The organism is Halorhabdus sp. CUG00001, assembly GCF_009797925.1.
GTDB lineage: Archaea > Halobacteriota > Halobacteria > Halobacteriales > Haloarculaceae > Halorhabdus.
Genome location: NZ_VOLB01000001.1, coordinates 1,190,684 through 1,244,318 on the forward strand (window position 1 = coordinate 1,190,684; position 53,635 = coordinate 1,244,318).

The following is a 53,635-nucleotide window of genomic DNA, read 5'->3' on the forward strand; positions in this document are numbered from 1 at the left end:
GGCGATCTTGAATCTCGTCGCTGGTGAGAAGAGGGGGCCGACCGCCCGGGCGAGACGTTTTTGCGCGTCGCTACCGGAGCAATTGGCGTGCGCGAGTACGCGTTCGAACTGGCGCTGTGTGGAGCGATCGAAGACGAGGAGACACTCGTTGCTCGCCAGTTGGGCGCACACGTCCAGGGCCGTCGCATCATCGATGTCGTCGCCATCGAGCCGGGGCCAGCCGTCGATCGTCGGGCCGCGATCACCGATGGGACGATCCCATCCGCCGCGATCGAGGCGCCAGTCGGCCCGGGGACTGCCAGGGCGCTCCGAGATGTCTTTCCAGATCGGCGTCCCGAGCAACGCGGGCGGCTCGTCGAGCGGGCCGTGCAAGCGGGCTTTTTCGAGCGCGAGCGGGTCGGTGGTGACCCGGCAGTCCGGCAAGTGTGTCGCTATCCCGAACGGTGGTTCGACCGACTCCTCGGCATCGAGAACAAGCCGGATCTCGACCGGCCTGGCGATCTCCAGGGCCAACTCCAGACCGACGTCTCGCTGGGTATCTTCGATGCGGTCGTGCTGGCGACGGCCTCCCACGTGACCGGTGCCCACCGAAACCGGATCCCCGAAGAAGTCGGCATCTGGCAGTTCGATCCCGAGTCGGGTGAGCGAGACATCCTCAGGGATCCGACGTCGCTTGCTACCGACCGGACGGGCATCGAAATCCTCGATCGAATGCCGGGACAGACTGACATTCGAACAGTCTCACCAAGTGAGAAGGCACGGGCGCGTCGCCGACTTGCCGAGCGTGCATACGGGAAAGGGTGGCGCACGTTCGACTATCCGGGCTGTACACGGTGTGTCCCCGGTGATGGCCCGACCGAGACAGCCCCATACTGCGAATGGGCCGGTCGGATCGTCGACCCGGCGAGTGAGTGCGGGCCGGATTGTCGGGGATACGAGTCGGGCGAGTGTCCGCCTGTCGATCTGACGGCAAGACGGGCCAACGCCAGTCCGTGGCGGCCCGATCCAGAAGGGCGGACACGACGGCAGGCGGGGCTCGATCGCTACGAGTGAATTACGATTCGGACGTCTGGAGCTGGCGTCGGAGGTACAAGAAAGCGACGTAGACGCCAGTGAAGACGATCGTAAACGCGGCTGTTTCGACGAGTTCGACCGTCCCATCCATCGCCAGCTGGATCGCCAGGTAGACGACCGTCGCGACGACGGCGGCGAGGCCGATCGCGACGAGGGGCCGCTGGGCGGGCAACCCTTCGACCGTCGCCGGATCGAGCTCCGAATCGATGTCCATGCGCTGGCTTCGGTCGCCAGCACAAAGGCCTTATGCTGGGCGTCGAGTGCCAGTTCCGAGAGAGGCTCGGCCACACTCACAGTGAGAACCGCTCGCCGTCGACACCAAGCGGACGGTCGAACGCTGTCTCAGCCGGGAGATAGTGTGAGAGGTGGACGACACGCATCTCGGTCGCGCCGAGATCGGCAGCAAGGGATTGCGTTCCCTCGATGGTCATATGCTTGGTGCCATAGGTCATCGGGACGCCGTGCTCGTCGTGATGGGTTCCCCCGGCCGGGTGGGACTCACAGCGATCCGCCGGGAGGATCCCGTCTGCGACGAGCAAGTCTGGCTCGGCCAGTACGTCCTTCGATTCAGCTGGAAGCTGATAGCTCGTATCGCCCGTAACCGAGAGTTGCCCGCCGGTGTTGGGATCTTCGACGACCACGCCGTACGTATCGAGCGGGGGGTGGTCGACAGGCACCAGTCGGATCGTGAGTCCACAGACCGAAAACGACTCGAACGGCTGGCGAGCCCGGACATCGAGCGGGTCGAGGTAGTCGTAGCGATCACGGACGTGTTCGGCGACGCTTTGGCCCGTTTCCGGATCGACCACGCCCGAGGCGTATACCGGCAGCTCTCGACAGAGCCGATAGGCGTTGCCCAGCCCGTCGAGGTGGTCGAAGTGGACGTGCGTGATAAGAGCGGCATCCGGGGGATCGAAGTCCTCGCGGAGAAATTGCCGCCGAAAGTCCGGACTGGCATCGATCAGCAGTGTCTCGTCGGTGTGCTCGTTGCGAATGTGAAGCGAGAACCGTGTTCGTTCGACGCCGCGGGGTCCGATCTCGACGCCGCGCGTGTCGAGTTTGTCACGGAGGGACGGCTCGGGGTTCCTGGCACGGTGACAGACCGCACAGTCACAGCCGACCGTCGGCGTGCCAGTCGTATCGCCCGTCCCGAGGAGGGTGACTTCCATCGAGGCCTGCCACGCTCCGGAGGCGCCTAAAGCACACGATTGGGAGTCGGCCAGTCTCCGTCCCGGAACGTCTACACAGGCTCGGGTCGTGCCGGAACGGTGTCCATGGGAGGGGCCAGACTCGCCGGACCGAGGCTCACAGATCGGCGGCGGTTGAGCCCGAGCGCTGGGCGATCTCTTCGCTGGTCAGTTCGCGTCCGGCCGCTGCCGACAGATAAATTCCGTCCATGATCCGCATGGCGTTCAGCGCCAGCCCGGCCGTATCGATCGGATTTTCGGCCCGACCGTCGATCGTCTCGATCCAGTGGCGGAACTGACCGACGTCCCGCTCGAAGTCGTAGCCACTCTCGCTCTCTAAGAGTGCCTGGCGGGTTTCGTACTCTTCGAGGTCGATCGAAACGGTCGCCTCGTAGTCTTCGGTCGTCGTGTAGAACTCGAAGGGGTCGAGCTGGAGGCCGCCCTGTGTCCCGGCGACGACACTCGGGCGATCGGGGAGGAACATGTGCCAGGCAGCCCGAAGTTCGAGTACCGAGCCATCGGCCAGATGCGCCCACCCGAGACCCACATCTTCGACATCGTAGCCCGACGACGCCAGTCGGTCGGCGTAGGTGTCTCGGTTCTCGCCGACGAGGGCGGCGTCGTAGGTAGCGTCGGTGTGCTCGAAGGTGGCGCCACCGACTCGTTGGACGCGGGCGTTCCCGAGCAGATAGAGCAACTGGCCCAGGACGTAGGTCCCGATATCGATGACTGGTCCGCCGCCTGCAGATTCCTTCGAGACGAACGCCGGAGTGCCGTACCCGTCGACGAACGGTCGCCCACGCCGCCGGGAGACGACGCCACGAGCGTAGTACGGGTCGCCGAGATCGTCACCCTCGATGAGTGTCTTTGCAGCCCGCGTCTCCGGGGAGAACAAGTCATCGTTTTGGACGCCAACTTCGATTCCCGCACCCTCAGCAGCCTCAACCATCGCTTTCGCATCGGCATAGGTCCCAGCCAGGGGTTTCTCACAGAAGGCATCGACGCCGGCCTCGGCTGCGGCTTCAACCACGGGCCGGTGCAAGTTGTTGTGTACACAGACGCTGACCGCGTCGAGATCCGCGTCCGCAAGCATCGCTCGGACACTTTCGTAGACGGCCGGAACGTCGAACGCCTCGGCGAGTTCCGTCGCTGCTTCTCGATCGACGTCTGCGACGGCGACGACCGAGGCCGCGTCGATTGCTGCGTACCCACCTGCGTGGGTGTGCCCGCGATCCCCAGCACCAACGATGCCGATATCGATCGTCATAGGGAACTCACCCAGGGACTGAGAATAAAGATTGGGTCGACAAAGACTCGGGGGAGCGGACGACGATCAATCCTGGGCGTGGTCTGCGTGTTCGGCGTGCTCGTGCTCGTCACCCGTGTCCGGAGTCCCGCCGGCGACCAGAGCGTCGTGGTCTCCCTCGATCATATCGAGGTTCTTGAGGTTATCCCGTTCCTCGAAGTTGGCAACGGCGTCTTCGAGGTCAGTCTGAGTGAGCGTCGTCCGCTCTTCGGTCAGTGCATCCAGGACTGCTTCCCTGAGAACGAGTCGGAGGTCGCTGCCAGTCAGCCCTTCTGTCATCTCCGCCAGGGCCGCGGGATCGAAGTCGACGATCTCCATGTCGCGAGTGACGACGCCCAGAATGTCTGCACGCATCTTGTCGTCCGGTTTGGGGAAGTTGACGATCTCGTCGAAGCGTCGCCAGGCTGCGGCATCGAGTTGATCCGGGTGGTTGGTCGCGCCGATCAACAGCACGTCGTCCTGGATCAGACTCACCTCGTCGATCGATTTCAAGAGCGTGTTCACCGCGCGCTTGATGGCGGCGTGTTCGTCGCTGGCCCGAGTCTTGGCCACGAAGTCGAACTCGTCCATGAACAGGATACACGGCGAGAGGCGCTTTGCCACCTCGAAGGTCTTCTCGACGTTTTTGGCAGTCTCGCCGAGATACTGAGAGGTAATCATCGACAGTTTCACCTCGACGAACGGCAGATCCAGGTCGTGGGCAAGTGCGCGCGCGACACTCGTCTTGCCCGTGCCTGGTGGACCGACGAACAGGAGTTTCCCGATCTCTCGGAGGCCGATCTTCGCGAGATACTCGCGGTGTTCGATCGCCTTGACGAGCTTGTTGATCTCGTCTTCTTGATCCGACGTGAGGACGAGTTCGTCGAGAGTCATGTCGACTTCCTCAGGGGCGCGGATCTCCACGAGATCGAGCATCTCCTCTTCTTCTTCCTCGGCGAAGTACTCCTGTAGCAGACTGTCGATCCAGGCCCGATCGGCCCGCGCGGGGCGGACCTGCTGGCGAGCCTGCTCGCGGCCGACGTCTTCGAAACTGTCCTCGAAGGCCGCTGCGAGGGTCGGGTTCTCGAGTACGTGTGCGGCGTCGACGCGCTTTTCGAGCCACTCGTGGGCCATCTCTCGATCCGTGAACTCGATTTCCCCGGTGAATTCGTCGCGGTCGGTAAACATCAGTTCCGAGACGGCCGCCCAGGGTCGCTCGACGCCGGTCGCTTCCCGTGCCGCTTCAGCGGTCGCGACGACCGGTCGCTCGATCGTCCCATCCTCCCAGAACACCGCCCGATATTCGGGTGGCAGATCGTCGGGTTCGAGGTCATCCTGATCGGTATAAACGGCCGCTGTCAGGACGAATTCGACGACGTCACGCTCCGGATTGCTCATCTCCGGACCATTGTAGCGCGATCGACATAAGCCACTCGAAGCGCCACGCAAGGTAGTAGTCAGACGACTCTCAGTCGATGCTCGCTTCCAGGCCAGTGAACTCGAATCGGGCGCCCCCACGCTCGCTTTCGGTGATGTCGACACACCACCCGTGGGCCTGGGCGATCGACTCGACGATACTCAATCCCAGCCCTGAGCCACACTCCCGGGTCGAGTACCCTGCCTCGAAGACGGCCTCCCGGTCTGTCGGTGGAATCCCTGCGCCGTCGTCGGCGATGTAAAACCCATCCTCGAGGTCACCGACCACGACAGTCACGTCGTCCCCGCCGTGCTCGACCGCGTTGCGATAGAGATTCTCGAACAGTTCTCGGAGCCGCCCCGGGTCAGCGTCGATCCGGTTGTCCGTTTCGACTCGCAGGGCTGCCTCGGCCGTGCTCACTGTCTGCCAGCACGAGCGCGCGACCGACGCCAACGAGACGGTCTCGATCGCGTCGGCGTCGACCGTGCTCCCGTCCCGGACAAGCGTGAGGACGTCTTCGATGATCTCGTCGATACGTGTGAGCGCTCGCTTGGCCGAGGACAAGTGGTCGGATTCGACTGTTTCACTCGCCAACTCGAGGCGTCCCGTCGCCACTTCCAGAGGCGTCCGGAGGTCGTGACTCAACACACTTGCAAACTCTTCGAGGCGCTCTTTTTCGTCTCTGAGTTCCCGTTCACGCGCTTTGCGTTCGGTAATATCACGGGCCATTGCGACCCGATACGTATGCTCGTCCATCTCGACGGTCGAAGCCATTATCTCGACGGGGATCTCGGTCCCGTCTTTGCGCTCGTGGACTGTCTCGATGTGTGACGACGGGTCGCCGTCCTGTTGGCGGAGATGGCGTCGAAATGCCGCTCGGTCCGAAAAGTAACCCGAGATGTCCCAGACGCCTACACCCTCTAGTTCCGAGCGTTCGTATCCGAGGCGATCACACGCGGTCTCGTTGACGTCTTCGATGATCCCCGTCTCCGCGTCGGTGACGAAAATTGCGTCCTGGGCCTGGTCGGCCATCTCCCGGAACAGTTCTAGCTCGCGTTGCCGTTCCCGTCTGGCCGTCACGTCTTCGAAAACCGTCACAATGCGAGTGCCGTCGGGCGAGTATGCAACACTGCTGTACCACGATTCCAGCGATTGGAGGTGCGTTTCGAAAGAGAGTGGCTCGCCCGTTTCGAGGACAGTCTGGTACCGGTCGAGAAGCGGCGGTGGGTCCTGCTCGAACAGCGCCGACGCCGAGACGGGCAACGCCTGGGGCGAGTCGATTCCGAGAGTGTCACAGCCAGCTCCGTTGACGTCGACGAACTCGTAATCGATGGGGTCGTGTTCGTCATCGGTGATGATTCGTTGCGAGGCAACCCCCACGTTCATGTGTTCGAACAACCGCTCACACTCCCACCGTTGCTGGGCGGCGTGCCAGTCTCGGCGCGGAGGCCGAACACTCTCGTCGATCGCAGTAGCCAACAGCGTCGGGTCGTCGACAATCGCGTCGACGCGATGAAATCGATCGGCACCGGCGTTTAACGCTTCTCGTACGATCGTTTCATCCGGATCTGCCGCGAGGAATACGAACGGTGTCGTATCGCCCTCTCGCGACCTGAGACGGCGGAGCAGCGTGATGCTGGCGTCGCTCCCGTCGTCGATTGTGACGATGCAATCGATGTCCTCGGTCGCGACGGCGTCAAGCGCCGCCTGAATGCGTGTCTTCCTATGTACGTCGTATCGGTCGATATTGGCAAGTCGCGTCCCGATCTCCCGATCGGGAGTGAGGGCAGGAACGTAGAGAATGTGAACGTCTTGGGGGCACATTGTAGAATGGGGGTCGTTGCTATGAGTGGCTCTGTCCATCTTGATAACAAAAGCCACTGGTATAAATTTGGCTCACGTTTCAGCCAGCTACTCCAGATGGGCGACAGTTCGGTAACTAATAACCATTCTTGAGTCCCCGGGGTACACACGTAGCATGAGTATCGATACTGAGACGGACGGGCGCCGTTCACAGCAGTTGCAGAGACGCCTGTGAGGTGAGTAGGTTCCACTCGACGGCGACGCGCGCGTCTGTGTGGATGTACAACCTCTAAGGTCGCCGGCTCGGAACCCCGATTCGATGACCAGCGTCAAGGAGTTCCGGATCGACGAGGAGCCGACCGCGACCGAGTTGGGCAAGGGGGCGTTTGTCTTCACTGACGACTACTCGGTGTTCGACTGGGGGAAGATGCCCGACGAGATCCCGGCCAAAGGGGCGTCGCTGTGTACGATGGGCGCGTACAACTTCGAACAACTGGATGCAGCCGGGATCGGAACCCACTACGAGGGTGTCCTCGTCGACGGGGAACTGACGGACCTACAGACGGCCATCGACGCGGGCAGCCAACCACGCGAGATGGCGATCAGTCTGACGCAAGTCCCGAAGCTACCACACGAGACAGACGGATACGACTACGAAACCTATCACGACACGGCCGGTGAAAACTACCTCGTGCCCCTGGAGATCGTCTTTCGCAACACCGTCCCTGCCGGGTCGAGTCTACGCGAGCGCTCGGCCCCGCCAGACCACGGACTCGATACTGCGGAGTGGCCCGACGAGGTGGTCGAGTTGCCCGAGCCGGTCGTCGAATTCTCGACGAAGTACGAGGAACAGGACCGCTACCTCCCACGCGAGGAAGCCGACCGGATCGCCGGCCAAGCCGATATCGACGCCCTCGAAGCCGTCGCACGGGAGGTCAACGAGTACCTCAACCGGCAGGCCGCCGAGGCAGGTTTCGCTCACGAAGACGGCAAAATCGAATGTCTCTACTACCAGGGAGAGATTTACGTTGCCGACGTCGTAGGGACGTTCGACGAGAACCGCTTTTCTTACGAGGGCAAGGAGATCAGCAAAGAAGTCATTCGGCAGTATCACAAGCGAACGCAGCCGGCGTGGGTCGAGGCCGTCAGCGAGGCAAAAGCGACGGCGAGTGAACGGAACCGTGCCGACTGGAAAGCACTGTGTGAACGCCAGCCCGAACCGCTCGAAGGTCACAGTATCGAGGTCGCGAGTAACCTCTATCAGGCAGGAACGAACGCGTATGTGGGCCAAGAGGTCTTCGACGCACCAGCTATCGAGGACACACTCGAGCGGGTCGAGCGGCTGTAAGTAGACTGCTGTGGGGTGAAAGCCACGCTGTGCAGACTGTTTCTATCGTCGCTCACGCGAGTGTCCCGCCACAATCGCCACAGTAGGCGTGTTTGCGGTAGGTCGTGGTCTCAGTGAGTTCGGCACCACAGTCTTGGCACGTGTCGTAATGGGTGACCTGCATGTCCAAAGCGCGGGGACCGACGTGTTTAGCCCTTCTAGAAGAGGCGGGTTCTGCCTGTTTTTAGGCCGGCCAAAAACAGACACTGGCGCCACTCACGGCGGGAACGAACGTCGGGAATATCCATGACGTAGCAATCTTTTTGGGCCGTTCGGGCCTACCAGCGAGTGCTATGGAAGCAAACGAACTACAGGAAATGCTCGAAACGAACGGTGAGCTGATGGTCGCAGTCGCGGACTTCGGCCAGCCGCTTGAGCTTCACCTCCACGACACCGAGATCGACGGCGACACGGTTCGACTCGAACTCACAGACGGCGTTCTTACCTTCGACGTCGGTGCGGTCGCTGGCGCGTGGCAGCACACCCACTCACTTGCAGATCTGGGCCTCGAATAAGCGGTTTTTCTCCCGGCGGCACTCGCCGGCCCAACACAGAGGCTGACTGCTCAGTCGTCAGCGTCGCTGACGATTTCACCGAGTCCGTCGATCGGCCGATCCGGATTGAGTTGCTCGAGTTGCTCGGGTGCACCGAGCTGGGCGTCGGTCTCCTCGGGGTCGCGCAACCGAGTCCGGCCACGGTGGACGTAGATCTCGTCGTTGAGGTGGAGATCGATCGCCTCGAGCAGTGCTTGGGCCTCTAAGGGCTGGCCGATCTGCTGGAGTTCTTCCTCGGTCGCCTCGGGTGGGACGTTGAACACGCGTTGAGAGATGATCGGTCCCTGATCGAGGTCGGTCGTCACGTAGTGAGCGGTGACGCCGGCAATCCGGACACCTTCCTCGATGGCCTGCATGTACGCCGAAGCCCCGGGGAAGGAAGGAAGGAGGGACGGGTGAACGTTGATAATCCGGCTCTCGTAGCGGAAGACAACGTCCGGGCTGAGGATGCGCATATACCGCGCGAGGACGATCAGGTCCGCGTTGTATTCGGCGAGCAGATCCAGAAGTTCGTCCTCGTCGGGCGTGCCCTTCTCGTCACCGATGTCGTGGAAGGGAACGTCGTACTTCTCAGCGAGCGGCTGGAGATCCGGGTGGTTGCCGATGACGACCTCGACGTCGGCGTCGATATCGCCGCTGGCCCAGGCCTCGAAGATGGCTTCCAGGCAGTGGCTCTCTTTGGTGACGAGGACAGCGATGGACTGGGTGTCCCGATCCTCGGGGAATCGGACAGTGATGTCGACCCCGAGGTCGTCGGCCAGTTCCTGCAGATCTTCCCGCAGGGTTTCCTGGGTAACGATCATCTCGCTGGTGTCGACCATCGTCGTCATCCGGAAGACGCCCTCCCGGACAGCCTGATCGACATCTTCGATGTTGACCCCGCGCTCGAAGAGTAGCGACGTGACTTCAGCGATCAATCCAGTCGAGTCGTCGCCGACGACGGTGATCTCGGTCAGATCGCGAGTCATGGCCGCCACCTCGTGGGTCGCGTACTGGCGCTCATTGTCCAGTCATGGCGGCCACGCGAGCAAAAAGGGTGCGTTTTCGGCCGTCAGATGACGAGGACGACCGCGGCGATCACCAGCGCAACGACAATGCCGACGGCGTTGTAGTTCACATCACCCGTCTGGATGACCCGCGTGCGGGTACACAACCAGCGGTAGGCCGCGACGAACCCTTCGTATAGCTGGTCGAAGCCGTAGCCGGCCTCAAGGACAGCCAGAAGTCCACCGGGTGCGGCGTCGTTGATCGATGCCCGGGAGTGGAAGCCGAGATAGCCGAAGCCGAGGATGCCAGCCGTCAGGACTGCCGTCCGGGGCGTCAGCGTGTGCTCGACGAAGCCCACGATCGTATAGCCGTGGATCTCCGCGCCCGGGAAATACGTTTCCAGACCCGAAGAGAGCGGCCCGATCGCCAGCCAGGAAGTGAGGGTCAGGCCAGCCAACATGGCCAGCGAGCCGGTCATCGCGAGGGGCGACTCCTCGGCACTCGCCGTCGGCTCAGCGTAGAAGACGAGATAGTAGATTCTGATCGAGTAAACCGCGGTCAGCACGGCCGTCACTGCCAGCACGGCGAAGGCGACCTGCTCGATGGCGCTGCCTTCCAGTGCCGTCGAGAGGATCAGTTCCTTGCTCCAGAAGCCGTTGAACCCGGGCACGCCGATCAGTCCCAAAATGCCGACGAGGAAGGCGACGTTGGTCAGGGGCATCTGCTCGCGGTTGCCCACGCCGCGGTACTCGAACATGTCGACGTGTTTGTGGACCGTCCCGCCGATCCCGTAGATGACCGACCCCGCTGCGAGGAAGAGCAAGGCCTTGAAGATCGAGTGACTCAGGAGGTGGTAGCTCGCGGGCAGGACACCGCCGGCGAGGCCAATCGCCGCAGTCACGTAGCCAAGCTGGCTGATCGTACAATAGGCCAGCGCACGCTTGAAGTCGTTCTCGACAGTTGCGAGCACGGCGGCCAGGAATGCGGTGATCGTCCCGATGGCCAGCACGGCGGTCGTCCACCATTCGAGTCCGTCGAAGATCGGGCGGGTCCGGACCAGCAAGTACAGCCCGGCGTTGACCATACAGGCGGCGTGGATCAGTGCCGTACTCGTCGTCGGGGCCTCCATCGCGTCGGGGAGCCAGACGTGTAAGGGGAACTGTGCGGACTTCCCGACCGCGGCGAGGATAAAGAGTCCGCCAGCGGCGGCGAGTGTCCACTCCGGTAGTGCGCCGCTCGCGGCCTGATCGATCAGTTCGCGGATCGAGAACGTGCCGCCGCCGACCCACAGGACGGCGATCCCGGCAAGCAGGCCGATGTCGCCAAACCGGGTCGTGACGAAGGCCTTCACGCCCGCCGCGAAAGAGGTCTCCTCGTCCAACCAGAAGGCGATCAGGCCAAACGAACACAGTCCAAGCACTTCCCAGAAGGCGTACAGCGCGACGAGGCTGTCGGTCAGCACGAACCCGATCATGCCGCCGACGAACAGCAACGTGAGCGCGTAGTAGCGGGTCAGCCCGCCCTCGCGTTCCATAAAGCGCGTCGAGAAGACGAGTGCGAGCGCGCCGACGACCCCCGCGATCGTCGCCATCATGACACCCAGTACGTCCAGGTAGAGGCCGAAGGACACGTCGGCGGGCGGCACCCAGGCGAGGTCGTACTGGACGACGCCGGGCGTCCCCGACAGTGCGTTCGGGAGGAGTGCCAGCGTCAGGCCAGCGGTCGCGAGGCCGATCGACACGGCCGCCCCGTTCCGGACGCGATCGCCGGCGACGGCCACGAACGGCAACACGACGGCACCGACCAGCGGCACCACAATCGCGCCGAGGGCCAAGACGGCCGGTGTCGGCTGGCCGGGTGCCATCACCGCGACAGCGGCCAGGAGTGCGCCGGCGACAACCAAGCCGGGCGTCGATGCGAGTAGCGTGCGACGGTTCGTTACCATGTCAACCTCCCGATAGCGTCGAGATCGAGCGTTCCGTACTGTCGATACGCCGCGACGGCCACGCCCAGCAGCACGGCGACGACGACGGCATCGATCAGGATGAGGAGGACGACGATCCCCTGGCTACCTGCCGGGTCGGTCGCCACGAAGTTGACGAGGACGCCCTTCGAGGCGAGCTCGACGCCGATCAACGTCTGTACCACGTTTCGCCCGGCGACGATGCTCGCCATACCGATCACCAGTAGCGCCACAGCGACGCCGTAGGCGAGTGCAGTCATGTATCTCCCTCCGGAGGAGCGGTCGCTCCTGGTTGGTCCTCTCCCGTGTCGGTCGCAGGGTCGAGATGCTCAGCCGTCAACCGGACGACGGCGAGGACGCCAACGAACATGAGTATCGTGACGGCGAGGACGTCGATCGACCGGCCACTCCACAGTTCCTGGGCGAAGGTCGTCACCGTGGTAGCCTCGCCGGCCGCAGGGTCGAGTAGTGCCCAAACAACGACCCCGACACCGAGGAGGCCCCCGAGTGCGAGCCCGACGACCGTGCGCTTGGCGGGGTGGACGCGTTGGGCCGTGTCGGTCTCGGTCAGGCTGATCACGAACAGAAAGAGGACGGTTATGAGTCCAGCGGCGACGACCGCCTCGAAGACGGCCGCGATCGGCGCCCCAGCCAAGAAGAAGTACACCGCCAGGGCAACGCTCCCGCCGGATAGCGAGAGAATCGAGACCAGAAAGTCCCGCGCGGCGACGGCGGCAAAGCCAAGCACGAGCGTGATCGCGAGTGCGCCCGTGGTGAGTGCGATCATGGCGTCACCTCCAGTCCATGCTGCAAGACGTCGGCTGCTGGCCCGACCAGATCCAGGCCGAACGCCGGGGCGAGTCCGAGCAGGATCGTCCCGCCAGTCAGCGCCAGGATCGGAATCGCAAGGAGTGTGGGTGTCCGATCGAGCGACGATACGGCGTCGGTCGGACTGTCAAACAGTGCTCCCAGCACCGGCAGGTAGTACCCCAGCGAGAGAAAGGAGTTGCCGATCACGAGGATAGCGAGGCCGACGCCGACTGCCCCCGAGACTTCGGCGCTTCCGAGGACGATGAACAACTTACCCCAGAAGCCCGCAAGCGGCGGAACGCCCGCAAGCGCCAGCACGGCGACGGCAATCGCGCCTGCGGCGACTGGCATCTGATAGCCCACACCGGCAAGTGCCCCGAGCGTTCGGTGCTTGCCCTCGGCCCCAGCCAGCCGATAGGCGATCGCGCCGACCGCGAGGAAGGCACCGCCCTTCATGAACGCGTTCGCAAGGACGTGAAAAAGTGCGCCGTCGAAGGCAATACCGAACCCGCCGTAGAAGCCAACACCGAGTCCAAAGAGAATGTAGCCGACGTGTGGGATCGACGAATAGGCCAGCAGACGCTTCAGATCGCGCTGGCCCAGCGCCAGGAAGTTGCCGACAGTCATCGTCAGCGCACCAACCACCAGTAACAGGAGTCCGACCGAGACACCGTCAGGAACTACCGCGAGTGCCTTGCCCATCGCCACGATCGCGGCCGGCGTCGCCAGGGCCGCAAGCAGCGCGCTCGCGCTCGCGGGCGACTCCGTGTAAGCGTCCGGCAGCCAGGTGTGGAGCGGGACGACCGCTGCCTTGACGCCGAACCCGACGACGAGAAAGAGGACGGCCGCCTCCAGGGGTCCCGGGCCGGTTGTCGCGGCAAGTTCCCCGGAGAGTGTCGCGAAGTCGAGCACGCCGCCAGTGTGGGCATAGACGAGCGATATGCCGAAGATGGCGAGCAACGAGCCCGCGGCGTTCATGATCACGTACTTGAGACCTGCTTCGACGGCCGTCGCTCGGTCGACCGCGAAGGGGACCAGCGCGTAGGTCCCAACGGCCATCACTTCGAAGAAGACGTACAGCGAGAAGAGGTCTGCAGAGAGGCCGATACCGACGACGCCGGCGAGGGTTGCGAGGACGAGCGGATAGTACAACTCGGGAGCGTCCTTGCTGTCGGTACTTCCCGCCGCGTGGACGATCACGGCCAGGCCGACCAGGCAGGCCACCGTCGAGAGGAACACGCTCAGTGCGGTGACCCGCACACCGACGCCCTCACCAAACAGCGCGTACTCGATCGGGAGCGATCGCAACCACAGGAGCCAGGTCGTCCCCGACGCGAGAAGCACCGCCACAGAGGCGACGACACCCGCCCAGGCGACCGACCGGCCACGCGGGGATCGACCTACCAGATAGGTGCCAAACACACCGCCAGACAGCGCCACGAACGGTGCGATAGCGAGAGGTGTGCCACTCACACGACCACACTCCTGGGAATGTCCATACCGGCAAGTTTGGTCGGAATCGGCCTTGAATTATTCGGACGTGCAAGTACCTTCGTCGGCATCTGGGCGCATAAGGGCGGCTGGTCGAGTGCTGGCTCTCGCCGGTCATCTAGTAGCCTATCACGTCGCTTTAGGCGGCGTGTGACGTTGGAGGGACCGTGACTGACCCACCGTCGATCGACCTCGGCGAGTCTGTCGCCATTCTGGGCATCGGGTCGGAGCTGCGTGGGGATGACGCAGCCGGACTCGAACTACTCAGACGGCTAGAATCCCGGACAGGTGCCTCAGCAGCCGACCGGTTGCTGTTCGTCGAAGGCGGGGTCGCCCCGGAGAACCATACTGGGGTCATCAGGCGGTTCGACCCGGACTGGATCGTCCTCGTCGATGCCGTCGACTTTGGCGCTGACCCTGGGTCGGGCAAGTGGGCCGATCCCGACGACCTCGGTGGCGAATCGTTCTCCTCACACAAGTCGACGCCCGCGATGTTGCGGACCTTCCTTACCCGGGAGACCGGGGCAGAGGTCGCACTGTTCGGCGTCCAACCGGCCGAGATCGAGCAGGGGGAGGGGCTGTCTTCGGCAGTGACCGAGCGTCTCGACGACCTGGCCGGACGATTAGCCGAGACGATCGGGACGAGTCACTGACTGTCTGTGTTATCTGTCCCCGAGCACGCGCGAATCTTTGCCGCTCGATCAAGGCGTAACGGGCACTCAGCGAGTGACGGTCACCGCTCGAACGTGTAGCGCTCTTCGAAACGCGGCTTGTCGCTGCCGGCGAGTTCGAATTTCTGCCCCATCTCGATGGCGTCGGTCGGGCAGGATTCCTCACACTGGCCACAGAACATGCACTTGGCGACGTCGTAACACCAGGTGACGTTGCCGTCAGCGTCGGTCTCGACGGTGATCGCGTCGGCCGCACAGTGGCGCTCGCACATGCCACAGCCGGTACAGGGGTCGGGTTCGAACTCGACGGCCCCGCGGAACCGATCGGGCATGGTCCGCTTGTCTTTCGGGTACGATACGGTCGCGCGGTCTTTGCCCAGCGTTTTCAGTGCTTCTGGAATGAGTTTGCCTGGAATGCTCATGGGATCAGTCCCTCCGTGTACAGTCCGACCAGCAGGACGACGGCGATCTGGGCCAACGTCACCGGGACGAGTACCCGGTAGAAGACGCCGACCATCTGCTCGATACGCAGGCGGGCGACGACGGCCTTCAGCACCGTCAGCAGCGCGATGACTGCGAGCGTCTTGGCGAGGAAGATCACCACGCCCGCCGCGATGCCGACTGTCCCCTCGATCGCCCCCGCAGGATACGGGCCACCGAGGAACAGCGCCGACAGCAGTGCCGCGCCGACGACCAGCTCGACGTCTTTCGTCAGGCGGAACAGCGCCAGCTTCCGGCCCGAGTATTCGACGAGCGTCCCCGTCGCCAGTTCCGTCTCGGCTTCGGGAATGTCGAAGGGGATACGTTCGAGTTTGGCCTGCAGGGAGAGCAGCGCGATCGCAAAGGCCGGTAGCAGCACCGCGACGTACCAGGGGTTGGCCCCGATGAAGGTGGTGATCTCGGAGGTCGACAGCGACCCGGCAGCAACGGCGGGCGCAAATGCCGCCAGGAAGAACGGGATCTCGTAGCCGAACAACTGGGTTATCGTCCGCGTGGTCCCGATCCGGCTGAAGACGTTCCCGGAGTACCAGCCGCCGAAAAACAGCGAAAAGGACGGCAACGAGAGGAAAAAGAGGACGACGACCAGATCACCCTCGAAGGCAAATGCAGCCTGTTCGGTCCAAACCGGAATGTACAACATCGCGGTGAACACGCCAGCGAGCCCCGTCAACGGGGCAGCGTTGTAGATGCGGGCGGTCGCGTTCTCCGGGACGACCGATTCCTTCGAGAGCAGTTTCAGGAAGTCCGCCAGGGGCTGTAGCGGCGGCGGGCCGACGCGGTTCTGTAGGCGTGCGTACAACTTCCGGTCGAGGAACTCAGCGGTCAGGCCGTAGGCGAACAGGAACGCGAACCCGGGAAACACCAGCAGATACAGCAACCCGGTCGCCAGATCGAGTTCCAGACTCACGGACGCTCACCTCTCTGGGCATCGACTGACGGTCGCTCGACATCGCCGCGCTCGTCGTACCACTCGATGCCGTATGCCCGGAGTTCGTCCAGATCGAAGGCATTCTCGCCGCCGTGGCTGCCGTCGGTCTCGACGCCGATCCGGGACGTACAGGAGATGCAGGGATCGATCCCCGCGACGACGATCGGCGTGTCCGCGATGTAACTCCCTTTCAGCGACTCGACGACGGTCGGCCAGTTGGCCAGGGTCGGGACTCGGATGTGGACGCGGGCGGGCGTGTCCGTCCCATCCGAGCGGATGTAGTGAATCAACTCCCCGCGAGGTGCCTCGTAGCGGCTGACAACGTCGTCTTCGGGCACCTGGGCGAGCAACGCCTGGGGCGGTTTCGCGCTGGCTTTCAGGTCGCCCGCTGGGATCCGTTCTGTGACCTGCCGAATGATCCTGATTGCCTGGGCGATCTCACCGATCCGGACGACCGTCCGGGCCAGTAGGTCGCCTCGGTCATCGGTGATCACGTCGAAGTCAACGTCGTCGTAGGCGGCGTACGGGGCGTCCTTGCGAACGTCCGTCGGGACGCCGGAAGCGCGGCCGACCGCCCCGACCGCACAGTATTCCCGGGCGAGGTCTTCCGGCACGATCCCGACGTCTTCACAGCGCATCCGGACGGTTTGCTCGTTGGGAACCGTCTCCTGATAGAAGTCGATCCGCTCTTGCAGGTCGTCCATGCCCTCAAGGACCGTCTCACGCTGCTCGTCGGTCAGGTCCTCGCGAACGCCGCCGATCGTGTTGATCGAGTAGTGGACGCGGTTGCCCGTGATCTCCTCTAAGAGGTCCATCACGATCTCCCGATCGCGCCAGGCGTACTGCCAGAGCGTATCGAAGCCGATCTCGTGGCCCGCGACGCCGAGCCAGAGCATGTGGCTGTGGATGCGTTCGAGTTCCCCGATCAGCGTCCGGATATAGCGGGCACGGGGTGGGACGTCCAGATCCAGCAGCTCCTCGACGCCCTGCGTGAACGCCGAGGTATGGGCGTGTGAGCAGATCCCGCAGATCCGTTCGAGCAGGTAGATGTTCTCGATGTAGGAGTTACCCAGTACGGCCTGCTCGATCCCGCGGTGGTTGTACGAGAGTTTCATCTCCGCGCCGGTGATGACCTCGCCGTCGACGGTCAGGGTGAAGTTGGCGGGCTCTTTCAGCGAGGGGTGCTGGGGGCCGACCGGAATCTCCGTCCCGGCAGATTGGTCTGCCATCAGTCGGTCACCTCGACGTTCTCGGCCCGGAGCGGTGGCCCACCGTCGTAGTCGTCAGGCAACAGGAGTTTCTTGGGGTTGGGATGGCCCGCCACCTCGACACCGAGCATGTCCATCAGTTCGCGTTCGTAGAGGCCCGCAGCCGGGATCTGATCGGAGATGGTCTCGATGGTTGGGTCCGCATCGGGCACAGTCACCCGGAGTGTCAGTTCGATACCCTCTCCGAGGTCGCCAGCATCGTACTCACCGTACTTGAGGAAGTGATACAGGACGTCGACTTGCTCGTCGCTGTCGACACCGGTGATGGTGATCAGGTGCGTGATGCCGGCGTCTCGAAGCGTCCGAACTGCCGTTCCGAGGTTGTCTCGGTCCGCCAGGATGAACTCCAGGCGGCCGTCCTCGCGTTCGTTCGAGGCGGCGAGCACGTCGGCGAACTGCTCGTCGAGCTCACGCTTCAACTGGCTCGGATTCATCCGTTTGCCCCTCCTGGCTATCCTCGGCACTCGGTTGTGCGGTCGATTCGTCGGGGGCCGGGACGGCCTGATCGATCCGTGCGCCTTCTTCGATGATCTCGGGTTTGGCGTCGGCGAGCCGTTCGGCCTGTGCTTTCTGGCCAGCCTCGTCAAGCAGTTTGACGATCCCGTCGATCAGTGCCTCCGGCGAGGTTGGACAGCCGGGGACGTACATATCCACGGGGATGACGTCGTCGACGCCCTCGTGACAGTTATAGCAGTCGTGGAAGACACCGCCAGTCGATGCACACGAACCGGCAGCGAGCACCAGTTTCGGCTCGGGCATCTGCTCGTAGACGCGCTCGAGCCGGGGGGCCATCTGCTTGGTGACGGGACCAGTCGCAACAAGGATGTCTGCGTGTCGGGGTGTGTCTTTCTTGAGGATTCCAAACCGTTCGATGTCGTACCGCGGCATCAGTGCATCGAGCGTCTCGATATCACAGCCGTTGCAACTCCCGCAGTTGAGGTGGAGTATCCACGGCGACCGATTCCGTGCCCAATCGATGATGCGTCCCATGTGTGTTACCTCCCTGGGTGTGGCGTATCCGAATCGAGCAACGCGAACAATCCAAGCCCCACGACCGCCAGCAGCGGCAGAGCCAGGACAGCGCCCTCGACGGTGACGGGAACTGTTGCGACCAGCAAGACGGCGACGTGGACGATCGTAAAGCCAATCCCGATATGATACATGCGATAGCGGGGCTCAGTTGCTCGGTTGGGGTGGGCCTCGCCACTCGCCCACGACGTCTCGAGCGCGTCGCCCGGATTCACCCGCTCAGTCGAGATCATGTCGCCAACACGATCAATAAGGGCGACTAGCAGTAAGAACAGCCCAAACGCGACCGGGGGCGCCAAAAGAAACGCAGGCTCCATAGTGCCTAGAAATTGTGACGTAGCGCAGATAAAGCTTCCCTCGATTGTGGCTAGAGGAGTGCCTTCAAAGGTAATAGAGACGAATCCAGGAAGTCCACTCCGAGCGGAGAGCACCCAGGCGGAGCGGCATACGTACTCCCCACCGACAGCCCAGCGGTGCCAACGGCGTTCCACAAGAGTTTTCGCGGGTGGCCTCTCCCGTTCAGGCGATGACTGGCTATACGGCGATCGTCACTGTCAGGCTCAAGGCGGGGGTCCTCGATCCCGAGGCCGAGACGACCCAGCAAGCCCTGGAACGGCTCGGGTTCGAACTGGAGTCGCTGCGCTCGGCCGAGCGCTTCGAGATCGACTTCGAAGCGACCGACGACGAGACGGCTCACGAGCGTGCCGAAGCGATGACCGAGCGCCTATTGGCGAATCCAACGATCCACGACTACGAAATCGACGTCGAACAACGATGACGGTGGCTGTAATCCAGTTTGGCGGGAGTAACTGCGACCGAGATACCGTCCAGGCACTGGAGTCCGTCGGCGTCGAGGCAGAACTGGTCTGGCACGAAGACGACTTACCCGAGGGCGTCGAGGGCATCGTCCTTCCCGGCGGGTTCTCGTACGGTGACTTCTTGCGTGCAGGCGCGATGGCCGCCCAGTCGCCGATCATGGACGGGGTCCGTGCGGCCGCCGACGCCGGGACGCCTGTCCTTGGCATCTGCAACGGCGCCCAGATCGGCTGTGAAGCCTCACTGACACCCGGCGCGTTCACGACCAACGAGAGCGCTCGCTTCCAGTGTGAACACGTCCACCTCCGGGTCGAAAACGCCGACACGCCGTGGACCCGTGCCTACGACGAGGGCGAGATCATCCAATTGCCGATCGCCCACGGCGAAGGCCGCTTCGAGATCAGCGACGATCGGCTCGACACCCTCGAAGCCGACGACCGCATCCTGTTTCGGTACTGTGAGCCCGACGGGGCGGTCACGCCCGACGCAAATCCCAACGGCTCGAAACACAACGTCGCGGGCGTCACTGGCGAGGACGAGTCCGTCGCCGTCATGATGCCCCACCCCGAGCGCATGTCCCTGCCAGATATCGGTCCGACGGACGGCCGAGGCGTGCTGGAAGGGTTCGCCTGATCGACCGCATTGAGCCAGCGACAACGAGAACGACCTTATTGTGCCAAGGGAAGCGAGTAACTTCGCTCGCGGTCCCGTACTTCCTCCCACGTACGCTCACACGCACAGTCGACTTGTGCGAAGACACTCTCGTCTTGCCGGAGGTTGAAGTCCTTGATCGCGGTCTGAACGTGATCGTCACACTCCCCGCAGTTATGTGGCCCCCGGTCTGAGCCGTGTCCGACGGGGTCGGAGACGACCGTCACGGCCTGATCGGCGGTCTCTCGGAGCACTTCGACGACGCTCCAGAGCCACGGCGGGCGATAGCCGCCATCGAAGTAGAGTTGTTCGACCATCGTGTAGCGCTGGACGTTCGTCGGGTTCATCGAGACGGTGTGACACCCCTCGACGGCCCCGCAACGCTCGATCGAAGAGATCATGTCTTCGATCGCCTCGCGTTCGCTGAGGAAGGGTGGTTTCATGAGCAGGTACGCCTTCACGCCGGCGTCGGCGGCGACAGCTTCCTCACAAGCAGCCTCGAAATCGGCAAAGTCGAAGTACTTGTTGATGCAGTCGTGACGAACCCGATCGGTCGCGGTCTCTAAGCCGATCGCGACGTCGGTTTCGAGGTCCTGGTCGCGGAAGTCGGCGATCTTCTCGCGGTCGACGAAATCGGGCAGCGACTCGACGACGATCCGGTCGCGGTCGCCAAATCGGTCGGCGATGGCTGCTCGCGTCTCGGCGGGGACCTCCCGTTCGTCGAGGAAACTACCCGAGGTGTAGATCTTGATCTGCCGGCAGGTCCCGTCGTGGGTCTCACGTTCCTGGTCGAGAGCGGCGTCGATCTGGGCGAGGAGGTCCTCGTGGGCAACCGTCCCGCCGTCGACACTCTCGGCGACGTAGCCACACATCGTACACCCGCCGGCTCGCGCCCAGCGACACCCGCCGGTGTTGAGGACGATCGTCAGCGAATCGAGCACGCCCGCTGGCGTGTTGTCCTCGTCGATCCAGACTCTCGTCGGTTCGTCGGGTTCGTACGACGCATCGTTGCGGGCACGGATCTCCCGCATCACCTGGTTGTGGGCGTCCATGCCCCGCCCCTCCTCGTAGACGTCCGGACTTGGCTGGCTCATTGCACTCCGGTAGCCACTGGGGGACTAAAGCCCCTGCGGGCCGGAGCCGACCGTCGCCACCGCCGCGAGTCAGTCAGTGTGACAGTGCATGAGGGCCACGTCGTAGAACCATTCACAGCCCATTTACTGCGGTACAACCGGGGTAAAACGTATGAGGGAATTGCGACTACAGAAGACCGGCATACAGAGAGTGCAGTCAGCACGGTGACTTCGTTTCTCACAGAGAGACGTCGGTGAATCGGTTATGTTGTCGTCGAATCAACGATCGATATATCTGTGACAATACCACTGGTGATTGTGGTTCTCGTCGTGGTGGTCATCCTGCCAACAGTACTGTTCGGGGGCACGCACTTCTACAGAGCGTTCCGTCTCAGACAGAACGATCCGGATGATATCCAGACTGTCAAAACAGCCAGCGACGGTCCCGTCGAGTTCACCGGACGGCGGCGGAACTCAACGGGACTGTAACAGGAAAATACGCCGAGCAGACGTGTCTGACGTACGAGTGGGAGCACCATGACAGAGACGCGGGCAGTACGGGTGATAACCGAGAGTCCAATTATCATATCGAAGAGATGGGAACGGAAGGCGAACCGTTTCACGTTCGCGATGAGACCGGAACGGTGGCGGTCGACCCCACAGGGGCGGACCCCAACACACTCGCGACCGAAAGCAGCATTGGGCGTTTCCAGCCGCTCACAGTCGGTGCGTCGGGGGCGTTTCTGGCGGCCGTCAGCCACGGCGGCTCGGTCGGACTCGCGGCACCGACTGCCGTGAAGTCAAACTGATAGGTGATGTATCGAGAGGAACTGTTACCGCCGAGGGCGTACGACACCGAGAGATTGCGGACGAGCCCCTCAGCTGTGACGCGAGCAGTGACGTTGAACGCATCGAGCTGGTCACTCCAGTTGCCGGCCGGGCGTCCGCCGACCAAGCGGTACTGGCGCGTTCCAGCCACCTGGATCGGCGTCACATCGACCGAGTCAAGGGCGAGATAGCGCTCGACTGCCCGTGCCGAGAGCGATCGGAAGCGTGCTGGCGCAGCAGTATCCAACGACCGGCGATCGTATCGGACGTCACCGTCGGCAGAACGGCGAATATATCGATAGTCGCCGTCAGCGTAGACTGCACTGCCATCGAGGAACACGGAGGTGCTGTCACGCCAGAGAACGGGCTCCGAAGCACTGTAGAAGTACTCCGTTGGACTTTCGAAAACGAGGTGCCGATCGGCCTGTTTTCGATCCGTCACGCTACCGAAGCGGGCGCGCCGTTCGTAAGACTCCGTCCAGACGAACGAGCGGTTCCTGAGGGCACTGCGGTGGGCATCCGCTAACACAGCCGACTCGATTGTCCCGTCGGGCGAGATACCGGGGAGGATCGTCGACCCGGGGCCGCTTTCGGGGGCCTCGCTTGGAACAGGAACAGGGCTCAACGTCTCTGTCGGGGTCTCGCCGCCGAAGCCGCTACACCCCGCCAGCGCGATCAGAACCACCATCGCACTGAGACGCCATTCCATACCAACCCTGTAGGGCGCCAAGCCACTAAGTACCGCGGAACGGGCGGAAACTGCCGCCCACAGTTTCGATCGCACACTGGCGTTCGACGGCCTGGCTAGTCGTTCGGGCGAAACTATCATCGCGCTCGATTGGAGGGTCGCGCTCGTAGCGGACACGCTCTACGGAGAACGCCAGTGCCCCTGGCCATTTCGAGAGCGTTAGAATATGGCCAAGCACGATGATCGAAACTGGTCACACAAAGAGAGTTAGATCAGACGGTCCCCTCGTCGTGCTGGCAAACCGGCGCGTCCGAGCCGGGTGGACCCACCGGGGCGATAGCTGAGTCTGCCTGTCGATTGGACCCACTCGAGTCAGCGACCCAAGAACAGTAAGTTTATCTTCGCCACGGGGGAAAGTTCGGGCACGATTACTGTGGAGATGACGGGAACACACGGACAACCGGAGGTGAACATCGGACTGGTCGGGCACGTCGACCACGGCAAGACCACGCTGGTCGAGGCCTTGAGCGGGGAGTGGACGGACCAACACTCCGAGGAAATGAAACGCGGGATCTCGATCCGGCTTGGGTATGCCGATGCGACGTTCCGGAGCTGTCCGGACTGTGGACAGCCAGCCGGCTATACCGTCGCAGAGACGTGTTCGGAGCACGACAGCGAGACGGAGGTACTTCGAACCGTCTCGTTCGTCGACGCGCCGGGCCACGAGACGCTGATGGCGACGATGCTGGCCGGCGCGGCCATCATGGACGGAGCCGTCCTCGTCATCTCGGCGACCGAAGACGTCCCGCAGGCACAGACCGAAGAGCACCTGATGGCACTGGACATCATCGGGATCGACAACATCGTCGTCGCCCAGAACAAGGTCGATCTGGTCGACGCCGAGCGCGCCCGGGAGAACTACCAGCAGATTCAAGACTTCGTCGAGGGGACGGTTGCCGAGGATGCGCCGATCGTCCCGATCAGCGCCGGGCAAGGCGTGAACATGGATCTCCTCATCGAGGCCGTCGAAGAAGAGATCCCCACGCCCGACCGCGACCCCGACGCCGATCCCGAGATGCTGGTCGCGCGGAGCTTCGACATCAATCGGCCGGGTACGACGTGGGATTCGCTGATGGGCGGCGTTCTAGGTGGCAGTCTCGTCCAGGGCCGCTTGGCGCCCGACGACGAACTGGAGCTACGACCCGGACGCGAAGTCGAAGAGGAAGGCCAGTCAGAGTGGCGGCCGGTCACGACGACGGCTCGCTCGTTGCAGGCCGGCGGCGAGGGTGTCGAGGAGGTAACACCCGGTGGCTTGCTTGGCGTCGGCACCGGACTCGACCCGGCGTTGACGAAAGGCGATGCACTCGCGGGACAGGTCGCTGGCCCGCCCGGAACGCTGCCGCCGGTTCACGATAGCTTCACGATGGACATCCAGTTGCTCGATCGGATCGTCGGGGAAGATAACGACGATATCGAGGAGATCTCGACTGGTGAGCCACTCATGCTGACGATCGGTACGGCGACGACCGTCGGTTCGGTCACGAGCGCCCGCGACGGGGAGGCCGAAGTCGCCCTGAAGCGCCCGGTCTGTGCCCACGAAGATGCGACGATCGCCATCAACCGGCGGATCGGCGCACGCTGGCGGCTGATCGGCATCGGACGGCTCCGTGGATGACTGCTGTACTGGATACAAACGCCCTGATGATGCCTGTCGAATGTGACGTTCGAGTTTTCGAGGAACTCGATCGGTTACTGGGTGCCGGCCAGCGGCTGGTTCCCCGGGCCGTCGTTGCCGAACTCGACGACCTCTCTGCGGGTGCGTCCGAGGAAGCCACGGCGGCGAGTGTCGGTCGGGATCTCGTCGATCGCTGTACAGTCCGCGATCACGAGGTCGACTACGCTGACGATGCGGTACTGGAACTCGCCACTGCCGAAGAGACCTACGCCGTCACCAACGATGGGCCACTCAAAGAACGGCTGCTGGCCCAAGACGTTCCAGTAATTGGTTTAAGGGGCCGGAACAAACTCGCGATCACTCAACCATAACATGTACAAACGGGTTCGTCTCCGCGATACGGTCGAGGTACCGCCCGAGCATCTGGCGGACGTGACGCCGGAGCTGGTGAAGAAACTACTGCAAGACAAACTGGAGGGTCGCATGGACGAGGACGTCGGCAGCGTCGTCAGTGTGACCGAGGTCCACGACGTCGGTGAAGGGGCGGTCGTCCCCAACGAGCCCGGCGTCTACTACGAAGCCGAGTTCGACGCACTCACGTTCGATCCCCAGATGCAGGAAGTCGTCGACGGCGAGATCGTCGAAGTCGTCAGCTTCGGTGCGTTCGTCGGGATCGGACCGGTGGATGGACTTCTCCACGTCTCCCAGATCTCCGATGAGTATCTGGCATACGACGAGGAGAACCAGACGCTTGCCTCCCGGGACTCAAACCGGTCGATGACGGTCGGTGACAGCGTTCGTGCACGCATCGTCACCAAGTCTATCGACGAGCGCAATCCCCGTGATTCGAAGATCGGTCTCACCGCAAAGCAGGTGGGGCTGGGCAAGCACGGCTGGCTCGACGAGGAGCGCAAGGAACGTGAGAAGACTGCGGGTGAGAACTGATGGCTGACCGGTACGTCTGTCGGGAGTGTCACCGCGTCCAAGACCAGCCGGAAGTCGAGATCTGCCAGGCTTGTGGATCGAGCTCCCTCACCGAAGACTGGGCAGGGTACGTCGTGATCGCCCACCCAGCAGACAGCGAGATCGCTGCGGAAATGGACGTTAGCGAAGCCGGCAAGTACGCGCTGAAGGTCAGATAGATCGTGACGGACGAGCCATCTACGGAGGCGGAAAGCGGTGCAACTGTTGACGTCAAAAGCGCCGAGTCCCAACCGGAAACCGAGATCGTCCTCGAGTTACCAGATGGGTTGCGAGCCGAACTCAAGGATCCGCTGGGGCCGATCTTCGAGGAGCCAGCGGCCCTGCTTTCGGTTGCCGGCGAGTCGGTGATCGCCGTTGGCGACATGGTAACCTATCATCTCGTCGAAGCTGGCCGTCCGCCAGACGTGGCATTCGTCGACGAGCGGACCGAGCGATCGGCGATCGATAACGGTGTCAGAAAGACGGTCGTCGGCAACGGAGAAGCGTGGTTCGATCGTCGCTTCGAAGTCGCCAATCCCTCGGCGACGCTGACGGTGTCCCTGCTCGAGGCACTCCTCGCGGCGCTCGATGGTGGGCCGCCGACGATTGTTACCGTCTACGGCGAGGAAGATCTGGCAACCCTCCCAGCGATTGTAGCCGCACCGGATGGAGCGAGCGTCGTCTATGGTCAACCGGGCGCAGGGATGGTACACGTCGAGGTCGACACGACGGTCAAAGACCACTGTCGGTCGCTGCTCGAACGGATGAATGGCGATCCGCCGCGGGCACTGTCGATGCTCGCCGATTGAGCCGGCAGACAGCCCGTAGCCTGTCAGTAGTTTCGCCCGCTCTAATTTCCTCACCGACAGGATCTAACGATGGACATGGAGGGACAGCCGTCCTCACTGGCGATACGTCCCAGAGAACGACGGCCACTGAGGGAAGCGTGGACTCGAGCCGATCGTTGGTCGGGAACGATGATTTAATACCGCAACCTGCGGTAGTTCGGGGGAGATGCTGGAGCTGGAACACGAGTTCCGGGTGGTCGACGTCCACGCCAGACTCGAGCCTGGGGCCGACAGCCGATCAGGTGAGGCCGCCGGCAGTCCGGAACGCCTAGAACGGGAGATGCATCAGGCGGGAATCGTTCGCTCGCTGGTGTTCCCGGACACCCAGACAGACGACTACTTGAAAGCCAACAACGCGATCGCCAGAATGAGTGTCGGGCGCCCGTTCGTGGCCGTCGCCCGCATCAACGGGCCGCGGGACCCAGGGGAGGGGCCAGGATCGCGCCTACGAAATCTCACTGCGAGCCGCGAAGACGAGCACACGTCACCCGCGGATATCGAACAGTACGCCTACGACGACCGGTTCGTCGGATTCAAGCTCCATCCCGAGGCAGACGGACTCCCCGACGAGGCCGTCTTCGAAGCGCTCGAAGACGCGGGCCTCCCGCTGATCGTCCACGGCGGCGAGTCGTTTCCCCCGATGTCGGTCGAAGAGACGATCCTCTCGTACGATATTCCGACGATCGTCGCCCACTTCGGCGGGTACCCGCTCCGACGGGACCGCATGGACGAAGCCATCGCGCTGCTCGATCGCAACGACCAGTGCTATCTGGACACGAGCTTCGTCCGGTTCCGAGAGCCGATCGAACGCGCGCTTCGGGAACACCCGGACCGGATCATGTTCGGGAGTGGGGCACCGTGTGCACATCCAACCGTGGCGATCATGGAGATACTAACGCTCGACGTGCCCGAGGACGCGATGGTGAAAGTACTCTCGAAAAATCCGAGTCGCGTCGTCGACGCCCTGGCGCCGTAGACGCCCCCGAGTCCCTGGTCGCGGTCGTCACCTGGTGTCGTAATCGGTGACGACCCGATCGCGGTGGACGGACCGTCCGTGTGGATTGCGTCGATCTGTGCGATCGCTCGCCCGGGCGACCAGTCCGTCCTTGAACCCGGTAGTGTTCCCAACGAGGACGTCACGGCCACTGGCAAGCCACGCCGAAGCAGGACGCTCACCGTCGAGAAGGTCTCGGAACGTATCGGCGGCGTCACCGACGGCGTGGCGGCCGAGACGGCCCACGATCGAGGGGCGGACCCCGTAGTTTTTCACGAGGCGATAGGCGAGCGAGCGATACTTCCAACCCCAGTCTTCCTCCGGACTCCCGCCATCGGCGCCGACGACTGCTTCGACGGCCATCCGGCGCTCGAAAGTCACGTCTCGATCCATCCCGGCGATACGGTGTGAGAGGTCGCGTGCACCACCGACCGCAAGGTATTCGTCGAATCCGTCGAGGTCATCGATCAGCTTCCGCGTGACGGCCAGATTGCCGGGGTTGACGTACGTGATCGACCGGCCACAGATGGTGCGTGTTTCGGCATCCTCGGTCGTCTTTCCGGCCCGAACCGGCCGGTGAGTCGGTCCGGTGACGACAGGAGCACGCTGGAAACCGGATTCGAGGGCATCCAGCCAGGAGTCGGTCAGGGACAGTCCCTGATTGAGAAGTGTAATGGCGTCCCCCGAGGCGTACTCGATCCCAGCGTTCCGTGCGGCGTTGACCGAGCGGTCGGCGATCTCGACGAGGACGTCGACATCGTCGCGCTGGCGAACCATACCTGTCGTGCCGTCCGTCGAGGGACCGTTGACGACGATCACCTCGGCGTCGGGCGCGTTGGCGGACAGCGAATCGAGCGTCGCCGCCAGTTGTTCGCGCCCGTTGAGTGTCGGGACGACCACGGACAGGTCCATAGTACGCTATAGCGCTATGGACGACTAAAAACGTCGCGGGATCGGATCCGCCTCAGACCCGACAGTTCCAGTAGGAGACTGACGCCAGTCGATCGCCACCCGGGACCGCACCCACCGCCCGATCGACGCTCCGGAACGCCGAGGCGAGCCCGTCGGGGATCGCTCGGTAGAACCCATACGGCACGATGAAGTCGTGATCTGACCCGACGAGCTCGAGAGCGGCTTCCTCGAGCAAGTTGTCGACTTCCCATCGGGAGTACAGTCGCGACCCCATCGGGAGCGCCCAGTTGTAAACCGATCGGGCACTAAAGCGGTTGAACGTATCGAAGAAGACGACCTCCTTGGAGACCCGCCGCATCTCCGCAAGATACGCACCCGGCGTATCTGCGAGGTGGAAAAACCGCATCGCCACCACGGCGTCGAAGTGATCGTCGGGGAACGGGAGCCGCCCGGCGTCGCCCCGGAAAAACTGGAGATGCTCGTCGACGCCGGCCGCCCGGGCCTTCTCTCGGCCCTGCTGGAGCATCGGTGTCGAGATGTCCAGACCGACGACGTCAGCGCCGCGCTCGGCGAGCATGACGGTAAAGCGGCCGGTCCCGCAGGCAATTTCGAGGACTCGTTTGTCCTCGACGGGGCCGATCGCTTCGAGTACCGCTCGCTTCTCGCGGCGATCGATGAGCCGTCCGCCACCTGAGAATCGCTTGTCCTCGTAGGCCTCGGCGATCTCGTCGGCCTGGTACCACTCCTGTCCTTTCACGCTACTCCGTGTTCACCTCGGGGTGACTAAAACGGTATTGATCGCTATCGCTCTCGACGGGGCGAATGACCTTAAATGAATTAAGGAATTATGTCTTCCATATAGACAAACTTTACCAGTCGCTGCCGGTGACCTGAGAGATATGAGCACGACAGTCGAAGACGGGTCCCGGACGGAAGTCGTCCTCACGGCCGCGGAGTTCCGTGAGCGCCTGCGCGAACTGCCACCGAGCGCAAAGTTGATCGCGAAAGTTCTGGAGACGGACCAGCCACTCTCGCAGGGCGAACTCGCCGAAGAGTCACTCCTGCCCGATCGGACCGTCCGGTACGCACTGAATCGGCTGGAAGATGCCGAACTCGTTTCGGCTCGGTACAGCTTCCGTGACGCCCGCAAACAGGTGTACTACCTGACCAGCGAGTGAACCGGCCCCGGTCGCGGCCCGACGCGTTTTTCTCCCCTGATCGGATACCGGTTGTATGACGCTCGAATCCGAGTTGGCCGCCGCCCGCGAGTTGGACGTGGGTGAGATTGCCGAGGCTGTGCACCGAATCGGCTTCGAGTGTACGCGCTGTGGGCACTGCTGTCGCGGGATGGGCGAGGAGCATACGGCGACGGTCTTTCCCGACGAAATCCGAGCGGTTCAAGCTTCCGAGGAGTACGACTGGCGGGACATCGCTCGCCCGATGCCGTTCGGACTCGCGGACGACGACCCGAGTGGCGATACCTTCGAGTGGGCGCTCCAGACCGACGCTTGTGGTGATTGTACGTTCTACGACGCCGACGGCGAGGCGTGTTCGATCTACGACGATCGACCGCTCCTCTGTGAGACCTACCCGTTCAGTATCACACTCGGCGAGGACGATGTCGGTACGAGCGAGCCGATGGGCAGCGTTGTCGACACCGATGGCCCAGTCCGTGCCCACGAGTGTGAAGGACTCGGCCGGGATATCACGCGGGAAGAAGCCGAGGAACTGGCGGCAACCCTCAAAGAGCGGGCGATTCGAGAACTCGAAGAGGCTATCGCGGTCCGGGACAACTACGAGCCAGTCGACGCCGATGGCGTAGTCGTCCACGATTCGGAGGGGCAGAAACGACCGGACGGGACGTCCCTGGATGGATCACGATGACTGCCGAGCCACACCGTCGATAGCGCGTCACTCCGGGAAGATTTCGTCCTCGCGTTGGATACTGTCGATCGTCTCGTGATCCGCCGGATCGAGCGTCAGGTCTGGGGCCTCGCGATTCGCACGCAGGTGCGTTTCCCTGCTCGCTTTCGGGATCGTGACGAGATTATCCTTTGCAGTGAGCCAGGCGAGACAGACCGCCTGCGGTGTCACATCGTGTTTGTCGGCGATCTCGACGACTTCGGGGATGTCGTTCGCTCGCCCGTTTGCCAGCGGCGAATATGCTACGAGATAGTAGTCGTGGGCCTGGGCGTCCGCGAGTGCCGCCGTTGGCTGGTACAATGGGTGGTACTCGACCTGATTGGCGAAGATCGGTGCCGCCAGGTATTCACGGGCGGTTTCGAGTTGCTCGACGGTGAAATTCGAGACGCCGACGTGTTCGATCACGCCCCGCGCCCGGAGGTCGTCGAAGGCCGGCAACGTCGTTTCGGGGTCGTAGTCACCACGGGGTCGGTGGACAGACAGCAGATCGACGTTCGCCAGTCCCAATCGGTCCAGACTGGCCGCCGTCGATTCCTCGATGCTCTCTGGCCCAAGCTTGTCGATCCACACTTTCGTCGCCACGAAGAGGGCGTCTCGATCGAGCGCCGATCGTTCGATCCCCTCGCCAACGATGGACTCGTTGTCGTAAATCTGGGCCGTATCGAGGTGGCGGTACCCGAGCTCGATCGCTGTCTCGATCGTCGCGGGGTCGTCGATACCCATCGTCCCGAGGCCAACGGCCTGGAGGTCGTCCATACGCCCTCTCTCGCCCAGCCACGCTAAAAGTCCACTGCCAGGGCGGTAACTGTCCGATTGAGCCGAGTTACCGACACTCTCTACCGGGGATGGCGTCGTCAAGTTCTTTAGGGAGGGCGCCGACGCCGCGAACGGAGGATTGACTGTGGAAATCTCAGAGAAGCTCTTGTGTCTGTTCAGTGCGGAAGTGACGGCCGAAGACGACCGATACGTCGTCGAAGTCCCTCGCCGGGAAATCGAGACCGGCTCGATCGATCCCGGGGACACCTACCGGGTTGCGGTCATCTCCGGCGACGCGGAATCGGCCGAAGAACAGCCGACCAGCGAGGGGCCACCGTCAGAGCCCCAGCCGCCGGTCGAAAACGGCGAAATCAGGTACGTCGAAATCGAAGACATCGGCAAGCAAGGCGACGGTATCGCCCGTGTCGAGCGTGGCTACGTCATCATCGTCCCCGGTGCTGACGTGGGTGATCGTGTCAAAGTCGAAGTCACCGAAGTCAAGTCGAACTTCGCCGTCGGCGAGATCATCGAAGAAGACATCTAAGCCCCTCCCTCCTGTTTTCCCGCCTGTACCAGACCGGACCGGACGACGGGCCGCTCACCCCTATAATCGCGATACCGTCGAATGAAAATCGACAGACAGCATCCGGTTTAACCGACTGTACCAAATCCCCTAAACCGGTCTCGGCCGAACTAGCAGATATGAGTGTTCGAACCGTCGGTGACAACGAAACCCAGCCGCTCTCGAAGAAACAACGCCGGATCCTCGAGTATCTTCGTGGCAACGCCGACGACCAAACGTACTTCAAATCACGGCTCATCGGCGAGGAACTCGACTTATCGGCCAAGGAAGTCGGGACGAACATGACGGCGATTGCGGAGGGCAACTTCGACATCTCCGTCGAGAAGTGGGGGTACTCCTCGTCGACGACCTGGATGGTCGACGCCTGAGAGCGTCGCGTTATGTTTCATAAGAGATGTGCTCGTCGGCAGTGGCCGCAAAAGCGATGGCGTCCGGGCCAAACGAGTCCGCGTACTGAACGACGAGCAACAGGAGCGTCTCGGGCTGTCTGAGTTCGTAGCCGTCTTCTCGCGTCAGGAGACCTGCTTCTTCGAGTCGCCCGGCGTGTTTGCTGACGGTCGGGGTCGAAACGTCTAGGCGATCGGCAACCTCACTGGCGGTCGCATCCGGTCGTTCGAGGAGAGTGACGATCATCCCGCGTGGCGTCTCACGACGGAGATACCCCAGGGCAGTTCGCTCGAAGGCGTCGAAGCGGTCGGCCGGGAAGAACCGCCGATACTCCCCGTCGCGCTCGCTTTCGATCGTCCCCTCGGTGAGTAGCTGGCGGAGGTGGTGCTGGGTCTCGCCCGTTCCCAGTTGCAAATCGTCGCGAATCTTCGAGAAGTGTGCCCCGGGCGTCCGCGAGAGATAGCCGGCGATGGCATCCGGGGCAGTGCTGTCGCTTCCTGAATCAGCGAGGGCAACGAGCGGGCTGGCGGCCCCCAGTGCCGCGAATCGACGAAGCGTCGCCCGCTTGCTCTCGTCGACTGGCTCGTCGGCCATTATCGGGGAAGACGGTACCGAGTGACAAAACGGCTTCGCCTCTGGTCAGCTGTCGTCGGCTTCGAGGTCGGCGTCCATCTCCTCGATCACTTCGTCGGGGTTCTTGATGTCGGCCGTTTCCGCGCCGGATTTGACTGCCTGGGCCTGCTCTTCCATCTCTGCGACGTCCACTTCGGCTTCCTGATCGATCTGGCCGAGGATCTTTTCGATGTCGTCCAGGCCGAGCATCTCGCGGGTCTCTTCGTCGAAGTCGAGGCCTTCGAGCATCTCGCTGTCGGTCTGGGTGTCTGAACCCGTCAGGTGCTTGCCGTACCGGCCGACGAGCGACGTCAGTTCCTGTGGCAGGACGAACTTCGTCGACTCGCCTTCGCCGATCGTTTCGAGGGTCTCCATCCCACGTTCGATGACCGCCCGTTCGCCCATCGACTCGGCGGATTTGGCGCGCAGGACGGTCGAAATTGCGTCACCCTGGGCTTCGAGGATCTGGCTCTGCTTTTCACCCTGGGCACGGATGATGTTCGATTGCTTCTCACCCTGGGCCTCCTCGACGGCGGAGCGGCGTTCACCCTGGGCTTCGAGGATCATGGCGCGGCGGCGGCGCTCGGCGGAGGTCTGTTGCTCCATGGCCTGCTGGACGTCCTTGCTCGGGTTGACCTCCCGGACTTCGACGCTCTCGACGCGGATGCCCCACTCGTCTGTGGGTTCGTCGAGTTCCCGGCGGATCTTGGCGTTGATCTCCTGGCGTTTGTTCAGCGTGTCGTCCAGTTCCATGTCGCCAAGGACGGCCCGCAGCGTCGTCTGGGCGAGGTTCGAGACAGCCCGTTTGTAGTCGTCGACTTCGAGGAACGCCTTCTTTGCGTCCATGACCTTGATGTAGACGACGGCGTCGGCGGTCACCGGGGAGTTGTCCCGCGTGATCGCTTCCTGGCGCGGGACGTCTAAGGTCTGTGTCCGCATGTCGAAGGTGTGAGTCGCCGAGACGAACGGGGGCACGAACGCGATCCCGGGTTCGAGGAGCTTCCGATACTCCCCGAGGACGGTGAGGGCTTTCTTCTCAGTCGCGTCGGTAATGACGACCATCTGCCAGACGGTCACCACGGCAATGGCCAACAGTATTAATCCGACAATGGGGATGATCCCCATTTCTCCCAGTTGGAGCGGTATAATTGGAAGCATACGTGAGAACTTTGTCGGACCGAGCCAAAAGTGTTGGCCTCCCAAGTAAACCATCGACACGCCAGGTTCTCACCCACGAAACAGTCACTCCACCCAGCCGATCACGCGCCAGAAGGATGCCGGCGATAACGCGTCGTTTTTACAGAGCTGGGCCATACGTTCGTGCGATGACGCGATCGGGTGCGTTCTGTCCGCGCTGTGGTGATCCTCTCGAGAAAGATCCGCGCAATCGGCCGGGAAGCGAGGCCCGCGATCCGGATAGTGCGCTCTGTGATAGCTGTTACTTCGAGCAGTTCGACCTCGTGGACGCGCCCGACCGGATCGAGGTACGGGTCTGTTCACAGTGTGGGGCCGTCCACCGGGGCAACCGCTGGGTCGACGTAGGTGCCGAGGATTACACCGATGTCGCCGTCGACGTCACCAGCGAGGCCCTGGGCGTCCATATCGAGGCGACGGACGTTTCCTGGCAGGTCGCGCCCGAACAGGTCGATCGCAACACGATCCGCATGCACTGTACGTTCACGGGCGTCGTTCGGGGAACAGCCCTCTCGGAGGAAGTTATCGTCCCGGTAAAGATTTCTCGGGAGACCTGCAAGCGGTGTGGCCGCATCGCCGGGGGCTCCTTTGCCAGTACCGTCCAGATCCGGGCTGTCGATCGGACGCCGACCGACGAGGAGGAGGAACGCGCCGAGGCGATCGCCCGAGAGATCGTCGCCGAGATGGAAGCGACGGGTGATCGTGAGGCGTTCGTCACCGATGTCGGCTCGGTCGATGGCGGGCTGAACATCAAAGTCTCGACGACGAAGATCGGCCAGAAGATCGCCCAGCGCCTCGTCTCGGAGTTTGGCGGCTCGTTTTCGGATTCCGAGCGACTCATCACCGAAGACGAGGACGGCGAGAAGGTCTACCGGGTCACCTACGCGGTCCGACTGCCGCCCTACGCGCCGGGCGAGATTATCGATCCCGAGGACGGCGATGGCCCCGTCCTGGTCCGGAGTGTCCAGGGTAACCTCAAGGGGACGCGACTGAAGACCGGCAGAGACTACGAAGCGGGTTTCGAGGACGGTGACGCGCCGGACGCGACGCGACTGGGCGACCGGAGCGATAGCGTCCGAACGACCCTCGTCGCAATCGAGGACGAAAACGCCGTCCAAGTACTCGATCCAGACACCTACGAGACGAAGTCGATCCCGCGGCCGGACTACCTCGAGGAGGGTAGCGACGAAGTCCCTGTGTTGAAATCGAGAGCCGGATTGCACGTGCTGCCGAGGGACGAAAATGAGTGAGCCGCCGAAAGACAGTGGCCACACGGACAGTGGCGACGATCCGAACGCGGATACCGCGATCGAGGCCGTCAGTGCCGAGGGTGATCTGGCCGTCGTCGTCGAGCGGCCCCGTGCCCAGCAGGCGATCGACGCCCTGCAGGAGGAAGGCGTCTACGACAGCGATCGGCACGTTCGGGCCGACGGCGACGGCGGGGTCTCGATCCCGGTGACGACGGTCCCCAAAGCAGTCGACTTTCGCGAGGTCGTCCGGCAAGTCGGCGACCCCCGATTGCGGACACTGCCCGATCACCTGCGAGAGCGTGGCTGGACTGACACGGAGATTACCCAGGCACCGTCGTCGTGGGCCGTGATCGGCAGCGTCGTCCTCGTCGACAGCGGGGACGCGCCTCGCCCACACGAACTCGGCGAGGCGTTACTATCGATCCACGGCGAGGCCGACACCATTCTCGATCGCGGTGGCATCGCCGGTGAGCATCGCGAGCCCGATGTCGAGGTGATCGCTGGCGAGGGCGATACAGAAACGATCCACACAGAACACGGCACGCGTTACGCGCTCGATCTCAGCGAGGTTATGTTCTCGCCCGGCAACAAGGAGGAACGCGCTCGGATGGGGCGCGTCGTCGAGCAAAGCGAGACGACGGATCGAGCGAGCGCCAAAGCCGCAAGCAGCGATGTCGAGGGCGACGCGGACGAGTCAGTGCTGGACATGTTCGCCGGGATCGGCTACTTCACGCTCCCGATGGCCCGGGCGGGCGCGGACGTGACGGCCGTCGAGCGTAATCCCACGGCCTTCCAGTACTTACTCGAGAACGCGCGCCTCAACGACGTGACCGATCACGTGCGGCCCTACCGAGCGGATTGTCGGGACGTCGTCGAGCGGGTCGATGCCGAGCGTGTGGTCATGGGTTACTACGACGCCTACGAGTATCTCGACGCCGCACTCGAGGCACTCGAACCCGGTGGAGTCGTCCACCTCCACGAAGCCACACCACAGCGCCTGGTCTTCGAACGACCGATCGAGCGCCTGCGAACGGCCGCATCCGAGCGTGGTCGGACCGTCGAGATTCTCGACACCAACGAGATAAAGACCTACAGCGAAGGAGTCGCCCACGTCGTGATCGACGCACGGGTAGACTGACGCGCCGGCGGCGAGGATAACACCTTTCTCCGCGGAGTCACGACTGGCGGGTATGGATCGCCAGCAGATGCTCGCAGTATTCCTCGTCGTGTTGATGATCGGATCGTCGGTCGGCTACGCTGCCATCAGCATCATCTAAAAAGTGGTGCCGCTGTCGCTCGAACGTTACTCGTCGATTCGCTCTAGCAGCGTCGCGACGTACGTCCGGAGGTTGTCCTCGATTTCGTCGATCGTTTCGACGACTTCCTCGTGGGAGAGCGGGTCGCCGACGACCCCAGCAGCGTAGTTCGTGATGGTGGACATCCCAACGACGTCCATCCCCACCTGATTGGCGACGATCGTCTCGGGCACCGTCGACATGCCGACGGCGTCCGCACCGAGGGTGTCGAGCATCTCGATCTCGGCCGGCGTCTCGTAGCTCGGCCCCATCATGCCCGCATAGACGCCACCGTCGTAGATGGTCAAGTCGGATTCATCAGCCAGGTCCCGAGCCTCCGCGAGCAGGTCCGGGCTGTAGGCGTTGGTCATGTCCGGGAACATCGGTCCGTCGCCCAGTCCCGCCCGGCCGAGCAGTGGGTTGGTCCCCATCATGTTGAGATGATCCTCGATGAGCATGATGTCGCCGGGCTCGAAGTCAGCGTTGACCCCGCCGGCGGCGTTCGTGATGACGAGCCGTTCACAGCCGAGTTCACCGAGCGTCTGGATCGGGGCCACGATCGGTGCCATGTCACCGGACTCATAATAGTGGACGCGGCCGTCCATCGCCAGAACGTCGACGTCGCCAACCGTCCCGACGACGAACCGGCCCACGTGGCCTTCGACGGTCGAAGCTTCGAGCGTCGGGACTTCCTCGTAGGGGATCGACAGCGCGATGTCCATCTCTGCGGTCATACCGCCGAGCCCGGACCCGAGCACCATCGCAGTGTCGGGGGTCGAGAGGTCGTTTTCCGCAAGCTGTTCTCGGAGGTAGTCGTCGGGTGTCGTCATACGTTCTTTTTATACCGGATTAGTATAAAAAGGGTGTGATCGTGCCGACGGCTCTCACGGTCTGTTCGTGGCCCTCACTCGGTGTCCCAGACGTCCGCGACAGGGTTCGATCCCGACCGGGAATTGCGTCGCGAGCGGCGGGACCCGCTCGAACCCGATCGGCCGCTCCCACCACTCGAACCGTTGACGCCCAGCCCAGACAGTGCCGCGTCGGGATCGGGGTCTGGCAGAGTGGGATGGCCCATGCGGTCGACCTGCTCTTGGAACCAGCCGGGCATGTCGCTGCGAGCGCGCTCGAAGAGATCCAGCAGACTCGAGTCCGCCAGGTACGTCGCCCCGTGATCGTCGGGGGCACGGATGATCCGTCCGCAAGCTTGGATCACCGTCCGGAGAGCGGTCCGGTAGTACCAGGCCCAGGCCCCGTCTTCGAGTCGGCGGGCAACGCGAGAATCACGCGTGTTCGGATACGGCGCTTTACAGAGTAGTTGCCACCGGCAGAGATCGCCTTCGAGATCCAGCGCTTCCTCCATTTTCACCGAGAGGAACACTTCGGGGTCGTCGCTACGCTTCCAGGCAGCGAGTTGGCCGTCCCGGTCCTCGCTGTCGTGGCTGCGCACCCGTCGGTCCACGCCAAGAGAGTCGAGGTGGTCGGCCAGCTCGTTTTGGATCGCATAGGAGTGACAGTGGACGAGGCCCTTCTCCTTGGGGTGGCGTCCCATGAGGGCGAGGAGGGTCTCGGCGACCATCGGAGTCGTCGTCTCGCGGTGCCCGTAGGTCATCTTGCCCTGCGTGACGTCGAACAACGGACGGTTCTCGACCGGGAACGTGTGATCGAGCGAGACCAGCGCCACGCGGTCGGGATCTAAGCCGACACTGGCACAGAAGGCCTCCTTGTTCAGGATCGTCGCCGAAAGCAGCGCAAACTTGTTCCCGCGGTCCCAGACGGTGTGAGTCAGGTACCGCTCCGGATTGAGGGGCTTGATCGTGACGCGAGTTCCCTCACCGTCCGGCTGATCGAGGACCCAGGTGGTCGGACTCTCAGGGTCGCGATACTCCTCGCGAAACCACGACAGATCCGACTGCAGCTCCGTGAGTCGATCGCGTTCCTGGGCCTCGTCGGGATCGAGTTCGGCCTGTGAGCGGAGGTCAGTCAGGCGTCGATCACACGTCCGGGCCAGGCCCGCAGCGTAGTCGGCTGCCGTGTCGAGATCGTCGATCGCCGGCGGCGGTCGCTCGTCGAACACCGGCACTGTGTCGGGCGACAACTCGATACTGGCGTACATTTCGGCCCACTCACCCAGGCCGTGGGCCTCGTCGATGACGACGACATCACGCGTGCCAAAGACATCCGAGCCGGCCGTCTGCATGAAATACGCGAGGGTCATCGCCGCGATCGACTGATTGGCAGCGATCTCTCGGTCCGAGAAGTACGGACACCGGTGTTTGACCTCGCAGTTGAACTCCCGCTCGCGGACGCACGGCGCACCGTTGACGGGTGTGTCGGTCTCACCCGGCAGGATGCACTTGTAGTTTGACTTGCCACGAACGATCGCCAGATCCGAGAGCAGCGAATCGGCGGCAACGTCGTCTAGTTGAGACACCTGCGGGGTCGTGTAGTAGGCACCGATCGCCTCAGTTGCGCTGGCTTGGCTGCCCGGCCGGGCACAGCCAGCGATCGCGCGGGCAAGTAGCGACTTGCCGCTGCCGGTGGGCGCGCGAACGAGGACGACATCCTTGCCGCTGTCGAAGGCGTCGCGAATACGATCGAGCGCAGCGGCCTGATTACCCCGGTATTCGGGAGCAGGGAACGCATCGACGATGCGAGACGGATCCACGATAGTGGCCAACCCATGATCGCGGTTAACCCTACCGATCGGCACGCACGCGGACCTGATCTGTGTGCCGCGGTCTCAGTGGCCTCACGCATCGAAGGCCAACTGTAAGCTAGCCGGCTCCAAAAGTTTCACTTCCGTGGGGGTTTGGGAGATAGATATGTGGCGACGTCGAGACGTGCTCCGAAGCGTTGGCGTGGCCAGCGTCGCGGCTACGCCACTGCTGGCTGGCTGTCTCGACGAGGGCCTGTCGGGAGTGATGGGGACGAACACACTCTCGTGGGTCCCATCACCGGAGACACTGGGGACGATCGAGCAGTTCAACCTCTTGCTGATGACGCCGACGGCACTGAAGCGATCCAACGCCGTCGCCCCGGACGTTCAAAACGGGTTCGCTGCGAGCATTGCCCGCGCTGTCGACGTCCTCGGGATGTCGTTTACGGATCTATCCGGGGTCTATCGGATCGGTCACTTCGCTGCTGTTCTCGAACACACCAGTACAGCTGAGCGAGCTGCAGAGAAGCTCCGCGCTGCGGGCTTCCAGGCGACGGGCGAGTACGACGGCTACAGCCTGTACGTCTCTCCAGACGAGAGTACGCACGTCGCGGTGTCGGACGAAGCGATCCTGTTCGGACCCGGTGTTGTTGACGGTGCGGGTATCGTCGAGACAGTGATCGACGCAAAAGACGGCGATCGATCCCGCTATCGGGCGGTAGACGATACGTTCGCCGATCTGATGAAGGTGCTGGGCGATGGTGATATCATCGTCGGCCAGACGGGCGGGGGGAGGGTCCCACTGACGAACGTTCAGGCGACCGGCGCAGCTTGGCGGTTCAACGAGCAGCTGGCGAAGGTCACCTTCGGGTTCGTCTTCCCGCCAGGTTCGAACGTGCCGACCGACGAAATCGACCGGCTGGCTACCGCCGGGCCACTCTCCGAATACGACGGCGTCGACGTCGGACATCGAGGGCGCGTCGGCGTGGTCACAGCGACGATATCGACACTCACACAGGACACGTTGACCCCACTCCCCGCGCTCGAACGGGCCGTGCGAACGACACCCGCGGTACGCTTCGAGGTGACCGACGGTCCCGACAAGCGGGCAGCCACGATCGTACACGCCGGTGGCGATGCGATCCCGGGAACGCGGCTCTATCTGTGCGGGGAGGGGTTCCGGACTGACGAGTCACTCGATCAAGACGAGCCAGGCCGCTGGGCCGGCGAAACGTCGGGATCGATGGGTGCAGTCGCGCCTGGGGATACGGTCACGGTAGCCCTCGAGGCCGGGGCGACGGTAGAACTCACGTACCACCCCGTCTGTGAGCGCGCGGGCCGGACACTCGCAACCTTCGAAGTCTGAGAGGAACCAACTACTCGCCGTGTCACCGGGGGCCGACGATTTTTGAGCCCGTGTTACCCACCTACATGCATGGAGGTCGACTGCGAGGGGTGTGCCGGCTGTTGTATCGATTGGCGCCCACTCGCCGATGGGGCGCTCGATCACGAACGTCGCGGGCCGTACGAGCCACTCGACGACGCCTACAGCCTGGTCTCGCTCCGTCGCGAGGAAATCCGGCGGTTCGTCGAGGGAGGGCAAGGAGACGCGTTGACGCCGCGCTTGTGGACGGGAGACGGCGATAGCGTCACTGTCGGCGGCGTCGAGCTGGCCGCGATCGACAGACGACCGACGTTCTTGATCGGGCTTCGACACGTCCCCAAGCCGGTCGGGCCGTTCGGAGCGGAGCCGACCTGGCTGTCGACGTGTGTATTCCTCGATCCCGACTCCCTCCAGTGTCGGATCCACGACGCCGAAAGCTATCCCGAGACGTGCCAGACGTATCCCGGGTCGAATCTGCTGCTTGGGGCCGAAACCGAGTGCGAGCGGGTCGAACGCGAACACGGCGGCCATCGGTTACTGGACACCGAAGCACCGCCGGACGCCGAGCCGATGTTGGGACCGGGAGCGGTAGGGACCCGCGTGTTCGCTCACCCGGAGCCGGACCGCATCGAGGCAGCCGTGGCTCGGATCCGTGACGGCGAAGCGACGGCCCGAGATCGGGCCGAGTTCGTGGCTGTCGCCGCGGCGGCGAGTCCGGGGACTGTCGAAATCGAGGAAAGCTATTACGAACGGACGCGTGAGCGGATCCAGACCACCGACTCCTGGGTTGGAGGCGCCATCGACGACTGGCAACGACGGGCACGTACCGAGACGGCCGATCCGGCTCTGGCCGAATCGATCGAAGCGCCACGTGGAGCACCGCAGCCGGCTGGCTGGGAAGGGACTACCGAATAATCGTCGGGGATATCCCGCCGACGCTGGGCCACAGCGAACGAGACTCGATCAGTCGGACTGGATCTCCTTGTACGTCTCGAGGAGCTCTTCCGTCGAGTCATCGGTCTCGTACTCGACGCTCCCGTGGTAGACAGTCCGGTCGTCGTCGAAACTGGCATCGACCGAACTGTTCTTTCGCTCACGGCGCTCGTGTTCCTCATCGTCGTAAGAGCCCATCGACATTGTGTACCACACCGAACATTCACGATATTCCCTCATCAATGTAACGGTTGCCACGACATTCAATAGCACGCATGGCTCGGGACACCGGGGCACGGAGTCGCCACAAACCCTTTGCGGCCACCGGTCGGAGAGTGACCAATGACCGATATCCATCCCGACCAGCGGGTCGGCGTACTGGCGGATTCCCAGAATCTCTATCACACGGCTCAGAGCCTGTACTCCCAGAACATCGATTACGAATCGCTCCTCTCGGCAGCGGTCGCAGACCGGCGGCTGACGCGAGCGATCGCGTACGTCATTCGGGCCAACGCCGACGACGAACAGCGGTTCTTCGAAGCACTGATCGACATCGGCTTCGAGACGAAGATCAAGGATCTCAAAACGTTCGCGGACGGCTCGAAGAAGGCCGATTGGGACGTCGGAATGAGTCTCGACGCGGTGTCGCTGGCCCCGCACGTCGATACACTCGTTCTCTGTACCGGGGACGGTGACTTCTCGCGGCTGGTCTCACACGTCAGACACGAGGGCGTCAAAGTGGAAGTGTTCGCATTCGGCGAATCGACTTCCGAGGAGTTGATCGACCGTGCGGAGTCGTTCACCGACCTCAGCGAGGACACGGATCGGTTCCTGCTGTGAGTGGGCTCGCCTAGACTGGCCGGCCTTGGGCTGCCGTTCCGACGAGGAGTGCGCCCGCGGCCAGACCCAGAGCGGCCGGTGCGCCAGCCACGGCCGGAACGATATCGGACACACCACCGGCGAGCATGACAGCGCTCGAAACGACCAGTAACACGAACCCGAGGAGTTGTTTCTGTGAGTCGACAGCCATACTCACCGGTATCACCCCCGGCCGCATAAATCGAGCACTACCCGGTCTCGCTTGCCGTGGCTGATAGCAGCGGTTAAACCGTCGCGTCGACAACGAACGGACCATGACCGAATGGCGTCGCCTCTCGCGGATCGCCGAGTATCAGTTCGGCAGCGGTGCCGGTGAAGCACTGTTTGCCGATCGGGAAGCGCTGTCTGTCTCCCGGTCGAAGTCGGGCCGGCCACGCCAAATTCATGGCCCCGACGGACGGCTCGTCACCCTGGGTCTCGATGGCCGGTTCACGCTTGGCTACGCTGGGGGGCAGCGACTCACGGCCGCGCTTGCCGAGCCACGCAATCGCGTCGTCGTCGGCGAGGAGAGCGATCCGTACGTACGTGATGGTCGCAATGCCTTCGCGAAGTTCGTCACTGACGCGGACCCGTCGATCCGCGAGGACGACGAGGTACTCGTCGTCCGGGCGGACGATCAGTTGCTCGCGGTCGGGCGAGCGGAACTGCCGGCAACGGCGATGGCGGACTTCGAGACCGGGATGGCTGTCGCCGTCCGGGACGGGGCCGACGACTGACACCGAGAGAGAAGCGAACCTGACGTCGCCAGGCTTTTTATTACGCATAGCGGACGCCAGTGTATGTTTGGAGGAGGCGGCGGCGGTCTAAATCCGCAGAAGATGAAGCAGATGATGGAACAGATGGGAATCGACATGGAGGACATCGATGCCGAGGAGGTCATCATCAAAACGCCCGACGGCGATCTTGTCTTCGACGACGCCGAGGTCCAACTGATGGAGGCACAAGGCCAGAAGACCTACCAGATCGTCGGCGAACCCGAGCGCCGTGACGGTGGCGCGAGCGAGGACGCCGACACGGCAGCCGACGACGCTGAGGCAGGGATCCCGCAGGCTGACGTCGATATCGTCGTCCAGCGAGCCGGCGTCGACGAAGCGACGGCCCGCCAAGCCCTCGAAGAAGCTGACGGCGACCTCGCGGCAGCGGTCGCCAACCTCGAGTGAGCGTCCTGCTCGTCGGGGAGGGACGAGAGTACCTCCGCGAACGTGGCGAGACCTTAGAGACCGATCTGGGGGTGCTGGAAATCCCGGCGGACGCCCAGCCAGGAGACACCTTGGAGACCCATCTCGGCACCGCCTTCGACGTGCGGGCACTGCGCGGCCCGGATCTGTTCGAGCACTTCGAGCGGACCGGCGCGCCGATGATGCCCCGGGATGTGGGCCTGATTGTCGGCCACACCGGCGTCGCTGGCGGCGATCGTGTCCTCGACGTCGGCACGGGCACGGGCGTGCTCGCCGGATACATGGGCCGCATGGGCGCGTCGGTCGTTACCTACGAACAGGACGGCGAGTTTGCCGAGGTGGCCCGCGAGAACATGGCGCTGGCTGGGGTTAGTGAGGCCGTCGACGTGCGGACGGGCGATGGGACCGAACAGCTGGACGAACTCCGGGACGATGCCCCATTCGACGTGTTGACGCTCGATACGGGAGACGCCCCGGAACTTGTCGAGCATGCCCCAGACCTGTTGGCCGACGGCGGTTTCGTGGCGGTCTATTCGCCGTTCGTCGAGAGCTCTAAGGCAGTCGTCGAGACAGCTCGCGAGGTCGGGCTGTCAGAAATCGAGACCTTGGAGACGATCCAGCGAGAGATGGACTTCGATTCGCGTGGGTCGCGACCGTCGACGGCCGGCGTCGGGCATACGGGGTATCTGACGTTCGCGCGACTGGTTTGAGCCTGCCCCAGCCCGAGCCGAAATCAATTCCTCGGGGCCGTCCGTGGAACGCGGCATGCCCGAGCGATTGTACACCGATCACCCGGAACTGTACGACGCCATCCAGTCCGAGTGGGACTACGACAGGGACGTCTCCTTCGTCACTGACGTGATCGATCGCTTCGATGTCGACGGGGAGCGACTGCTGGAGATCGGCTGTGGGACCGGCGAGCACACCAGGCGGTTCGCCGCCGCGGGATTCGATGTGACGGCGATCGACAAGTACGACGGGATGCTCAAGCTCGCCCGGGAGAAATGCGAGGTCGACTTCCGACAGGAAACACTCCCCGATCTCACCGTGGATGGCGCCTTCGACGCGATCGTCATGATCCGGGGCGTCGTCAATCACCTCGTTCCCGACGATCTCCAGCCCGCTATCGACGCCATCGAGACACGCCTCGCGTCCGATGGAATCCTCGTTTTCGACAATTCGCCGCTCCCACCCGACGGGAACCACCCGGCCCTCGATGTGGGGACGACAGAACACGGTGATTATGCACGCCTCTCACAGCACGTCGCCTGTGATGGGCGACTCGACTGGCGATCGATGACAGTGACGCCCGACGGCGAGTTTTTCGTCGATTCCCGCCCCATGACGCCGTTCGAGGACGCCACGATCGCCGAGGCCCTCCGCGAAGCGGGCCTCACCGTCGAAACCGTCGGTGGCTATGGCCCGGAAGACGACCGGACCGTGTTCGTCTGTACGCGAGCGTGAGGATAGCGGGACAGTCTGCGAATCGGAGTAGCCAGCTATTAACGCTCGCGGCGCGTGACTTCGTTCAAGAATGCAGCAGTATCTCGATCTCGTCGAACACGTTTTGACGGAGGGGACGTACAAGCCCAACCGGACCGGTGTGGACACGCTCTCGGCCTTTGGATACAGCTACGAAGTCGACCTCCAGGAGGGCTATCCCCTGCTCACGACCAAGCAGATGGACGGCTTTCGCTGGAACTCGATGCTCCACGAGGTGCTGTGGTACCTTTCGGGCGAAGAACACATTCGCAATCTCCGCGAGGAGACGGGAATCTGGAACGACTGGGCCGACGAGGACGGCCACCTCGATACAGCCTACGGGCGCTTCTGGCGACGGTACCCCATTCCCGAGGGCGATGACCGACTCCCCGGCGAGTCTTGGCCCGACGACAGCCACCGCTGGGTCACCGACGAGGGAACCTTCGACCAGTTACAGTACGTCATGGACCAACTTCAGGAGAACCCCCAGTCCCGCCGACTCGTCGTCAACGCCTGGCATCCCGCGAACGCGGCGGTGAGCACGCTTCCGCCGTGTCACTACACCTTCGTCTTCAACGTCCAGGGCGACCAGTTGAACGTCCATCTCACCCAGCGCTCGGGCGACGTGGCGCTGGGGATCCCGTTCAACATCGCCGCCTACGCGCTGCTGGCTCACGTCGTCGCCGATCGGACTGGCTTCGAGGTCGGCCAGTTCTCTCACACGGTCGTCGACGCCCACATCTACTGTGGCGGGGGCGAGCGCGGCCAGTGGTACCGGGACAACCGCACAGAACTGCGCGAGCGCGTCCAGGCGGTCGAAGACCGGAGCGAGTACGGTGCCGTCAAAGACTGGATCGAGGCGGAAGCGCCACCCGAACCCGGTGCGGAGCACGCCGATCACGTGCCAAACCTGCTGGAGCAACTGACTCGCGAGCCCCGCGAGCGGCCGACCATCGACGTCGCCGGGAAACCACTCCCGGACCTCGAATTCGAGGACATCCAGCTTCGGGGCTACGAGTCGGCACCGGGACTCGAATTTGCCGTCGCGGAGTGACCGATGGTGGACGAAACATCAGACGAGCGCGGACGCGATACTCAACTCGTCATCCTGGCCGCCGTCGCCGAGAACGGGGTCATCGGCAGTGACGGGGAGATCCCGTGGTACTACCCGGAGGACTTGGCCCACTTCAAGGAGACGACGATGGGCAAACCCGTGATCATGGGCCGGCGGACCTACGAGTCCATCGCCGAGCGACTAGACGGGCCACTTCCCGGACGGACGAATATCGTCCTCTCACGGTCCGGATTTGTGCCGGACGACACAGGCCCGGATGAAGATACGAGTGTCCGGATCGCCGCAGACATCGACACGGCGATCGACGTCGCGGCTGAAACCGGGTCGAATGTCGCCTACGTCGCCGGCGGAACAACAGTGTACGAGCAGTTCCTCCCGGTGGCTGACCGGATGCTCATCACCGAGGTCCCGGAGACGCCGGCGGGTGACGCGTATTTCCCCGAATGGGAACAGGAAGCCTGGACGGTCCGCGACCGGCGGCGGACCGAGGAACTAGCGTTCGTGACCTACGAGCGAGCGGCCCCAGAAGACCTGAATCAGGGAACGTCGTAAGTCGCGAGCACGGCAGACGCGTCGCTTTCGGGCGATTCCCAGACGATACGGACTGTATCCCCACGTTCGAGCCCCGTGACAGTGATCTCGTCACCGGCGGCGATCTCGCCGTCGGATCCCGAGGTCGTCCACTCACCGGCACTGCCGGGACTCTGTATTTCGACTTCCGATCGGGGAACCATATCACCACCCGTGTGAGTGATCGTCACCGCTCCCGTCTCGTCCGATTCGAACTCGAACTGTACCTGTGGTGGTGCTGTCCCTCGCTGCTGGGTGTCACCCATGCCGATGACGAACGACCCGGCAATTGCGCCAAACAGCATCAGCAGAATGCCCAGAACCGAGATTACGCCACGCTTCTCATCAGAGCTGATCCCGTGCATCGTGTCCATTCGGTGAACGAACGGCCGACGTATTAACTCTCGTGGCTGTTCGTTCCTGCGACGTCACGCGTTCACCTGGCGGATCAACGCTCGCAACTTTTCGTGACTCCCTTCCGGATCGTAATCCACGTCCGGAATCGATAGCGCCTCAGCTAGCGATTCCGTCGGATACAACCCACCGGCGAGAAGCATCGCGTCGTCGTTCCAGATACCGATCCAGCCTTCCATGGGCACCTCACACTGGTCGTTATCCGTTTCGACCGGGAGCGTTGCGTCGTAGCGTGTCACTTTCGCCTGCGCGCCGGAGTCGGTCTCGATACGCTCGTCGTCGCCTTGTTCGACGTCGGTCAGTCCTTCGTCGCGGAGTTGGTCGGCGAACTCCTCGCAGGCAGCACTGCGGACCTTTGGCAGGGCCATCGCGGGGCCGAACGCGGGGGGCAGCGACGGGCTGAAGGTCAGTCGCGTCGCGTAGAACAGCCGCCAGAGGTGATCCGGCCCACCACCAGCCCGAACGCGCTCACGGAGCCCATCGTCCTCGAATCGCCGTTCGTGTGCGTGGACGGTGACGCCCATGACGCGGGCCCGGACCTCGAGGCGCTCGTCGCGAAGCGCCCAGCCACTGTTCTCGAGGCGCTCTAGTGGAACCGTCGGATACTGCGCGTCGACGTCTGATGTTTCCTCAGACACGGGTCAATGGTCGTCTTCGCGCCACTTGTGGTCGCACTCGGTGCAGGTGAAAAACCGGGTTTCGGACTCGTCTGCGGCCCGGATCTGTTTCATCTCCCAGAACGCCCGATCGTTGCCACATTCCGGGCAGTGGGCGTCTGTCGAGGGGCGGGCGTCCTCTTCGCTCTCGCTGAGGTCGACAATTTCGCCTTCCTGCTGGCCTTGGGTCGTGACCATGCCATCTTCCGTGTCTTGTTTGCGGGTCTTCTCGGCACCGCAACTGCCACAGACCCACCGATCACCCTCGGTTTTCATCATCGAGCCGCAGTCGTCGCAAAATTCCATGTCCGGCGTATGCCAACAGACGGACTTAAGCCTCGGGATTCGATACGACCCGAGAGTCACCCTACCACGATAGATACCGTTTTACTGCCTCGTTTGCAATCCCGAGGTACCATGCGTATCGCACCGTCGATCCTCGCGGCCGACTTCGCCGATCTATCCGGCGCGGTCGAAGCAGTCGATTCAGTCGAACTGTTGCACTTAGACGTCATGGACGGCCACTTCGTGCCGAACATCTCCTTTGGGCCGCCGGTCATCGAATCGCTCCGGTCTCGGACGGACGTCTATTTCGACACCCACCTCATGATCGAACAGCCCGATCGCTACGTCGACGCGTTCGCGACGGCCGGTGCCGACAGGCTGACTGTCCACGCCGAAGCCTGTGAGGACACGGCGGCCGTCGTCGACCAGATCCACGACGCCGATCTGGACGCCGGCGTCGCGATCAATCCAGACACGCCGGTCGAGACGATCGAGCCCCTCCTTGACGACATCGACCTGGCGCTGGTGATGACCGTCCAACCCGGATTCGGGGGGCAGTCGTTCATGCACGAAACCGTCGAGAAAGTCGAGCGACTGGCCGCACTCAGCGACGTCGAGATCGAAGTCGACGGTGGCGTCGACAGCGAGACGGGGCCAGAATGTGCCACCGCGGGGGCCGATACTTTCGTCATCGGCTCGTCACTGTTCGGCCGCGAAGACGTCCCGGCAGCGCTGGCGGAACTGCGCGCGGCGATCGGCATCGACGCCGAGTGAGCAGTCTTCCGGGGGCGTCGTATACAGGAGCGTCAGAAACTGATTATTCTGCCAGTGCGTCAGCGATGGGTTTGGCAGCGCTGACCTGACTGATCGAGCGGTCGATCGTGTCGGTCGCGTACAGCGACTGGACACCAGCCCGGTGGAGTCTACTGAGCGCGTTTTCGACGAGCAGGGGGTGGATACAGGTGACGTAGACGCGACCGGTATCCTGGTTGTCGAGGATGTTGACTGCCTCGCTCATCGTCCCGCCGGTCGCGATCATGTCGTCGACGAGGACGACATCGCTGCCCGAGAAGTCCTTGCCTTCGGCCGTCATCTCGACTTCCGTCGCAGAGTGACGAATCTTCTCGAAGTTCTCGACGTGGCCGTCGCCGTAGGTGTCCCGGACGGAGTTTGCGAGCCATTCAGCGTCCTCGTCGGGACCGAGAAAGACAGGATCGGCGAGGTCCGCCGGCAGGGGTTCGGCCAGCTGCGGGGCGGCGTCGATGGGTGCCGAGGGTACGTCGAAGTACTCCAGTACGGAGATGTTGTGCGGGTTGACCGAGTAGACTCGGTCGGTGCTGGCGTTGATGGCGCGTGCGACCGCCCGTGCCGAGATGGCTTGCCCCGGCTCGAACAGCTTGTCCTGGCGGGCGTACCCGAGATAGGGGATCACCGTCACAACCTCGGCTGGCTCGAAAGCGTTGGCTCGCTCCTGGAGTTCCATCAGTTCGAGATGGGCACGCGCAGTGGTCGTCGAGCCGACCACGACGATCCGGTCGTCGTCCTCGACGGTCACGCCGTCGCCCGTCACAGCCGTCCCGTCGTCCTCGAGGTCGACCAGCGGTTCGCCCAGCTCGTCCGAGACACCCGTCGCGATCGCCTGCGCAGTCGACGTACCCGTGATCATGTATCTGACCCTTGTCCGGAGGGGCAATAAGACATTTCGGTTCGACCCGTCGACCAGCGGTTTGGCCGACTGTCCCGTAGAAACCGTTTTGTCCCTCACCCGGGAAGCCCGGGCGTATGAGGTTGCCCTATCCACATTTCCAGGTCAACTACAAGCTCTATCCGGGCACGGGTGGGTCCGATGGTCTCGAACTCGCGGGGATGATCGAACGGATCGCCACCGAGACCGACGGGACGTTCGTCCTCACGCCCCAGCTCCCCGACGTACGCCTGCTGGCACGGGAGACGGAGCTACCGGTCATCGCCCCAGCGGTCGATCCCGTCGATCCAGGACGCGGCATGGGGAAAATCCTCCCGGAGACGCTTTCGGATGGGGGCGCAGTCGGCGCCGTGATCAACCACGCCGAGAACCGCGATACGATCGCGGACATCCAGCGGAAAGTCGAGCGCTGTCGAGACGCGGGGCTCGATGCGATCGTCTGTGTCGACAGCGTCGAAGCCGGCCGCGCCGTTGCCCCGTTCGACCCCGACCAATTCCTCTTCGAGCGTCCCGATGACATCGGGGGGCAAGCCTCGATCACGCAGACTCACCCGGAACGGGTCAAGGCGTTTCTCGACATGCGGGACGCAAACGCCCCCGAGACGGCCGTCCGGATCGGCGGTGGGATCACATCCGCCACGGACGTTAGCCGCGCTTTCGACCTGGGTGTTGATGCGGTCGGCGCGGCGTCGGCGATCGCGACCGCCGAGAACCCTGGTTCGGTCCTCCGAGCGATCGGAGCGGCCGTGGCCGAGCAGTGAACCGGCGTGCCGGAGGCCGTCGCAGTCGAGCGGGCACGTTAAGGCCGGCCCGCTCGAAAATCCAGCCCGATTATGTCGATCCCGACCACCACGCTCCCGAGCGGCGACGAGCTACCAGTCGTCGGCAAAGGAACCTACGAGTTAGAGAGCGATGCGGTCAAAACGCCGGTCGAAACCGCCCTCGAGACTGGGTATACCCACGTCGATACCGCCGAGGGATACATGAACGAGGCATCTCTGGGCGAGGTCCTCACCGACCACGACCGTGGTGATATCTTCCTCACCTCGAAAGTCCTCCCCAAACATCTCAACTACGAGTCGGTGATCGAGGCAGCGAAGTCGACACTGGCCGAGCTGGGGACGGGCTATCTGGACCTGTACCTGATTCACTGGCCGAACCCGGCGATCTCCGTCCGAGAGACGATGGACGCGATGGCGACGTTGAAATCACAGGGGCTCGTCCGCAATGTCGGCGTTTCGAACTTCGATCGGTATCAACTCAGCGCGGCCCAGCACGTCAGCTCGGTGCCGATCGCCGTCAACCAGATCGAGTTTCACCCCTACTTCCAGCGGCCCGACCTTGTCGAGTACTGCCGAGACAACGATATCGTCATCGAGGCTGCGGCCCCCCTCGCCCGGACCGACGTGCTCGACGACCCGACGATTCAAGAACTCGCCGAGAAATACGAGCGGACGCCCGCCCAGATCGTGCTTCGGTGGGCAGTCGAGAAAGACGTCGTCGTCTTGCCGCGTTCGACATCTCGGGAACACATCGAGGAAAACATCGCTCTCTTCGAGTTCGAACTCGAAGCGGCCGATCACGCCCGTATCGACGACCTCGACCGTGGCGAGCCAGTCTACGACGACCGAGCCCGCTCCTGGGACGACGACGTCTGGGGCATGGCAGAGTGAGCAGCCACTGGGCACAGATTCCCTCCCAATCACGCCGATTTCGACGAAGCCAAAGCGCGCGCCGCCGTCCGCTCCGTTGAGTACTTCCACAGCCCGGCCGTAAGCGTCGGCGATCGTCTCGACGGCGACGTCACTCTCGCGTTCGAGCATATCGGCGACCAGCGCCGCCAGACTCGAATCGTCAGCGTCCAAAACGTTTCTCGGTGCCGATTCGTCTGCCACCACAGGCGACAGTGCGTTAGTGGCACCCAGTAAAAAGACCGTGCGAGACCCTCGCCTATATGCCGGGATCGGAAACCCGACACGATCGATATACGGGAGTCAGATCAGCGGATCATCGGACGGTCGAGAAAACGGCACAGCAAGCCGAGACGGCAACAGAGAGTCAGACGGGTCTACTTCAGGGCGGGACTCTCGCGGTCGCCCCAGTCGTCGAGGAAGGCCTCGAGGCCGCTGTCGGTGCGGGGGTGATCGAACATCGCGTCGGCGACATCCGGCGGCAGCGTCACGATATCCGAGCCCGCCTTGGCGACCGCTTGGACGTGGCGGGGGTTCCGGATCGAGGCTGCGAGGATGTCGGTCTCGAAGCCGTAGTTGTCGTAGACAGTCCGAATGTCCTCGATGAGGCCGACGCCGTCGTGGCCGTTGTCGTCTAGCCGGCCGATGAACGGCGAGACCATCGTCGCGCCGTTCTTCGCAGCGATCAACGCCTGGTTGACCGAGAACACCAGCGTGATGTTGGTCTGGACGCCTTCCGCCGTCAGCGTCTGCAAGGCCTTCATGCCGTCGCGGGTCATCGGCAACTTGACGGCGATATTGTCGCCCCAGGTATCGTATTCTCGGGCTTCTTCGAGCATGCCTTCATAGTCCGTGGCGATCACTTCGACGCTGATCGGCCCGTCGACGAACTCGTCGAGCTCGTCGATGATGTCACGGTACTGGCGATCGGTCGAAGACACCAGCGACGGGTTCGTCGTTACCCCGTCGACCAGTCCCAGCTCGTCGGCTTCTCGTACCTCGTCAACGAACGCCGAATCGATGTACGTACGCATAGGTATCCTTTATTAGGCGACTGCCACAAAAAGGCCTTTCGACGTTCAGGCCAGCAGCTCTTTGGCTTCTTCGGCGATCGCGTCGCCAGTGAAGCCGAAGTGTTCGTAGAGATCGAGCCCGTTGCCCGAGGTCCCGAACTCGTCGTCGATGCCGACACGGGTCATCTTCGTCGGCTGTTGCTCGGCCAGTACTTCCGCAACAGCACTGCCCAGCCCACCGATGACGCTGTGGTCCTCGGCGGTCAGGACTGCGCCGGTCTGTTTGGCGGATTCGACGACCAGCTGTTCGTCCAGGGGCTTGATCGTCGACATGTTGATCACACGAGCGTCGATGCCAGCCTCGGCCAGGATATCGGCGGCCTCCTGGACGACGTGGACCATCGCGCCGTGGGCGATGAGCGTGATATCTCCACCGTCTCGCAGTACCTCGCCTTTGCCGATTTGCGGTTCGTAGTCGTCTTCGTCGTGGATGACGGGGATCGACTCACGAACCAGTCGGAGATAGGCAGGGTCGTCGTCGTCGGCGAGTGCGGTGACGAGCGCGTTCGCCTCGACGGCGTCCGCGGGCGAGATGACACGCAGATTCGGGAGCGCACGATACGCCGAAATGTCTTCGACCGTCTGGGCGCTCGGGCCGTCTTCGCCGGTGATGACGCCGGCGTGGCTACCAACGACCGTCACGTTCTGTTTCGGACGGGCGATCTGCTGGCGGACTTGCTCGAAGCCACGCTGTGAGAAAATCGCGAACGTGTTGGCAAAGACCGGATGCCCCGTCTCGGCGATCCCCGCAGCAGTGGCAAAGAGGTCCTGTTCTGAGATGCCGACGTTGATCCAGCGTTCGGGGTACTCGTCGCGGAACCAGCCCCCACGCGTGGACTTTGCCAGGTCGGCGTCCATGACGATGAAGTCCTCGCGTTCCTCAGCCTCACGCAACAAGCCGTTCCCGAAGCCGTTCCGGGTCGAAATCTTCTCACTCATTGGTCCACCTCCACATCGGCAGCGTCGAACCCAAGCTCGTCCATCGCCTCCTCGAGTTCATCGTCGGTGATCGCACCGGCGTGATAGCCGTTGGGCTGGGCCTCCATGAAGTCGATCGGATGGCCTTTGACCGTGTTGGCGATCAACACTCGCGGACCATCAGTCTCGTTGATCTCTTCGAAGGCCGCGGCGATCTCCTCGAAGTCGTGACCGTCGACTTCCCAGGTGTCCCACCGGAAGGACTCGAACTTCTCGGCCAGCGGGTCGATCTCCATCGTCTCGGCGACGGGGAGGTCGTTTTGCTTCTTGTTGCGGTCGACGATCGCGACGACGTCCAGTTCCTTCTCGCCGGCGGACATCGCAGCTTCCCAGATGTTGCCTTCCTGAACTTCACCGTCGCCGAGTACGACGTAGACATCGAAATCGTCGTCGTCGTACTCTGCACCCAAGGCCTGCCCGTTCGCGTACGAGAGGCCCTGGCCGAGCGATCCAGAGGGGAATTCGACGCCCGGCACTTTCGGTGAGGAGTGTCCCGGCAGTTCGCCACCAAGGCGGCGAAACTCCTCGTTAGGGTCACAATCGATGAAGTCGTAGCGATCCAGCAGCGCGTACAGCACGGGGCAGGCGTGGCCTTTGCTGTAGACGAGCCGATCTCGGTCCGGGTCGTCCGGCTGCTCGGGGTCGACGTTCAGTTCTTCGTTGTACAACCAGAGTAGAAACTCGACGGCCGACAGCGACCCGCCAGGATGGCCCGACTGGGCCGCATAGACCATCTCGATGATGTCCTTGCGGACGGCCGGTGCCGTCTGGCGATACGACTCGATTCGGTCGGCAAGATCGCCGTCAGGCGCTTGATCAATAGACACGGTATTCACCGGTACCGGATTGCCACTCTCCGGAGTAAAATCTTCC

General features: G+C 63.2%; 65 protein-coding genes (1 of these 65 only partly in view). 31 read left to right on the top strand and 34 right to left on the bottom strand.

Features of this window, described 5'->3' with window-relative positions:
• Together FR699_RS05890 and FR699_RS05895 are read left to right on the top strand one after the other, a co-directional pair.
• On the top strand, positions 1–27 hold the end of the coding sequence (locus tag FR699_RS05890; RefSeq protein WP_154551330.1) for a VanZ family protein. It extends 387 nt beyond the left edge of the window; 27 of the gene's 414 nt are visible here — the last part of the coding sequence; the start codon falls outside the window, past its left edge; it ends in the stop codon at positions 25–27.
• 60 nt (positions 28–87) lie between these two features.
• Complete coding sequence (locus FR699_RS05895) at positions 88–1,053, top strand: DUF5787 family protein (protein WP_158854699.1); 966 nt, start codon at positions 88–90, stop codon at positions 1,051–1,053.
• Position 1,054: 1 nt separating this feature from the next.
• Here the strand turns inward: FR699_RS05895 and FR699_RS05900 are convergent, their stop codons facing one another.
• From FR699_RS05900 to FR699_RS05920, 5 genes are all read right to left on the bottom strand, one after another.
• Positions 1,055–1,288 carry a hypothetical protein gene (locus tag FR699_RS05900; RefSeq protein WP_154551328.1) on the bottom strand — a complete coding sequence of 78 codons (234 nt, stop codon included), beginning with the start codon at positions 1,286–1,288 and terminating at the stop codon, positions 1,055–1,057.
• A 76-nt stretch (positions 1,289–1,364) separates the two neighbouring features.
• Entirely contained in the window at positions 1,365–2,243 is an 879-nt protein-coding gene (locus FR699_RS05905; RefSeq protein ID WP_154551327.1) for an MBL fold metallo-hydrolase, read from the bottom strand.
• 136 nt (positions 2,244–2,379) lie between these two features.
• Positions 2,380–3,528: a Gfo/Idh/MocA family protein gene (locus FR699_RS05910; protein WP_158854701.1), complete on the bottom strand. Its 1,149-nt coding sequence runs from the start codon at positions 3,526–3,528 to the stop codon at positions 2,380–2,382.
• Positions 3,529–3,594: 66 nt separating this feature from the next.
• Positions 3,595–4,944: an ATP-binding protein gene (locus FR699_RS05915; protein ID WP_158854703.1), complete on the bottom strand. Its 1,350-nt coding sequence runs from the start codon at positions 4,942–4,944 to the stop codon at positions 3,595–3,597.
• 70 nt (positions 4,945–5,014) lie between these two features.
• Positions 5,015–6,787: a PAS domain S-box protein gene (locus FR699_RS05920; protein ID WP_158854705.1), complete on the bottom strand. Its 1,773-nt coding sequence runs from the start codon at positions 6,785–6,787 to the stop codon at positions 5,015–5,017.
• Between the two features lie 298 nt (positions 6,788–7,085).
• Here FR699_RS05920 and FR699_RS05925 point away from each other — a divergent pair, with 298 nt between their 5' ends.
• Together FR699_RS05925 and FR699_RS05930 are read left to right on the top strand one after the other, a co-directional pair.
• Complete coding sequence (locus FR699_RS05925) at positions 7,086–8,114, top strand: phosphoribosylaminoimidazolesuccinocarboxamide synthase (protein ID WP_158854707.1); 1,029 nt, start codon at positions 7,086–7,088, stop codon at positions 8,112–8,114.
• A 332-nt stretch (positions 8,115–8,446) separates the two neighbouring features.
• Positions 8,447–8,668 (top strand): hypothetical protein, encoded by a 222-nt coding sequence (locus FR699_RS05930; RefSeq protein WP_154551322.1) that lies wholly within the window; start codon positions 8,447–8,449, stop codon positions 8,666–8,668.
• Positions 8,669–8,718: 50 nt separating this feature from the next.
• Here FR699_RS05930 and FR699_RS05935 read toward each other — a convergent pair whose 3' ends face one another.
• From FR699_RS05935 to FR699_RS05955, 5 genes are all read right to left on the bottom strand, one after another.
• Positions 8,719–9,675: a formyltetrahydrofolate deformylase gene (locus FR699_RS05935; RefSeq protein ID WP_154551321.1), complete on the bottom strand. Its 957-nt coding sequence runs from the start codon at positions 9,673–9,675 to the stop codon at positions 8,719–8,721.
• A gap of 83 nt (positions 9,676–9,758) precedes the next feature.
• Complete coding sequence (locus FR699_RS05940; protein WP_158854709.1) at positions 9,759–11,639, bottom strand: NADH-quinone oxidoreductase subunit L; 1,881 nt, start codon at positions 11,637–11,639, stop codon at positions 9,759–9,761.
• The gene (locus FR699_RS05945; protein ID WP_154551319.1) at positions 11,633–11,917 is read right to left on the bottom strand and encodes an NADH-quinone oxidoreductase subunit K; all 285 of its coding nucleotides are present in this window, start codon (positions 11,915–11,917) and stop codon (positions 11,633–11,635) included. Before FR699_RS05945 ends, FR699_RS05940 begins: the two co-directional genes overlap by 7 nt.
• Positions 11,914–12,444, bottom strand: coding sequence for an NADH-quinone oxidoreductase subunit J (locus FR699_RS05950; protein ID WP_158854711.1), 531 nt, complete (start codon positions 12,442–12,444; stop codon positions 11,914–11,916). Before FR699_RS05950 ends, FR699_RS05945 begins: the two co-directional genes overlap by 4 nt.
• Positions 12,441–13,940 (bottom strand): complex I subunit 5 family protein, encoded by a 1,500-nt coding sequence (locus tag FR699_RS05955; protein ID WP_158854713.1) that lies wholly within the window; start codon positions 13,938–13,940, stop codon positions 12,441–12,443. The genes FR699_RS05950 and FR699_RS05955 overlap by 4 nt, the downstream gene beginning before the upstream one ends.
• 185 nt (positions 13,941–14,125) lie before the next feature.
• Between FR699_RS05955 and FR699_RS05960 the strand changes: the two genes are divergently transcribed.
• Complete coding sequence (locus FR699_RS05960; RefSeq protein ID WP_158854715.1) at positions 14,126–14,611, top strand: hydrogenase 3 maturation endopeptidase HyCI; 486 nt, start codon at positions 14,126–14,128, stop codon at positions 14,609–14,611.
• Positions 14,612–14,691: 80 nt separating this feature from the next.
• Here the strand turns inward: FR699_RS05960 and FR699_RS05965 are convergent, their stop codons facing one another.
• From FR699_RS05965 to FR699_RS05990, 6 genes are read right to left on the bottom strand one after another with little or no spacing between them, the layout of a single operon-like run.
• Positions 14,692–15,051: a 4Fe-4S binding protein gene (locus FR699_RS05965; RefSeq protein WP_154551316.1), complete on the bottom strand. Its 360-nt coding sequence runs from the start codon at positions 15,049–15,051 to the stop codon at positions 14,692–14,694.
• Entirely contained in the window at positions 15,048–16,037 is a 990-nt protein-coding gene (locus tag FR699_RS05970) for a complex I subunit 1 family protein (RefSeq protein WP_158854717.1), read from the bottom strand. Before FR699_RS05970 ends, FR699_RS05965 begins: the two co-directional genes overlap by 4 nt.
• A complete protein-coding gene (locus FR699_RS05975) occupies positions 16,034–17,287 on the bottom strand; it encodes a nickel-dependent hydrogenase large subunit (RefSeq protein ID WP_158854719.1) in 1,254 nt (417 codons plus the stop codon). The genes FR699_RS05970 and FR699_RS05975 overlap by 4 nt, the downstream gene beginning before the upstream one ends.
• Complete coding sequence (locus tag FR699_RS05980; RefSeq protein WP_158854721.1) at positions 17,287–17,760, bottom strand: NADH-quinone oxidoreductase subunit C; 474 nt, start codon at positions 17,758–17,760, stop codon at positions 17,287–17,289. Before FR699_RS05980 ends, FR699_RS05975 begins: the two co-directional genes overlap by 1 nt.
• Positions 17,735–18,316, bottom strand: coding sequence for an NADH-quinone oxidoreductase subunit B family protein (locus FR699_RS05985; protein ID WP_158854723.1), 582 nt, complete (start codon positions 18,314–18,316; stop codon positions 17,735–17,737). Before FR699_RS05985 ends, FR699_RS05980 begins: the two co-directional genes overlap by 26 nt.
• Positions 18,317–18,321: 5 nt before the next feature.
• A complete protein-coding gene (locus tag FR699_RS05990) occupies positions 18,322–18,588 on the bottom strand; it encodes a hypothetical protein (protein ID WP_229770517.1) in 267 nt (88 codons plus the stop codon).
• A gap of 293 nt (positions 18,589–18,881) precedes the next feature.
• Here FR699_RS05990 and purS point away from each other — a divergent pair, with 293 nt between their 5' ends.
• Both purS and purQ read left to right on the top strand, forming a co-directional pair.
• A complete protein-coding gene (gene purS / locus FR699_RS05995; protein ID WP_154551310.1) occupies positions 18,882–19,133 on the top strand; it encodes a phosphoribosylformylglycinamidine synthase subunit PurS in 252 nt (83 codons plus the stop codon).
• Positions 19,130–19,804, top strand: coding sequence for a phosphoribosylformylglycinamidine synthase I (purQ, locus tag FR699_RS06000; protein WP_154551309.1), 675 nt, complete (start codon positions 19,130–19,132; stop codon positions 19,802–19,804). Before purS ends, purQ begins: the two co-directional genes overlap by 4 nt.
• Before the next feature lie 35 nt (positions 19,805–19,839).
• Here the strand turns inward: purQ and FR699_RS06005 are convergent, their stop codons facing one another.
• Positions 19,840–20,916: an archaeosine biosynthesis radical SAM protein RaSEA gene (locus FR699_RS06005; RefSeq protein ID WP_158854725.1), complete on the bottom strand. Its 1,077-nt coding sequence runs from the start codon at positions 20,914–20,916 to the stop codon at positions 19,840–19,842.
• Positions 20,917–21,514: 598 nt separating this feature from the next.
• Positions 21,515–22,432: a hypothetical protein gene (locus FR699_RS06010; protein WP_158854727.1), complete on the bottom strand. Its 918-nt coding sequence runs from the start codon at positions 22,430–22,432 to the stop codon at positions 21,515–21,517.
• A gap of 418 nt (positions 22,433–22,850) precedes the next feature.
• Here FR699_RS06010 and FR699_RS06015 point away from each other — a divergent pair, with 418 nt between their 5' ends.
• The 6 genes from FR699_RS06015 (at position 22,851) to FR699_RS06040 (ending at position 26,873) form a co-directional block, all read left to right on the top strand.
• On the top strand, positions 22,851–24,086 hold the full coding sequence (locus tag FR699_RS06015) for a translation initiation factor IF-2 subunit gamma (RefSeq protein ID WP_154551306.1): 1,236 nt from the start codon (positions 22,851–22,853) through the stop codon (positions 24,084–24,086).
• Entirely contained in the window at positions 24,083–24,457 is a 375-nt protein-coding gene (locus FR699_RS06020) for a PIN domain-containing protein (protein ID WP_154551305.1), read from the top strand. Before FR699_RS06015 ends, FR699_RS06020 begins: the two co-directional genes overlap by 4 nt.
• A gap of 1 nt (position 24,458) precedes the next feature.
• Positions 24,459–25,031, top strand: a complete 573-nt coding sequence (locus FR699_RS06025; RefSeq protein ID WP_154551304.1) for a DNA-directed RNA polymerase — start codon at positions 24,459–24,461, stop codon at positions 25,029–25,031.
• Positions 25,028–25,228 (top strand): transcription elongation factor subunit Spt4, encoded by a 201-nt coding sequence (gene spt4 / locus FR699_RS06030; protein ID WP_154551303.1) that lies wholly within the window; start codon positions 25,028–25,030, stop codon positions 25,226–25,228. The genes FR699_RS06025 and spt4 overlap by 4 nt, the downstream gene beginning before the upstream one ends.
• 84 nt (positions 25,229–25,312) lie before the next feature.
• The gene (locus FR699_RS06035) at positions 25,313–25,858 is read left to right on the top strand and encodes a GTP-dependent dephospho-CoA kinase family protein (protein WP_233263417.1); all 546 of its coding nucleotides are present in this window, start codon (positions 25,313–25,315) and stop codon (positions 25,856–25,858) included.
• A 205-nt stretch (positions 25,859–26,063) separates the two neighbouring features.
• The gene (locus FR699_RS06040) at positions 26,064–26,873 is read left to right on the top strand and encodes an amidohydrolase family protein (protein ID WP_154551301.1); all 810 of its coding nucleotides are present in this window, start codon (positions 26,064–26,066) and stop codon (positions 26,871–26,873) included.
• Positions 26,874–26,900: 27 nt separating this feature from the next.
• Here the strand turns inward: FR699_RS06040 and FR699_RS06045 are convergent, their stop codons facing one another.
• Entirely contained in the window at positions 26,901–27,803 is a 903-nt protein-coding gene (locus tag FR699_RS06045) for a glycosyltransferase family 2 protein (protein WP_154551300.1), read from the bottom strand.
• A 52-nt stretch (positions 27,804–27,855) separates the two neighbouring features.
• Positions 27,856–28,560 carry a class I SAM-dependent methyltransferase gene (locus FR699_RS06050; RefSeq protein WP_154551299.1) on the bottom strand — a complete coding sequence of 235 codons (705 nt, stop codon included), beginning with the start codon at positions 28,558–28,560 and terminating at the stop codon, positions 27,856–27,858.
• Positions 28,561–28,702: 142 nt separating this feature from the next.
• Here FR699_RS06050 and FR699_RS06055 point away from each other — a divergent pair, with 142 nt between their 5' ends.
• Positions 28,703–28,981, top strand: a complete 279-nt coding sequence (locus tag FR699_RS06055) for a helix-turn-helix domain-containing protein (protein WP_154551298.1) — start codon at positions 28,703–28,705, stop codon at positions 28,979–28,981.
• 55 nt (positions 28,982–29,036) lie between these two features.
• Positions 29,037–29,687, top strand: coding sequence for a YkgJ family cysteine cluster protein (locus tag FR699_RS06060; protein WP_158854731.1), 651 nt, complete (start codon positions 29,037–29,039; stop codon positions 29,685–29,687).
• A 27-nt stretch (positions 29,688–29,714) separates the two neighbouring features.
• Here the strand turns inward: FR699_RS06060 and FR699_RS06065 are convergent, their stop codons facing one another.
• On the bottom strand, positions 29,715–30,482 hold the full coding sequence (locus FR699_RS06065; protein WP_199268291.1) for an aldo/keto reductase: 768 nt from the start codon (positions 30,480–30,482) through the stop codon (positions 29,715–29,717).
• A 145-nt stretch (positions 30,483–30,627) separates the two neighbouring features.
• Here FR699_RS06065 and FR699_RS06070 point away from each other — a divergent pair, with 145 nt between their 5' ends.
• Together FR699_RS06070 and FR699_RS06075 are read left to right on the top strand one after the other, a co-directional pair.
• Positions 30,628–31,026, top strand: coding sequence for a TRAM domain-containing protein (locus FR699_RS06070; protein ID WP_154551296.1), 399 nt, complete (start codon positions 30,628–30,630; stop codon positions 31,024–31,026).
• Positions 31,027–31,184: 158 nt separating this feature from the next.
• On the top strand, positions 31,185–31,433 hold the full coding sequence (locus FR699_RS06075; protein WP_154551295.1) for a hypothetical protein: 249 nt from the start codon (positions 31,185–31,187) through the stop codon (positions 31,431–31,433).
• A 10-nt stretch (positions 31,434–31,443) separates the two neighbouring features.
• On the opposite strand, the gene FR699_RS06080 is transcribed toward FR699_RS06075, so the two are convergent.
• Positions 31,444–32,046: a MarR family transcriptional regulator gene (locus FR699_RS06080; protein WP_154551294.1), complete on the bottom strand. Its 603-nt coding sequence runs from the start codon at positions 32,044–32,046 to the stop codon at positions 31,444–31,446.
• A 45-nt stretch (positions 32,047–32,091) separates the two neighbouring features.
• Entirely contained in the window at positions 32,092–33,222 is a 1,131-nt protein-coding gene (locus FR699_RS06085; protein WP_158854733.1) for an SPFH domain-containing protein, read from the bottom strand.
• A 167-nt stretch (positions 33,223–33,389) separates the two neighbouring features.
• Here FR699_RS06085 and FR699_RS06090 point away from each other — a divergent pair, with 167 nt between their 5' ends.
• A complete protein-coding gene (locus tag FR699_RS06090) occupies positions 33,390–34,508 on the top strand; it encodes a 60S ribosomal export protein NMD3 (RefSeq protein WP_158854735.1) in 1,119 nt (372 codons plus the stop codon).
• A complete protein-coding gene (locus FR699_RS06095) occupies positions 34,501–35,646 on the top strand; it encodes a class I SAM-dependent methyltransferase family protein (RefSeq protein ID WP_158854737.1) in 1,146 nt (381 codons plus the stop codon). The genes FR699_RS06090 and FR699_RS06095 overlap by 8 nt, the downstream gene beginning before the upstream one ends.
• Before the next feature lie 165 nt (positions 35,647–35,811).
• Here FR699_RS06095 and FR699_RS06100 read toward each other — a convergent pair whose 3' ends face one another.
• Together FR699_RS06100 and FR699_RS06105 are read right to left on the bottom strand one after the other, a co-directional pair.
• The gene (locus tag FR699_RS06100) at positions 35,812–36,633 is read right to left on the bottom strand and encodes a purine-nucleoside phosphorylase (RefSeq protein ID WP_154551290.1); all 822 of its coding nucleotides are present in this window, start codon (positions 36,631–36,633) and stop codon (positions 35,812–35,814) included.
• 74 nt (positions 36,634–36,707) lie between these two features.
• On the bottom strand, positions 36,708–38,468 hold the full coding sequence (locus FR699_RS06105; protein WP_158854739.1) for a helicase C-terminal domain-containing protein: 1,761 nt from the start codon (positions 38,466–38,468) through the stop codon (positions 36,708–36,710).
• 157 nt (positions 38,469–38,625) lie between these two features.
• Between FR699_RS06105 and FR699_RS06110 the strand changes: the two genes are divergently transcribed.
• A complete protein-coding gene (locus FR699_RS06110; RefSeq protein ID WP_154551288.1) occupies positions 38,626–39,825 on the top strand; it encodes a hypothetical protein in 1,200 nt (399 codons plus the stop codon).
• Positions 39,826–39,894: 69 nt separating this feature from the next.
• Complete coding sequence (locus FR699_RS06115; protein ID WP_158854741.1) at positions 39,895–40,758, top strand: YkgJ family cysteine cluster protein; 864 nt, start codon at positions 39,895–39,897, stop codon at positions 40,756–40,758.
• A gap of 48 nt (positions 40,759–40,806) precedes the next feature.
• Here the strand turns inward: FR699_RS06115 and FR699_RS13130 are convergent, their stop codons facing one another.
• Positions 40,807–40,980 (bottom strand): DUF5786 family protein, encoded by a 174-nt coding sequence (locus FR699_RS13130; protein ID WP_195837616.1) that lies wholly within the window; start codon positions 40,978–40,980, stop codon positions 40,807–40,809.
• Positions 40,981–41,118: 138 nt separating this feature from the next.
• Here FR699_RS13130 and FR699_RS06120 point away from each other — a divergent pair, with 138 nt between their 5' ends.
• Positions 41,119–41,616 carry an NYN domain-containing protein gene (locus tag FR699_RS06120; protein WP_154551286.1) on the top strand — a complete coding sequence of 166 codons (498 nt, stop codon included), beginning with the start codon at positions 41,119–41,121 and terminating at the stop codon, positions 41,614–41,616.
• A 10-nt stretch (positions 41,617–41,626) separates the two neighbouring features.
• Here the strand turns inward: FR699_RS06120 and FR699_RS06125 are convergent, their stop codons facing one another.
• On the bottom strand, positions 41,627–41,806 hold the full coding sequence (locus FR699_RS06125; protein WP_154551285.1) for a hypothetical protein: 180 nt from the start codon (positions 41,804–41,806) through the stop codon (positions 41,627–41,629).
• A gap of 103 nt (positions 41,807–41,909) precedes the next feature.
• On the opposite strand from FR699_RS06125, the gene FR699_RS06130 reads away from it, so the two are divergent.
• The 6 genes from FR699_RS06130 (at position 41,910) to FR699_RS06155 (ending at position 45,942) form a co-directional block, all read left to right on the top strand.
• On the top strand, positions 41,910–42,371 hold the full coding sequence (locus tag FR699_RS06130) for a PUA domain-containing protein (protein WP_154551284.1): 462 nt from the start codon (positions 41,910–41,912) through the stop codon (positions 42,369–42,371).
• A gap of 63 nt (positions 42,372–42,434) precedes the next feature.
• A complete protein-coding gene (locus FR699_RS06135; RefSeq protein WP_154551283.1) occupies positions 42,435–42,815 on the top strand; it encodes a nascent polypeptide-associated complex protein in 381 nt (126 codons plus the stop codon).
• Entirely contained in the window at positions 42,812–43,543 is a 732-nt protein-coding gene (locus tag FR699_RS06140) for a methyltransferase domain-containing protein (RefSeq protein ID WP_154551282.1), read from the top strand. The genes FR699_RS06135 and FR699_RS06140 overlap by 4 nt, the downstream gene beginning before the upstream one ends.
• A gap of 55 nt (positions 43,544–43,598) precedes the next feature.
• Entirely contained in the window at positions 43,599–44,297 is a 699-nt protein-coding gene (locus tag FR699_RS06145; protein WP_158854743.1) for a bifunctional 2-polyprenyl-6-hydroxyphenol methylase/3-demethylubiquinol 3-O-methyltransferase UbiG, read from the top strand.
• 70 nt (positions 44,298–44,367) lie between these two features.
• Positions 44,368–45,369, top strand: coding sequence for a thymidylate synthase (gene thyA, locus FR699_RS06150; RefSeq protein WP_158854745.1), 1,002 nt, complete (start codon positions 44,368–44,370; stop codon positions 45,367–45,369).
• Positions 45,370–45,372: 3 nt separating this feature from the next.
• Entirely contained in the window at positions 45,373–45,942 is a 570-nt protein-coding gene (locus FR699_RS06155; protein WP_158854747.1) for a dihydrofolate reductase, read from the top strand.
• Here the strand turns inward: FR699_RS06155 and FR699_RS06160 are convergent.
• From FR699_RS06160 to FR699_RS06170, 3 genes are read right to left on the bottom strand one after another with little or no spacing between them, the layout of a single operon-like run.
• Positions 45,927–46,334: a type IV pilin gene (locus tag FR699_RS06160; RefSeq protein ID WP_229770515.1), complete on the bottom strand. Its 408-nt coding sequence runs from the start codon at positions 46,332–46,334 to the stop codon at positions 45,927–45,929. The two genes, FR699_RS06155 and FR699_RS06160, sit on opposite strands and share 16 nt — an antisense overlap.
• A 54-nt stretch (positions 46,335–46,388) precedes the next feature.
• Complete coding sequence (locus FR699_RS06165) at positions 46,389–47,012, bottom strand: hypothetical protein (RefSeq protein WP_158854749.1); 624 nt, start codon at positions 47,010–47,012, stop codon at positions 46,389–46,391.
• 3 nt (positions 47,013–47,015) lie between these two features.
• On the bottom strand, positions 47,016–47,336 hold the full coding sequence (locus FR699_RS06170; protein ID WP_154551277.1) for a transcription factor S: 321 nt from the start codon (positions 47,334–47,336) through the stop codon (positions 47,016–47,018).
• A 111-nt stretch (positions 47,337–47,447) separates the two neighbouring features.
• On the opposite strand from FR699_RS06170, the gene rpe reads away from it, so the two are divergent.
• A complete protein-coding gene (rpe, locus tag FR699_RS06175; RefSeq protein ID WP_154551276.1) occupies positions 47,448–48,089 on the top strand; it encodes a ribulose-phosphate 3-epimerase in 642 nt (213 codons plus the stop codon).
• 43 nt (positions 48,090–48,132) lie between these two features.
• Here rpe and prs read toward each other — a convergent pair whose 3' ends face one another.
• Positions 48,133–48,981 (bottom strand): ribose-phosphate diphosphokinase, encoded by an 849-nt coding sequence (gene prs, locus FR699_RS06180; RefSeq protein WP_158854751.1) that lies wholly within the window; start codon positions 48,979–48,981, stop codon positions 48,133–48,135.
• 116 nt (positions 48,982–49,097) lie between these two features.
• Here prs and FR699_RS06185 point away from each other — a divergent pair, with 116 nt between their 5' ends.
• Complete coding sequence (locus FR699_RS06185) at positions 49,098–49,781, top strand: triose-phosphate isomerase (protein WP_158854753.1); 684 nt, start codon at positions 49,098–49,100, stop codon at positions 49,779–49,781.
• Positions 49,782–49,853: 72 nt separating this feature from the next.
• Positions 49,854–50,693: an aldo/keto reductase gene (locus FR699_RS06190; RefSeq protein ID WP_158854755.1), complete on the top strand. Its 840-nt coding sequence runs from the start codon at positions 49,854–49,856 to the stop codon at positions 50,691–50,693.
• A 395-nt stretch (positions 50,694–51,088) separates the two neighbouring features.
• On the opposite strand, the gene fsa is transcribed toward FR699_RS06190, so the two are convergent.
• From fsa to FR699_RS06205, 3 genes are read right to left on the bottom strand one after another with little or no spacing between them, the layout of a single operon-like run.
• Entirely contained in the window at positions 51,089–51,745 is a 657-nt protein-coding gene (gene fsa / locus FR699_RS06195; protein WP_158854757.1) for a fructose-6-phosphate aldolase, read from the bottom strand.
• 45 nt (positions 51,746–51,790) lie between these two features.
• Positions 51,791–52,723, bottom strand: a complete 933-nt coding sequence (locus FR699_RS06200; protein ID WP_154551272.1) for a transketolase family protein — start codon at positions 52,721–52,723, stop codon at positions 51,791–51,793.
• Complete coding sequence (locus tag FR699_RS06205; protein WP_154551271.1) at positions 52,720–53,598, bottom strand: transketolase; 879 nt, start codon at positions 53,596–53,598, stop codon at positions 52,720–52,722. Before FR699_RS06205 ends, FR699_RS06200 begins: the two co-directional genes overlap by 4 nt.
• Between the last annotated feature and the right edge of the window lie 37 nt (positions 53,599–53,635).

Excerpts from the sequence above, each read along its gene's own strand:
- FR699_RS05900 (WP_154551328.1), bottom strand. The coding sequence starts at position 1,288 with ATGGACATCGATTCGGAGCTCGATCCGGCGACGGTCGAAGGGTTGCCC.
- FR699_RS05905 (WP_154551327.1), bottom strand. The coding sequence starts at position 2,243 with ATGGAAGTCACCCTCCTCGGGACGGGCGATACGACTGGCACGCCGACG.
- FR699_RS05910 (WP_158854701.1), bottom strand. The coding sequence starts at position 3,528 with ATGACGATCGATATCGGCATCGTTGGTGCTGGGGATCGCGGGCACACC.
- FR699_RS05915 (WP_158854703.1), bottom strand. The coding sequence starts at position 4,944 with ATGAGCAATCCGGAGCGTGACGTCGTCGAATTCGTCCTGACAGCGGCC.
- FR699_RS05920 (WP_158854705.1), bottom strand. The coding sequence starts at position 6,787 with ATGTGCCCCCAAGACGTTCACATTCTCTACGTTCCTGCCCTCACTCCC.
- FR699_RS05925 (WP_158854707.1), top strand. The coding sequence starts at position 7,086 with ATGACCAGCGTCAAGGAGTTCCGGATCGACGAGGAGCCGACCGCGACC.
- FR699_RS05930 (WP_154551322.1), top strand. The coding sequence starts at position 8,447 with ATGGAAGCAAACGAACTACAGGAAATGCTCGAAACGAACGGTGAGCTG.
- FR699_RS05935 (WP_154551321.1), bottom strand. The coding sequence starts at position 9,675 with ATGACTCGCGATCTGACCGAGATCACCGTCGTCGGCGACGACTCGACT.
- FR699_RS05940 (WP_158854709.1), bottom strand. The coding sequence starts at position 11,639 with ATGGTAACGAACCGTCGCACGCTACTCGCATCGACGCCCGGCTTGGTT.
- FR699_RS05945 (WP_154551319.1), bottom strand. The coding sequence starts at position 11,917 with ATGACTGCACTCGCCTACGGCGTCGCTGTGGCGCTACTGGTGATCGGT.
- FR699_RS05950 (WP_158854711.1), bottom strand. The coding sequence starts at position 12,444 with ATGATCGCACTCACCACGGGCGCACTCGCGATCACGCTCGTGCTTGGC.
- FR699_RS05965 (WP_154551316.1), bottom strand. The coding sequence starts at position 15,051 with ATGAGCATTCCAGGCAAACTCATTCCAGAAGCACTGAAAACGCTGGGC.
- FR699_RS05975 (WP_158854719.1), bottom strand. The coding sequence starts at position 17,287 with ATGGCAGACCAATCTGCCGGGACGGAGATTCCGGTCGGCCCCCAGCAC.
- FR699_RS05980 (WP_158854721.1), bottom strand. The coding sequence starts at position 17,760 with ATGAATCCGAGCCAGTTGAAGCGTGAGCTCGACGAGCAGTTCGCCGAC.
- FR699_RS05985 (WP_158854723.1), bottom strand. The coding sequence starts at position 18,316 with ATGGGACGCATCATCGATTGGGCACGGAATCGGTCGCCGTGGATACTC.
- FR699_RS05990 (WP_229770517.1), bottom strand. The coding sequence starts at position 18,588 with ATGATCTCGACTGAGCGGGTGAATCCGGGCGACGCGCTCGAGACGTCG.
- purS (WP_154551310.1), top strand. The coding sequence starts at position 18,882 with ATGACTGGCTATACGGCGATCGTCACTGTCAGGCTCAAGGCGGGGGTC.
- purQ (WP_154551309.1), top strand. The coding sequence starts at position 19,130 with ATGACGGTGGCTGTAATCCAGTTTGGCGGGAGTAACTGCGACCGAGAT.
- FR699_RS06005 (WP_158854725.1), bottom strand. The coding sequence starts at position 20,916 with ATGAGCCAGCCAAGTCCGGACGTCTACGAGGAGGGGCGGGGCATGGAC.
- FR699_RS06010 (WP_158854727.1), bottom strand. The coding sequence starts at position 22,432 with ATGGAATGGCGTCTCAGTGCGATGGTGGTTCTGATCGCGCTGGCGGGG.
- FR699_RS06015 (WP_154551306.1), top strand. The coding sequence starts at position 22,851 with ATGACGGGAACACACGGACAACCGGAGGTGAACATCGGACTGGTCGGG.
- FR699_RS06020 (WP_154551305.1), top strand. The coding sequence starts at position 24,083 with ATGACTGCTGTACTGGATACAAACGCCCTGATGATGCCTGTCGAATGT.
- FR699_RS06025 (WP_154551304.1), top strand. The coding sequence starts at position 24,459 with ATGTACAAACGGGTTCGTCTCCGCGATACGGTCGAGGTACCGCCCGAG.
- FR699_RS06040 (WP_154551301.1), top strand. The coding sequence starts at position 26,064 with ATGCTGGAGCTGGAACACGAGTTCCGGGTGGTCGACGTCCACGCCAGA.
- FR699_RS06045 (WP_154551300.1), bottom strand. The coding sequence starts at position 27,803 with ATGGACCTGTCCGTGGTCGTCCCGACACTCAACGGGCGCGAACAACTG.
- FR699_RS06055 (WP_154551298.1), top strand. The coding sequence starts at position 28,703 with ATGAGCACGACAGTCGAAGACGGGTCCCGGACGGAAGTCGTCCTCACG.
- FR699_RS06060 (WP_158854731.1), top strand. The coding sequence starts at position 29,037 with ATGACGCTCGAATCCGAGTTGGCCGCCGCCCGCGAGTTGGACGTGGGT.
- FR699_RS06065 (WP_199268291.1), bottom strand. The coding sequence starts at position 30,482 with ATGGACGACCTCCAGGCCGTTGGCCTCGGGACGATGGGTATCGACGAC.
- FR699_RS06075 (WP_154551295.1), top strand. The coding sequence starts at position 31,185 with ATGAGTGTTCGAACCGTCGGTGACAACGAAACCCAGCCGCTCTCGAAG.
- FR699_RS06080 (WP_154551294.1), bottom strand. The coding sequence starts at position 32,046 with ATGGCCGACGAGCCAGTCGACGAGAGCAAGCGGGCGACGCTTCGTCGA.
- FR699_RS06085 (WP_158854733.1), bottom strand. The coding sequence starts at position 33,222 with ATGCTTCCAATTATACCGCTCCAACTGGGAGAAATGGGGATCATCCCC.
- FR699_RS06090 (WP_158854735.1), top strand. The coding sequence starts at position 33,390 with ATGACGCGATCGGGTGCGTTCTGTCCGCGCTGTGGTGATCCTCTCGAG.
- FR699_RS06095 (WP_158854737.1), top strand. The coding sequence starts at position 34,501 with ATGAGTGAGCCGCCGAAAGACAGTGGCCACACGGACAGTGGCGACGAT.
- FR699_RS06100 (WP_154551290.1), bottom strand. The coding sequence starts at position 36,633 with ATGACGACACCCGACGACTACCTCCGAGAACAGCTTGCGGAAAACGAC.
- FR699_RS06110 (WP_154551288.1), top strand. The coding sequence starts at position 38,626 with ATGTGGCGACGTCGAGACGTGCTCCGAAGCGTTGGCGTGGCCAGCGTC.
- FR699_RS06115 (WP_158854741.1), top strand. The coding sequence starts at position 39,895 with ATGGAGGTCGACTGCGAGGGGTGTGCCGGCTGTTGTATCGATTGGCGC.
- FR699_RS13130 (WP_195837616.1), bottom strand. The coding sequence starts at position 40,980 with ATGTCGATGGGCTCTTACGACGATGAGGAACACGAGCGCCGTGAGCGA.
- FR699_RS06120 (WP_154551286.1), top strand. The coding sequence starts at position 41,119 with ATGACCGATATCCATCCCGACCAGCGGGTCGGCGTACTGGCGGATTCC.
- FR699_RS06125 (WP_154551285.1), bottom strand. The coding sequence starts at position 41,806 with ATGGCTGTCGACTCACAGAAACAACTCCTCGGGTTCGTGTTACTGGTC.
- FR699_RS06130 (WP_154551284.1), top strand. The coding sequence starts at position 41,910 with ATGACCGAATGGCGTCGCCTCTCGCGGATCGCCGAGTATCAGTTCGGC.
- FR699_RS06135 (WP_154551283.1), top strand. The coding sequence starts at position 42,435 with ATGTTTGGAGGAGGCGGCGGCGGTCTAAATCCGCAGAAGATGAAGCAG.
- FR699_RS06145 (WP_158854743.1), top strand. The coding sequence starts at position 43,599 with ATGCCCGAGCGATTGTACACCGATCACCCGGAACTGTACGACGCCATC.
- thyA (WP_158854745.1), top strand. The coding sequence starts at position 44,368 with ATGCAGCAGTATCTCGATCTCGTCGAACACGTTTTGACGGAGGGGACG.
- FR699_RS06155 (WP_158854747.1), top strand. The coding sequence starts at position 45,373 with ATGGTGGACGAAACATCAGACGAGCGCGGACGCGATACTCAACTCGTC.
- FR699_RS06160 (WP_229770515.1), bottom strand. The coding sequence starts at position 46,334 with ATGGACACGATGCACGGGATCAGCTCTGATGAGAAGCGTGGCGTAATC.
- FR699_RS06170 (WP_154551277.1), bottom strand. The coding sequence starts at position 47,336 with ATGGAATTTTGCGACGACTGCGGCTCGATGATGAAAACCGAGGGTGAT.
- rpe (WP_154551276.1), top strand. The coding sequence starts at position 47,448 with ATGCGTATCGCACCGTCGATCCTCGCGGCCGACTTCGCCGATCTATCC.
- prs (WP_158854751.1), bottom strand. The coding sequence starts at position 48,981 with ATGATCACGGGTACGTCGACTGCGCAGGCGATCGCGACGGGTGTCTCG.
- FR699_RS06185 (WP_158854753.1), top strand. The coding sequence starts at position 49,098 with ATGAGGTTGCCCTATCCACATTTCCAGGTCAACTACAAGCTCTATCCG.
- FR699_RS06190 (WP_158854755.1), top strand. The coding sequence starts at position 49,854 with ATGTCGATCCCGACCACCACGCTCCCGAGCGGCGACGAGCTACCAGTC.
- fsa (WP_158854757.1), bottom strand. The coding sequence starts at position 51,745 with ATGCGTACGTACATCGATTCGGCGTTCGTTGACGAGGTACGAGAAGCC.
- FR699_RS06200 (WP_154551272.1), bottom strand. The coding sequence starts at position 52,723 with ATGAGTGAGAAGATTTCGACCCGGAACGGCTTCGGGAACGGCTTGTTG.